Raw genomic sequence first — 57,671 nt, 5'->3', positions numbered from 1 at the left:
TATTGATTGTGCATCAAATAAAGTAGTATGGATTGTTTGATAACCATTTTGCTTAGGTAAAGCAATATAGTCTTTAAATCTTGAAGCAAGTGGATTAAAATGCACATGTAAAAGCCCTAAGACTATATAACAATCCTTGACATCTCTTACTAAAATCCTAATACCTAATAAATCTAGCACTTCCTCAATGCTAATACCTTTTCTTTGCATTTTTAAATATATTGAATATACATGTTTTATTCTTTTTTCTATTTTAAAATCCACATCTTCAATATACCCATTATCACGCATTAAATTTATAATTTTTTCAATAAAATCATTTAGTGTTAATTGTAATTGTACATTATTGACCTTTAGATAATCAGCAATCTCTTTAAATTCATTAGGCATAATATATTGAAAGCTTAAATCTTCTAAATAATTCTTAATACTAGAAATTCCTAGCCTATGTGCAATAGGAGCATATACCATTAGTGTTTCTTCAGCTATTCTTTTTTGTTTTGCCTCTTTTAAAGCATCTAAGGTTAGCATATTATGAAATCTATCGCATAGTTTTACTATTAGCACCCTACTATCTTCAATACTAACCATTAGCATATTTCTAAAAGTCATTGCTGATTTTCTAAGTTTTTCGTTTGATTCTGAACTAGCTAAATTATCTCCCCTAATCTCAACTATTTTAGTCATACCTTCTACTAACACGCCAACTGAATGTCCGAACATTTTCACAAGTTCTTCTTGAGTACATTCAGTATCTTCTACAACATCATGCAAAAGTGCCGCTAAAATCATACTTTCATCTTTTGAAAAGAAAGCTACAAAACACGCGACTAAAATAGGATGAATAGAATAAGGTTCTCCACTTTTTCTAAATTGTCCCTCATGAGATTCTATACAAAATTTCAAACCTTTTTCAAGCATAGGAGTACTAGGAAAAAGTGAATATAAAAGTTCTTTTGCTTTATCTAACTCATGAGTATGAATAACATCTTCTAATAAACTTTCAAAGCTTATAACGTTTTTCATTATTCGTTAATAATACCATCATAAATAATTTTTTCTTCTGCAATCTCAAGCATAGCTATATCAGTAAATTTCATTTTCGTTTTATCAATTTTTACTAAAGGAATAGCTCCATTGCTTAACTCCTTAGCTCTTTTTGCTACTACTAAAGATAGAATATATCTATCATTTCCTACTTTTTCTAATGCTCTTGCTGCTATTTGTTCTGTTCTCATTTTATTCCTTTTAATTAATTTTTCACTACTGAACAATTACTAAAATCATCTTTAATAATTTTTAAAATATTACCTTCTTCAAACATATTACAAACTACTATTGGTAACTTATTATCCTTAGCAAGTGCTATTGCTGTATCATCCATAACTCTTATGTCATCTCCCATAGCAAGTTCATAACTTAAAGTGCTATATCTTTTAGCATCGCTAAATTTCATAGGATCCTTATCATATACACCATTTACCTTTGTAGCTTTTATAATCATATCAGCATTTATCTCAATAGCTCTTAAAACTGCTGCTGTATCTGTAGTAAAAAATGGATTACCTGTTCCTGCAGCAAATATAACAACTCTACCTTTTTCTAAATGCCTTTGAGCTCTTCTCATTATAAATGTTTCACAAAATGCTTCCATTTGAATAGCACTTTGGACTCTAACGCTAATTCCTGAACTCTCTAATGCTTCTTGCATAGCTATGGAATTTATAACAGTAGAAAGCATTCCCATATGATCACCACTAACTCTTTTGATAATCCCATCTTTTGCCGCTGTTACACCACGAATAATATTACCACCGCCTATTACTATACCTATTTGCGTACCTTCATTAACTAATTGTTTTATTTGTCCAGCAATAAACTTTAAAATATTTGTATCAATACCAAACCCTTGCTCTCCAGCAAGTGCTTCACCTGAAAATTTTATCAATATCCTTTTACTCATTAATTTTCTCCTTTTTAAAATGTGATACTACATAAAAATTTTTAACGTTTAAGACTAATTAAGAATTTTTCAATTTGATATTTATCACGATAAAGTGGGCTCATTAAATGCACTAAACAATCTCCCAAATCAAGAACGCTCCATTCATCAGCCTTTTCTTCAAATAATACTTTTTCACCTAAAGAATTAATTAAAATTTTTAATTCATCTATAATAGCTATAGCTTGTTTACTTGAATTTGTTGTTGCTATAATAACACTTTCAACAAAATATTCACTATTTCTAAGATCAATTAATTCTATATTTTCTGCCTTTTTGCTATCTAAAAATTTAATAATTTCTTCGTTTTTATTCATTATTTTCCTTCATAAAATATTTTGACTTCTTGTTTAATTTTATCATTTACTTTTTCTAATATCAACTTATCTCTTATAAAACTTGATGATATATCCTCATTTATATCAAGTTTTAAATAATCACTTGGTATATAAATATTATTTCTACTAGCTATTACAAATTTAACATTTTTCGCCAACTCATCATAATTATGCCATTTATGTAAAGTTTTTAAATGATCAGCCCCTATTATAAAATAAATTAAGCTAGGATTTAGTAATCTCTTAAAATACATTATACTCTCAAAACTAGGAACAGGTTTTTCTTGTCTTATCTCATAATCACTTATTTCTAATTTATCAATATTTTTAAAAACATTATTCAGCCACCTTAATCTAAGTTCTGGACTAGCACTAAATTTATCTTTAAATACACTAATATATGTAGGTAACACTATTAATCTATCAATATCTAAAGTTTGCAAAGCAACATTTACTACTTTTTCATGACCTAAATGAACTGGATCAAAACTACCACCAAAAATTGCGATTTTCAAATTTTTAACCTTTTTTTATTAGTATTATTACAAAAATTTTAAATAAAGGGTTAAAAATGACTACAAAAGTCGCAATAAATGGTTTTGGAAGGATAGGAAGATGTCTTACTCGTATTATTTTAGAAAAAAACGAGTTAGACTTAGTAGCAATAAACTGCTCGTGGGATATGAAAAGTATTAAATATCTTTTAAAATACGACAGTGTTCACGGAAACTATAAACATGAAATTTCAAATGATGGAGAAGATATTTTAATAGTTGATGGAAAAAAAATTCAAATAATTAGAGAAAGAGAATTAAATAATATTGATTTTGCAAAATATGGCGCAACCATTGTTTTAGAATGTACTGGAGCATTTTTAACACAAGAAAAAACAAAAGTATATTTAGAAAAAGGTATTAAAAAAGTTATAATATCAGCACCACCAAAAGATAATACACCTATGTTTGTAATGGATGTAAATCACACTAAATATAACGGCGAAGCTATTATTTCAAATGCAAGTTGTACGACAAACTGCCTTGCACCAATGGCAAAAGTTTTAGATGAAAATTTCGGTATTAAAAAAGCTTTAATGAATACAATTCACGCATATACAGCAACTCAAGAATTACACGATACAAAATGCCCTAAAGATATTAGAAGAGGTCGTGCAGCAGCGCTAAATTTAGTCCCATCAAGTACAGGTGCAGCAAAATCAATAGGAAAAGTTATACCTAATCTTTTAGGCAAGGTTGATGGTCAAAGCGTTAGAACTAGTCTTGCAAATGTTTCTATGCTTGATTTAACAATGCTTTTAGATAAAAAAACTACAAAAGACGAAATCAATGAAACTTTTATAAAAGCAAGTAAAACAATGAATGAAATTTTAGCGATTGATTATGATTGCTGTGTGTCAAGTGATTTTTGCACTAGCACTTATGGATGTGTGTTTGTCCCTGATTTAACTCAAATAATTGATGAAGATTTTGTAAAAGTTCTAGCTTGGTATGACAATGAATACGGATACTCGTATCAATTATACCGCTTAGCTAAATATATTAGCAAGGATTTATAATGCAATTAATATCGGTAAAAGATGTAGAATTATCAAATAAAAAAACACTTATAAGATGTGATTTTAATGTTCCACAAGATGAATTTGGAAATATTAGTGATGATAGAAGGATAAAATCAGTTATTCCTACAATAAGGTATTGTCTTGATCAAGGCGCTAAAATTATTTTAGCTAGCCATTTAGGAAGACCTAAAGAAGTAAATAATAAATATTCTTTAGAACCAGTAGCAAAAAGACTTGAAAGATTACTTACTAATATTGAAGTAATTATGGCTAAAAATGTGATAGGTAACGATACAAAAGAATTAGCAGCTAATCTAAAACACGGTCAAATTTTATTATTAGAAAATTTAAGATTTGAAAAAGGTGAAACTAAAAACGATGAAAACCTAGCTAAAGATTTAGCTTCAATGTGTGATGTTTATGTTAATGATGCATTTGGGGTATGTCATAGAGCCCATGCAAGCGTAGAAGCAATTACAAAATTTGTAAAAGTATCTTGCGCTGGATTTTTATTACAAAAAGAATTTAATTTTGGCCAGCAATTATTAAAATCTGCTGCTAGACCATTCGTTGCTGTAGTTGGAGGTAGCAAAGTCAGTGGAAAATTACAAGCTTTACATAATCTACTACCTAAAATTGATAAATTAATTATAGGTGGAGGTATGGCTTTTACATTCCTAAAAGCACAGGGATTTAATATAGGAAATTCAATAGTAGAAGAAGAATTAATTGAAGATGCTAAACAAATCATTGCTAATGCAAAGGAATTAGGTGTTAAATTGTATTTGCCTGTTGATGTAATAGCAGCTCAAAGTTTTTCAAATGATAGCGTTATCAAAAAAGTTAGCGTTCAAGAAATTCCTAATGGCTGGATGGGGCTAGATATTGGACCTGCTAGTTCAATTTTGTTTAAAGAAGTTTTAAATGATGCTCAAACTATATGGTGGAATGGACCTATGGGTGTATTTGAGATGGAAAAATTTAGCAAAGGAAGTCTTAAAATGAGCCATTATATAAGCGATTCTTATGCTACTAGCGTTGCTGGCGGTGGAGATACTGCTGATGTTATTAATCGTGCAGGAGATGCTGATGATTTTAGTTTTATCTCTACTGGCGGTGGTGCTAGTTTAGAACTAATTGAAGGTAAAGAATTACCTGCTATTAAACCACTTATATTAAAGGATGAATTTGAATGATAATTGCCGCAAATTTTAAATGTAATCATACTAGAAAAGGTTTTGCTGAATACGCTAAAAAACTTAATGCTTATTTAAGATTTAGTGATTTTACTAATCTTGAAGTAATTGTAGCTCCAAGTGCAACTTCATTTATTGATAGTGAATTTAGTTTCATTCAAGCTGCTCAAAATATATATCCAACTCATAGTGGAGCTTTTACTGGAGAAATTGGACTAGATCATTTGCTAGAATTTGGAATTAAAACAATTATTTTAGGACATTGTGAAAGAAGAAATTTAGGCGAAACAGATGAATTTCTAGCAAAAAAATTTGAATTTTGCGCTGAAAATGATTTAAAAATTATTTATTGTATAGGAGAAGATTACTCTACTTACGAACAAAATAAAAGCATAGATTTTTTAAATAAACAACTAAATAAAATAGATTTGCAATATGATAAACTAATATTAGCTTATGAGCCAATTTATAGTATTGGTAAAAGTGCTGCAAAATTAGAAGATATTGAAAATATTATGAGCTTTTTACGCTCAAAAACTAAGCAAAGTATTTTATATGGTGGTAGTGTAAATTCTAGTAATATCGCTGATATCAAAAGACTTTGCGATGGGGTTTTGGTAGGTGGAGCTAGTCTTAATGTAGATGGTTTTATAGACTTAATCAATGCCGCAATAAGAGGTTAATATGATAGGCCTAATCGGTGGGATGAGCTATGCTAGCACAATAACTTATTATAAATTAATAAATGAATTTAGCCAAGCTCATCACAATTCTTTATCTCGTGCAAAAATTTTAATATCAAGCGTAGATTTTGATAAGATTGAAGAACTTCAACACAATAACGAATGGCAAAAAGCAGGAGAATTATTAAATAAAGAAGCAAAAAGATTTAAAAGCTAGATTTATTCATATAGCCCATTCAAGCCTTAAAGAATTAAATCATAATAATATAAAAAATATTTTATTACTAGGCACTAAATACACTATGCAAGAAGACTTTTATAAAAAAGAGTTAAAAGGAATAAATGTAATTACCTCAAATAATAGTGATATAAATACTATTAATGATATTATTTTCAATGAACTTTGCTTTAATGTTATCAAACAAAATAGTAAAGAAACTTTCATAAATATTATAAATAAGCATAATATTGAAGGAATTTTATTAGCTTGCACTGAAATTGCACTATTAATTAACGAAAATGATTTTAAAAATATAAAAGTCTTTGATACAACATATATTCATGCAAAAGATATATTTTTGCAGTCTATAAATTTCACTCATTAATGATAAATATATGTAATATAATTACATTTTTAATATAAAAACTAAACTCAAAACACTGATATATTGTAAAATCAAATTACTAAAAAATATTAGCAATACTTTTATAAAAATCAAAAAAATCCATAAACTCATCAAAAATATTATTAAACTAAATTTATATTAAAAACTTTGATAAATTTTTTATCACATTTAACAATAAAAATTCTGATAATGTAAAGCATAATATTTTCAACAATTTAAATTGTTAATTTAACATAAACCCTACGAGGTGCCGGATAGCCTTCTTTCGTAAAGTCATCATCTCGTAAAAAATCATCTAAACTATAACCATCTATCCATTCAGTTTTTCTTTGTTCATCTATAGTAGTTTTTGTAGTAGTTATAATCTCAAATGTTTTAAATTTAGCCTTATTACACCAATTTTGTAAAGCTTTTATACTTGGTATAAAATATACATTAGACATTTTAGCATAGCTAGTATCTGGGACAAGTGCAAATGGTTGTTCATTTTCAAAATATATAGTATCCAAAAACACCACACCATTATTATTAAGGCTTTGTTTTAATTGTTTAAGCATTAAAACTGGATCACTTCTATGATAAATTACACCTAAGCAAAATATAACATCAAACTTATGCTCATAATTTGGAACATCGGCAACGCCTTGTAATTCAAATTTAATATTTGTGTTAAAATATTGATTTAAAAATAAAAATTGTTCATAACATCTCTTACTAGGGTCAAATCCTATTATTTTTTTAGGTTTAAATTCAAGCATTCTAAACATATAATAACCATTGTTGCAACCTATATCAGCTACAACTTTATCTTCCAAACATTTCAAATATTTTTTAAAAATATTAAATTTATAATAACTTTTCCATTCGCTATCAATAAATATATCATTGATTTTAAATGGGCCTTTACGCCAAGGCTTTAATTTACTTGCAAGTAAGTAAATATCATCATTTTTTAATTTTTTATCGCTATAACTAACGACATCATCAATTACAAATTTACCCTTCATGACCCAAAATTTTTGCTGTTAAATCAATATAAATATCATTAGATTTTTCTTCTAATAATAAATCATTTTCAAAAATAAATTTTTCTAATTTATCATCAATATCTGCATAACTATTTTCTAACAATATTTTTAATGCCATTACTTCTTTACATAAATTTATAATTGTATTTTCAACAGCACCTCTAGGAGCATTTTGTAAAACATCTATTAATTTTTCAATCGGAGTACATTCTAATAATCTATCTAATTCATCCATAAATTACCTCAATATTCATATATTTTATTCTTATGTTTATCTTTTTTATATTGATATTGTTTTTTAATTTTCTCAAGACTATTAAATTTAGAAAGTAAAATATCTTTATCCAAATTAGAAAAACAACATAAATTAACAAAATTTTCTAATTCTTTAGAATATACAGAATCTAAATAAACAAATTCACACTTATTTATAAGCTTTAAATTTTGTTCTATACTAGCAGAAAACAATTCTTTAGAAAAACTTTCCTTTTTAAGTGCTAAAGCAAAGCGATTTGCAACCTTTTCTAAAGCTCTTAAATATTTTACACGCTTTGCTTTATCATTCATAATTATTTATTAGCTCTTTCTATATACTCACCTCTTTGAGTATCTACTCTAATAACCTCTCCTTCTAATACATGGAAAGGTATTTGAACAACTGCACCACTTTCTAAAGTAGCTGGTTTTTTATTAGATCCTTGTGTATCACCTTTAAAATTTGGCTGTGTTTCAACTATTTTTAATTCAACTACTTGAGGAACTTCAACACCTATAGCTTTACCATTATGAAACAAGACGCTAACATTCATACCATCAATCATCCATTTTCTGCTCTCACCAACATCATCTTCAGTAATTGCAACTTGTTCATATGTTTCAGTATCCATAAATTGACAAAATTCTCCATCATCATACAAATATTGCATTTCTTTTTCAACCAAGTTAGGAGACTCACATTTATCACCAGCATGAAAAGTCTTTTCTAAAACTTTACCATTAACAAATGATTTTATCTTAATTCTTACAAAAGCAGGACCTTTGCCAGGTTTTACATGCTGATATTCTACAATTTTATATGGAACGCCTTCTATCTCTACCTTTAAACCTTTTTTTAAATCACCCATTGAATAAGATGCCATTATTTTTTTCCTTTTTATATCATTTTAAATTCGGTTTGTTATATTTATACATTTTGTAATAAAATGTGAATGATAAAAATCATTCACAAATAAAAATTATTGAAGTTGATCTTTTATAACATCACCTATAGTAACTTTATCATCGGTATTAAATTTTTCTAAATTCTCACGAGTTTTTATTAAATTTACTTTTTTTACACTAAGACGAATTTTACCATTTCTAGCAAATATTAATGCACCTTCAATTTCATCACCCTTATTAGGAACAGTTTCGCCTAAATCCTCATTTTTAATTAATGCTTCAACATTATTATCTAATTTAACAAAAATACCAAAATCTTTAATATCAGATACTACACCTTTAATAATCTCACCAAGTTTGTGATTTTTTATAAAAATAGAACTAGGACTTTCTTCAAGATGTTTAACACTTAAAGAAATTTTTTGATTTTCATCATCAATTTTTCTAATTTTTACTTTTACTTTATCACCTACATTATAAACTTTCTTACAAGGTTCGTTTTCATTCCAAGATATATCATCATTATGAAGTAAGCCTTCAATATTTCCTATTTTAACAAAAGCTCCAAAATTTGTTATAGTACTAATTTCTCCTTCTACAACATCACCAACATTAAAATTATCACTAAATTCTTTAAAAGGTTTTGGTAATAAATTTTTTAAAGATACTCTTAATCTGCGTTTATCATAATCAATTTCTATAATTTCTACATCAATTTCTTCGCCTTCTTTTAAATAATCTTTAGGATTTTTTATATTTTTATCCCAAGATATTTCACTAATATGCAAGAAACCTTCTATATCATTGCCTAAATCAACAAAAACACCATAATTTTCAATATTAGATACAACTACTTTTAGAACATCACCTACTTCTAAACTATCTTTAATTTCAATCCATGGATCTACACTTGCTGCTTTTATAGATAAAGATATATGTTTTTTTTCTGTATCAAAGCCAATAACCTTAACAACAACTTCTTCACCTTCTTTATAAAGTGTGCTAGGATTTACTGGTCCTTTATAAGAAATTTCACTATAATGTACTAAACCATCAACTCCACCAATATCAACAAACATACCATAGCTGGTTAATTTTCTAACTGTACCTTTTTTTAATTCATCATCTTTTATTAATTTTTCTATTAATTCTTTTCTTTTTTTGCGTTCATCATCAAATGCTTTTTTCTTGGATACTAAAATACTTTGATTTTCTTCATCAATACTTATTATTTTTACTTTTACTTTTTTATTTAATAAATTATTAACTTCTTTTGGATTGCATTGAGATTTTGGTAAAAAGAATTCCACATCATCATTATTAACAGCAACAAATCCACCACGATTTTTACCAATTACTTTAACTTCAAATGCTTCTAATTGTTCAAATTCTTTGCAATTATTTATAAAATCTAAAACTTTTTCTTTGCGTAAAGCTTTTTTGTAAGACAATAATTTTCTACCCTTTGAATTTCCTATAACTGTAACTTTAATCATGTCATCTACATTAAATAAAAGCTTATCGTCTTTCATAATTTCATTAATATTTAAAATACCTTCTGATTTATCTTGTATATCCACAAAAACTTCATCAGCCTCTATTTTCACTATCTTTCCGTCAATTACTGAAAAACTTTCTGAATTTTTTTCGCTTTCAAACTCATCTAACATTGTCGCGAAATCAACGTTATCTAATTCTTCATTTTTTTTGTGAGCTCCGTTTGCCTTAGCCATTTTGGTCCTTTTGTGTAAAAATTAATCAAATTTAAAAATGATTGTGAACTATTCTACCATATTTAGCTTACAAAGTATTTAATTTAAATTAAAACTTTCAATTTTTTTTATTACTTTATCAATAATCCAATTTGGAGTGCTAGCACCTGCACTAACACCACAATTATTTTTATTTTCAAACCATTTCTTACAAACTTCATCTTCATTTTCTATTAAGTAACTATCTTTACAATATTCTTTAGCTATCAAAAACAGCTGTTTAGTATTTGAGCTATTTTTTCCACCAACTATTATTATGATATCGTTTTTCATAGCTAAATTTTTTACGGCTTCTTGATTTTTAAAAGTAGCATCACATATTGTATTAAAAACTCTAACTTCTTTTACTTTCAAAATCAAATAATTAGCTATTTGTATAAATTGCTCTATTTTTTTTGTAGTTTGACTTATCAATGCTACTTTATTACTAAATTTAATACTCTCTAATTCTTTTTCACTAAGTACAACATATACATTAGTATTTGCATAGCTTTTAACACCCTTTACTTCAGGATGATTAACATCTCCAAAAATTATAATTTCATATCCCTCGTTACTCATTTTTTCTACTATTTCTTGAGGCTTTTTAACAAAAGGACAAGTAGCATCTATTATCTCTCTTTTACTATCTTTTAAAACTTGTAAGTCATCTTTAGTTATACCATGCGTTCTTATAATAACTTTTTTTTCATCTTTTAATTCACTAATATCACTTAAAGTATTTACATTAAAATCTTTTTTTAACCTAGTTATTTCATCATTATTGTGTATTAGTGGCCCTATAGTAGCAGCATTTTTAGTTTTTTCTGCTTGTTTAATAGCCCTTCTTACACCAAAACAAAAACCATAACTTTTAGCAAGTTCAATTTTCATAACTAGCACCAAATATTTTTAAAATATCGTAAAAATTTACAAACGAAGACGAAACGCATTGAGTATCATCTATGCTAATATCAAAATCTTTAGCTAGTAAAGAAAAACTCATAGCTATTCTATGATCTCCAAAACTTTTTAGATTAGCTTTATTATTAGTATAAGTTTTACCAACAACGCTAAAACCATCTTCAAATTCTTCAAATTTAACACCTAAAATTTTATAATTTTCTAAAACAGCATTAATCCTATCACTTTCTTTTACTCTTAATTCTTTAGCATTTTTAACACGAGAAATTCCATCAGCATACAAAAATGCTATTGATAATGCTGGAATTTCATCTATTAACCAAGATATATTTTTACTAACTTCAATAGCTTTTAATTTAGAACTCTTTATAGTTATATCGCCTATTTTTTCATAACTTTCATCTGTAATTTTATAACTAATATCAGCACCCATTTTTCTTAAAATTTCATACGCTTCTATTCTCGTTTCATTTAATAACATATTCTTTAATATCAATGTTGAATTTTCACTAATAGCACATAAAACAGCAAAGAAAAATGCTGAAGATGGGTCGTTTGGAATATTTATATTATAAGGTTTTAGTTTTTTAGTAAGTGGCAAAACCTTTATATTTAAATTATCAACAGTTATTGGTGCATCCATAATTTTTAATAAATTTTCTGAATGATTTCTACTTAATTCATCCTCACTAATTTCACAACCCTTACTAAGCAAACCAGCTAAAACTAACGCTGTTTTTACCTGTGCTGACTTTAAATAATTATGATATTTAAAATATTCAATAGCGTGACCTTTTATAGCAAGTGGTGCATAATTAGCATTATCTCTACCACATATATCAGCACCAAAACTATTTAATATGGAACTAATTCTTTTCATAGGTCTTTTATTTAAATATTCATCACCACTTAAAACAAAAAAACCATTTTGAGTAGCTAAAAATCCTATCAGTAGCCTCATTAAAGTTCCTGAATTACCACATTCTAAAACAGTATCTGGTGAAATTATATTTTCAGGTGGAATAATTTTTATTACATTATCTACTCGCTCTACTTTAGCTCCTAATGCTTGTATTACTTTTAAAGTATTTAAACAATCATCAGCTAATAAATAATTCTTTATACTACATTCACCATCTGTCAATAAAGAAAATAATGCGGCTCTATGAGATATTGATTTATCTGATGCAATATCATTTAATACTATGTCGAATGGTTTATTTGCTAACTTTATTTTCATCTTAAATTTAATCCTAATTCTTTTATTTTATCAATAACTAAGCTTATTTCGTTATTAATATCATCGTTTTTTAACACTTTTTCATTATCAATGAAACTAAAACTAATACTAAGACTCTCAAAATCACCTAATTTTTCATCGCAATACAAATCAATTATCTTATAATCTACAAGGTTTTTAATATTTAAACTTTTAATAGCATTTTTAATTATATTATAATCATAATTTTTAGGAATTAGTATACTCAAATCTCTAGTTGTTCCTTGAAATTTAGAATAAGGTTTTGCTTTGATAAAATCACTTGATAACTCATTAAAATCAACTTCACAAATGTAAGTTTTAGGCAATTCTAATTCATCTTCTATATGTAAATCTAACCTTCCAACAACGCCTATTAATTTATCATTTTTATATATATTAGCTCTTTCAAATTCGCTAAATAAATGATAATCACTACTACCTAATGTAAAATCTTTAAAAATTGTTTTTAACTCACTTAAAAAGGTATAAAAATCAATATTTTTCGGCTTTGCATGATTTTTTAAATTTGCAACTTCATTAAGACCTGAACTTAATAAAGCAATTTTTTTAATTTCCTTACCATCTTTATCAAAAACACTACCAACTTCAAATAATTTTACACTTTTCCTAGAATTATTAAAATTATTACTTGCCTGTTTTAAAAGAGTACTAATAATAGTAGGTCTTAAAGTATTTAATTCATTTGATATAGGATTTATAATATCATTTTTTATATATTCTAAATTTAATTTTTTTAAATATTCTTTACTATCAAATACATATCCAATACTTTCAAAATAGCCACACATTATAGCTCTAGTTCTTAATTCTAATGATTTTTTATAATTTAAATACGTAGTATTAGTTCTATTTGCTTCATGAAAATTTAATGGTTTAGGTATTATATTATCAATACCTTTCATTCTAACTATTTCTTCACAAATATCAGATGAATTTGTAACATCATGTCTATAAAATGGTACTTTTATATAAAAATTATCATCTTTTATAGTCAATTCAAAACCTAATCTTTTCAATATTTTTACTATATCATTTTTTTCAAATATTTGACCTATCATATTGTTTAATTCATTCAAATTAACATTAATACTAACCTTCTCTTTACTAGGAGTATTTTGACAGGAACTACCATATATTTTTAAATTTTCATGATTTTGTAAAAGATTAAACAAATAATCAATTCCTATTAAAAGTTCTGGTTCACTCCCTCTAAAACTTCTATATATATCAGTATTTTCATAATTTTTATGAACATTCGCTATTATATTTGGATTAACATAAAACGACATTATTAATATTTTACTACTATTTTCATCTACCTTATAGCTATCATTTTGAGTTACACCAGCTACACATAATACATTATCCTTATATTTTACCACATATTCTTTATTAGATTCAGCTTTCACATCTAAACTAATTTGATCGCAATTAGGACAAATCTTATTTAAATCAAATGCATTAAATAATACGCCATTAGCATGGGTGCTATAAGCCATTAAATTTTCTATAAAATTTATTTTTAGTTCATTTATACTAGCTAATCGTAATTTCACTTTTAAAGAATTACTAACATTTCCTAAAATTTCAATAGCTCTAATATTAAAATTTGCATCAATTCCATCACTGAAATGAACATTTAAAATTCTTCTAATACCTTCTGCATTATCAACATCTTTAAAAGGTTTCTTTTCTTTTAAATTAATATCTAATGCTGCACTTAAATCTCTTGCTATACCATTAATACTTAAGCAATCCCCACGATTAGGAGTTAGCTCAATTTCAATTAATTCATCATTAAATAAAGGATATTCGCATAATTCTTTACCTAAAGTAAGTTCGCCTATACTATTATCTAAAACCATAATGCCATCATTTATTTTAGCAAATCCAAGTTCGGTTGATGAGCATATCATTCCATTGCTCTCAACCCCACGCAATTTAGCTTTTTTAATAGTAATATCACCAATTTGTGCACCTTCTAAACTAACTGCTACAAATTGCCCTGCTTCAACATTTTTAGCTCCACATACGATTTGTAAAACTTCATTGCCAACATCTACTTGGCAAATACTTAATTTTTCAGCATCAGGGTGCTTTTCTTTACTCATTACTTTTGCAACTACAACTTTTTTAGGAGCTATAATTGTAGTTACCCCATCAACTTCTAAACCTATACTATTTAAAGTCTTTACTAATTCATCTGTACTAATATTTTTTAAGTCTATAAATTCATTCAACCAATTTTTACTAATTATCATTTAAATTGCTCCAATAATCTTAAATCTCCTTCAAATAATGACCTTAAATCAGGTATTTTATGAAGTAGCATTGCAAATCGCTCAACTCCTAAACCAAAAGCATATCCGCTAACATTTTTATATCCAACATCTTTAAATACATTTGGATGAACCATACCACAACCCATAACTTCAATAAAGCCTGTATGTTTGCAAACATTACATCCACAACCACCACAAAATACACATGATATATCAACTTCAGCACTAGGTTCTGTAAATGGGAAAAAGCTAGGACGAAATCTAACTTTTATATCTCCAAACATATATTTTAAAAATTCTTCTAAAACATACTTTAAATTAGCAAAAGATATTTTATCCCCATCTTCAACCACTAGCATTTCTATTTGATGAAACATAGGTGTATGTGTTACATCAAAATCTCTTCTAAACACAGCACCAGGTGCAATCATTCTAATAGGTGGTTTTTGATTTTTCATGGTTCTTATTTGCACTGGGCTTGTTTGAGTTCTAAGTAGTAATTTATCCGCAAAATAAAAAGTATCTTGCATATCTCTAGCTGGATGAGATTTTGGCAAATTTAAAGCCTCAAAATTATGCCAATCATCTTCAATTAAAGGACCTTCTTCAAGACTAAAATTTTGTCTTATAAAATAATCTATAATTCTATCCATAGTAATCATAACTGGATGAAAAGCTCCAGATTTTGAATTCTGATCAAAATAAGTAAAATTAAATGCATCTTTTTTAGCTTCATTTTTTATAAAATCTTCTTTAAGTTCTTTAAGTTTAGCATTATATTCTTCATTAAATTTATCTTTTAAATTATTTAATACACTAGCCCTATCTTTTTTTTCTTCACCACTTAAATCTTTAAGTTTAGAAAATTCAACAGTTATATAACCCTTTTTGCCTAAAGCTTGAATTTTAATATCTTCTAATTCATCAAGCGAACGGCAATTACTTAAATTAATTAAAATATCTTCCAAGTACTCTACCTTTGTATTGATTTTTTACAATTTTAGTGTAAATTATGTAAATATTTAATTAAATTTTAAAAAAAGGATAGGAAAATGAGCGAGTTGAATGTATTTGAAAAAATTGTAGCCGGAGAATTACCATCTAGCAAAGTTTTAGAAAACGATGAATTTTTAGCTTTTCATGATATTGACCCAAAAGCTCCAGTTCATATATTAATAATTCCTAAAAAAAGATTTATTAGTTTTCAAGAAGTTGATGGTGCTACAATGGCAAAAATGACTGATTTTATCCATGAGGTTGCAAAATTATTAGGACTTGATAAAAGTGGATATAAATTACTTACTAATGTAGGTTCTGATGCAGGACAAGAAGTATTTCACTTACACTTTCATATGTTAGGTGGATTAAAGTTATTTATACCAAAAGCAGAGGATAATAACGCTAGTTTATTTTAATTTATGAACAATAATTTTAATAGTATGCTCTTAATAGTTTCATTAGGAGCATTTCTTAGTACTTTAGCTATGAATCAAATTTTACCACTCCTACCTTTTATAATGCAAGAATACGGTGTAGTTGGTGATAAAGTTAGCTTATATAGTGGTTTAGCCTATGGCGGTAGCACATTAATGATGGCTGTGTTTGCTCCACTATGGGGAATTTTAGCTGATAAATTCGGTCGCAAAAAAATGCTACTTAGAGCTAGTTTTGGTATGGGCTTATGTATGATAATAAGTTCATTTTTACAAACAGCAGAGTCTTTTATAATATTAAGATTTATAATGGGACTTTTTTCAGGTTTTAACTCGGCTTGTATTGCGTTAATAGCAGTAAATGCACCACAAGATAAAATAAATATTTCTCTAGCAAAATTAAGTTCGTCACAAATAAGTGGTTCTTTACTCGGTCCTTTATTTGGTGGAATTTTAATGCATTTTTTTGATTTTAGAATACAATTTTTTATATCAGGTTGCATGCTTTTTATAATATTTTTTTTAATATTATTTTATGTCAAAGAAAATTTTTCACCACAATTAAAACAGCAAAATATTAAACTAAATAAAGAAAAATATAAATTTATATTTATATTATTTATAACATCATTTTTAATTCAATATTCACAAACTTTCATAGGACCTATTATAGGATTGTTTATATCAAATTTAATAGAATATAAAGAATTAGCCACTGGATTTTGTTTTTCACTAGCTGGAATAGCTAGTGCAATTTTTGCTCCTAAAATAACTTCTTTATCAAGTAAATATGGAGAAATTAAGCTAATACTATTTAGTACATTTTTTCTTTTTATATGTTTTGTGTTGCATTATTTTACTTATACAAACTATGTATTATTTTGCTTAATAAGATTTTTAACTGGAGTTAGTTTTTGCTCTATTATGCCTAATGTATATTCTCTAATAAGAAAGAATATACCAAAAGAAATAAATTCAAAATTTTTTGGATATAACCAAAGTTTTTTTGGATTCGGAGCATTTTTTGGAAGCCTTAGTGGTGGTTATTTTTATAATATTTACAATGCTAATATATTTTTCATATGTGCTGGTTGTGTAATTTCTAGTTTTTTAATGTTTTTATTTTTTAAAAGGTAAATTTAATTTACCTTTTAAAAAATTATAGTCTTATTACCAGCGATAAAAACTCTATCATCAAACACTTTTTCAAGGGCATTTCTTAGCACTAGAGTTTCTATTTTTTTACCTGCTTTTCTTAAATCTTTTGAATTATAAGTGTGATTTACTCTAACTATGTCTTGAAAAATGATAGGTCCTTCATCTAAATTATCCGTTACAAAATGCGCACTTGCTCCTATGATTTTAACCCCACGCTCATAAGCTTGTAGATATGGATTTGCACCGATAAATGCAGGTAAAAAAGAATGATGAATATTGATGATTTTATCTTTAAAAGTATTTACAAAATTTGGGCTTAAAATCCGCATATATTTTGCTAATACTATATAATCAACATTGTATTTTTTAATCTCTTGAATTATATCTTGCTCGTAAAGTTCTTTATCTTTGCTAGTATCAATTAGGCTAAAATCTATATCAAATCTTTTCACAAAATCGCTTAAATCGTGATTTGCCATAACTTTTAAGATATTCGCATTTAATTCATCTTCATAGTTTGCAAGTAGCAAATCTCCTAAACAATGAAGTTCTTTTGATGCTAGGATTATTATGTTTTTCTTTCTTTTTGGGCTAAATGTGATTTGTGCGTCTGTTAAAATCTGTTTTAAATTATTTATAAAATCATCTTTTACACTCTCACTTGAGCTTAAAATCGCTAGAAAATAAAAAGAATTTGTATCGCTATTTACAAATTCATTATTGCTTTCTATATTAAATCCCGCCTTATAAATCTCATTTGAGATAATAGCCACAAGCCCTTTTTTATCAGGGCAAGTGATTTTTAAGATATATTCATTCATAATTTATCCTATGTTATTTAATTCAGCTTTTATTTCATTTAATTCGTTTTCAGCTTTTTGCATAGCAATTTTGTTTTGTTCTACAACTTGTGCTGGTGCGTTAGCTACGAATTTTTCATTGCTTAGCATTTTGTTTAGCTTTTCGTATTCTGCTAGAACTTTTTTATATCTATTTTCTAACTTAGCTTTCATTTCATCAAGTGCTTTGCTATCTACAAAAATAGCGGTTTTTAAGTTCGTGCTAACATTTACGCTAAAGCTTTCTTTAGGATTTTCATCTTGGCTTAATTCTCCTACTTTAGCTAATTTTGCTATTAGTTTTAGATAATATTCATCAAATTTATGTTCGCTTATAATTTGTGCCGGAGCGTTTTTATCAGTAATATTTGCTGTTTTTTTGATACTTCTTAGGCTATTAATCGCTTCTTTGCAAAGCTCGTAGTTTTTGATAATTTGCTCTTCAGTGGTTGAAATCTCATTTATTTTAGGATACTTTTCTACCATAATTGAGCCATTTTCAAAAATACTTGTGCTGCCTAATTTATGATATAAATAATCACTAATAAATGGCATAAATGGACTAAGTAATTTCATAGCGTTTAAAAATACGCTCGCAAGCTCATCTATACTACTCTCATCAGCCTTGCTAAACTCAATTCCATAATCACAAAACTCATCCCATAAAAACTTATAAATATTCATAGCAGCATCATTAAATCTATATTCATCTAAGTTTTTACGAGTTTCATTTACGCATTTTTGAAATTCTGCGTTTATATAAATACCTAGTGTTGTTTTATAGCTACCTAGTATCTTATAATCCTTACCTTTAAGTAGTAAGAAATTCACCGCATTATAAAGCTTATTTGTGAAGTTACGAACTAAAATCATTCTATCTTCACTCATTCTTATATCTCTTCCTTGAACGGCTAAAAGTGCTAAAGTAAAGCGTAAAATGTCAGCACTATATTTATCAATGCTATCAAGTGGGTCAATTACATTGCCTTTACTCTTACTCATTTTTTGTCCGTTTTCATCTTTTACAAGTGCGTGAAGATAAATGTCTTTAAATGGGATTTCGCCTAGCTCATTTTCACTTTGAAATAGCATTCTACATACCCAGAAAAATAATATATCAAAGCCTGTAATTAAAAGTGAGTTTGGATAAAAGTCTTTTATATCACTTTCATTCCATAAAGTGCCTTTACCAAAATCGCCATTGTTATAACCTAGAGTTGAAAATGCCCAAAGTCCCGAGCTAAACCAAGTATCAAGCACATCTTTATCTTGAGTGATACTATCGCAGCCACATTTTTCACATTTTTCTACCTTTCTCTCACTTACATGAATATGTTCGCACTCATCACAATAATAAACAGGAATTTGATGTCCCCACCAAAGTTGTCTGCTGATACACCAAGGGCGTAATTCTCTTAACCAAGCATTAAAGCTATTTATCCAATGAGCTGGATAAAACTTAGCATCACCATTATTTACTTTTTCTATAACTTTTGTTGCAATGTCGGTTTTTACAAACCATTGTTTAGAAATATACGGCTCAACGATATTTTTACAACGATAACAATGTCCAACTTGATTTACATAATCTTCAATTTTTTCAATAAAACCCAATTCGTTTAGTTTATCAACTACTATTTTTCTAGCCTCAAGTCTTTCAAGTCCTTTAAACTCAGCACAATGCTCGTTTAAAATTCCATTTTCATCAAAAATAGTTAAAAACTCTAAATTATGTCTAAGTCCTACTTCATAGTCATTATTATCGTGAGCTGGTGTTACTTTTACAATTCCTGTTCCAAAGCTCATATCAACATGGCTATCAGCTATGATTTTTATTTTACGATTTATAATAGGCAGCGTAACTTCTTTACCAACCAAATGCTTATATCTTTCATCATTAGGATTTATCATTACAGCAGTATCGCCAAAATAAGTCTCAGGTCTAGTAGTTGCAACTACTAAATAATCCTTATCATTTAAAAAATATCTTATATGATAAAGTTTGCCTTTATTTTCTTCATATTCAACCTCAATATCACTTAATGCTCCATCTTTAGTACACCAGTTTATCATTCTGTTATTTTGCTCTATTAAGCCTTTATTATAAAGGTCCACAAAAGCTTTTTTAACAGCATTTTGAAGCCCTTCATCCATAGTAAAACGAAGTCTTGAAAAGGCAGGAGTAATGCCTAGTGCTTGCATTTGCTTAACTATAGCTCCACCGCTTTGCTCTTTCCACTCCCATACTTTTTCTATGAATTTTTCACGCCCTAATTCTTCTTTTTTAATCCCTTTTGCTAAAAGTTGCTTTTCAACTACATTTTGAGTAGCAATGCCTGCGTGGTCTAAGCCTGGTTGATAAAGCACCTTAAAGCCATCCATTCTTTTATATCTTGTAATAATGTCTTGAAGTGTAAAAGTAAGTGCGTGTCCTATATGTAAAACACCTGTAACATTTGGCGGTGGCATCATAATTGCAAAGTTTTTGCCATTTTCTTGAATATTTTTATTTCCATCTATTTCAAAATAGCCTTTTTGTTTGCAAAATTCATAATAATCTTTTTCAATTTCTTTTGGATTGTAAAAATCGCTCATAAATAATCCTTAAATTAGTGTTTTTTTGCCATTTTATTAATTTTTGCTTATTTTTAGGTTATTTTGCTAGACTTTTTACTTTATATTTAATTTTGTAGGTAGGTCTTATGAATTTAATAGTTCGTTCTTTTGTAGCTTATTTGATTTTCTTTTTAATATGTCTTTTATTTAGAGTTGGATTTTTATTATTTCATTATGATTACAACTTCAATGATTTTATAACCTCTATAATACAAGGTAGTAGATTTGATATGCAATATTGTGGATATATAGCAAGTGCATATTGTATATTTTCCATATTTGGGAAATTTGTATCGAAAATAATTTTTAACATAGCTTGTATTTTGATTTTATTTGCTGAACTTACATTCATTGTATTTTTTAATATTTATCGTAAAAACATAGATTTAAATTTATTTTTGTTTAAAAATGAAGAAACTCTTCCACTTATAAAAACTGCTTTTAGTGAAAATTATGGAATAATTCCTGCTATTTTTATATTTTTTATAGCCTTATTTGTTTTAAATTATATTCACGAAAAAATTTTAAAAAAGAACTTAAAAATTAACTTTAAATATTCATTAGCATTATTTATTGTATTTGCTTTTTCTATGATGCTTAGTATTAATCAAAAATTTTCATTTAAGGCTGCTAGTTTATTTAATGTTACAAAAGCTTACGATAACGCAGCACTTCAGGCTAGTACTTTTGGGCATTTAAAAGGTTTTGGAGGAACTATTAAGGATTATTATCAACAAAAAAATATAAATTTTGAATATTTTAATGTTGGCACACCAAAAGATGCTATTTGTAAATATTTTCAAATAAATCCTTGTAAAGAAGAAATAAATATATATGACTACATAAAACATAAAAAAGATGAAAATTTACAAATAAAACCTAGTAAGGTATATTATATAATCACAGAATCATTATCAGACTGGATTATGAATGAAAAATTTAATGATCTTTTTGAAGATATCCATAATTTTAAAAATAAAAACGCATATATCAGTGCAATTAATAATGCGGATAGTACAGCCAAAAGTCTTCAAACTCAACTCTTAGGAATTTACAATAATTTAGATGATAATTTTTTAAAATATAATTCACTAATTATTCCAAAAACTTCTTTAATAAGCCAATTTAAGGAACTTGGATTTAATGTTGATTTTTATTTTGGTGGAGCTAGAAATTGGGCTGGATTATTTGATTTTACTAATAAGTTACAAATTAATAAAAACTATGATAAAGAGCATATCTTTAAAGAAAATTTTGAAAATCTTAATTATCCTAATCAAAATTATTGGGGTGCTTATGATGATTTTTTATTTGCTTATGCTAGTAAAAATAGTAAAGAATTCAGCTTTAATATAATTATGACAACTACAAATCACCCAACTTATGATTTAGCATTTATGCAAAAGAATGATTTTGCTATCCCATTTGATAAGATAGAAAAACTAAGTACAAAGTATAAAAACGAACTAGCTACCATTTATTGGTATCAAAAAACCTTAATAAATTGGATAGAAAAAACAGCACAAAATGAACCTGATAGTCTTTTTGTAATTACAGGTGATCATTATGGAAGATTTAATATAGATGATAGTAATGATTTATTTATTACTCATTCAGTACCTGTTATAATGTATTATCCAAAGGCTAAGATTTATCCAACTTGTAAGATAACAAATCATCTTGATATAAGTGCAAGTATTATAAATTTAATTGCCCCTAAAGGTTATGAATATTTTAGTTTCGGAAGTCCTTGTTTTTCGTTAGAAAAAAAGGAAATTTTAGCAGCTAATAAATATGGTTTTGAAGTAGAATTTAAAGATGGAAAAATAACTAGTGGGGGGGGGTATTTGAGAATGGCTCAAGCACTTTCTTGGTATTTAGTTTATAAAGGCAATATTATTAAATAAGGTATAAAAATGTCTCATACAATTAAAAGCTTTATAATATTTTGTTTTTTTATTTTAGTTTGTTTTTTATTTAGATTAATATTTTTACTTTTAAATTTTGATTTTAGCATAGCTGATATGTTTAAAAGTATTTTTAGTGGAATTAGATTTGATAGTCAATTTTGTGCTGGATTTGCTAGTTTTTATTTTCTATTTGGAATAATTCATAAAAAAATAGCTAAAATTATATTTTTTCTCATATCAATTCTACTAATAATCCCAGAATTAATTTTTTATGTATTTTTTAAAATTTATAATAAAAAAATTGATTCTGATTTATTCTTATTTAAAAATGAAAATTTTTATGCTCTATTTAACACAGCACTAAAAGAAAATTATGGGATATTACCAGCATTTATAAGTTTTTTTATCATTATTGTTATTTTTTATATCTTTTATAAATTTATAAATAAAATAAATATTAAATCAAATAAAATTAACACTATAATCACTGTTATTGCCTTTATACTTACTATGCTTTTTACAATTAACCAGCAATTTTCACTAAAAGCTAGAAGCCTTTTACCACTTATGCCAAATTTCAATAACCATATTTTAAATGTATCTACATTCGGTCATTTAATTAATTTTTATTCAACATTAAAAGAAGAATATAAAGCTAGTAAAATCAATTTTAATAGCTTTAATATTGGCACTCCTAAAGAGACTGCTTGTAATTTTTTTAACATAAGTCCTTGCAAAGATAAAATTAATTTATATGATTATATAAAACATACAAAAACCGATGAAAAAATGATTAAACCTAAAAAAATCTACTATATCATTAGTGAGAGTTTATCTAATTGGGTAGTAGATGAAAGATTTAATGATTTATTTAATGATATTAATAATCTTAAAAATAAAGCCGCTTATATACCAGCACTTCACAATGCAGCAGGCACAATAAGAAGTCTTGAATCACAATTTTTAGGCGTACAAATTGATAATTATGAAATTTTTAAAAATTACTCAAAAATAAAAAGCTATAAACAAAGCCTTTCTTATAATGCAAAAAACTTAGGATATAACATAAATTTTTATTTTGGTGGATCAAAAAATTGGGCTAACACAGAAGATGCTGGAAAAATAATCGGCATTGATAAATTTTATGGCAAAAGTGATATGAAAAAATATTTTAATAATAAAAATATTAGTGGAGCTTGGGGAGTTTATGATAATTATTTATTTGATTTTATACAAAATAATAATAATTTAAATTCTTTAAACATAATTATGACAACAACTAATCATCCGCCTTATGATATGAGTTTTATAAAACATACTAAAATTGATATTCCATTTAATAAAATAAATAATCTAAATAAAAAATATAAAAATCAAATTTCAACAATTTATTGGTATCAAAAGGCTTTAATAAATTGGATAGAAGAAACTGCTAAAAATGAACCTGATAGTCTTTTTGTAATTACAGGTGATCATTATGGAAGATTTAATATAGATGATAGTAATGATTTATTTATTACTCATTCAGTACCTGTTATAATGTATTATCCAAAGGCTAAGATTTATCCAACTTGTAAGATAACAAATCATCTTGATATAAGTGCAAGTATTATAAATTTAATTGCCCCTAAAGGTTATGAATATTTTAGTTTCGGAAGTCCTTGTTTTTCGTTAGAAAAAAAGGAAATTTTAGCAGCTAATAAATATGGTTTTGAAGTAGAATTTAAAGATGGAAAAATAACTAGTGGGGGGGGGGTATTTGAGAATGGCTCAAGCACTTTCTTGGTATTTGATTTACAAAGGAAACATAATTGAATAAATTAAATGAAGAACAATATAGAGCTGCAACAGCTAATATAGGTCAAAACTTAATAATAGCAAGTGCTGGAACAGGAAAAACTAGCACAATAGTTGCAAGGATAGAACACTTATTAAATTTAGGTATAAAACCAAATGAGATAATGCTACTTACTTTTACAAATAAAGCCGCTCGTGAGATGATAACAAGACTTGAAAAAAAACTTGGTAAAAATAGTATAAAAGGCATTATTAGTGGAACTTTTCATTCTATAAGCCTTGAATTTCTTAAAAAAAACAAAAATATACAATTAAAAAAAACTAATGAATTAAGAATTTTACTTAAAAGCATTTATGAAAAATATAATCCTAAAACAGATGATTTATATGATTATTCGTATTTAGCTCAAATTTATTCTATGTTTAATAATACTTGTCTTAATGATGATTTTCATGGATATTTATGTGATAATTACGAAGGGCAAATACATAATAGCGATTTTTATTGCAAAGTTTTAAGCGAATATGAAGAGCAAAAAAAATCCCATAATTACTATGATTTTGATGATTTATTATTACAAGCTTTAACATTTTTTAAAAATGAATTTCAAGGTTGCTTTTATGAAGTTTTAGTAGATGAATATCAGGATACAAACAATCTTCAAAGTGCGATTTTAGATGCAATTCCTAAAAAATCTCTTTTTTGTGTAGGAGATTATGATCAAAGTATTTATGCCTTTAATGGGGCAAATATAGAAATAATAGGAAGTTTTAAAGATAGATATAAAAACGCTCAAATTTATTCATTAAATAAAAATTATAGAAGTCTAAGCAATATTTTAGAATTTGCAAATAGGGTTATTACTAAAAACGAAAGACTATATCCAAAAGAATTAATCGTAACTAGAAAAGAAGAAACTACACCTATAAAATTACATAGCTTTAATTTTTCAAGTGAACAATATGAATTTATAGCAAATGAAATCAGTGAAAAAATAAAACAAAATCCTAAAGAAGAGATCGCTGTAATTTATAGGAATAATTCTAGTGGTGATGGAATAGAAAGATTTTTAAAAATTAAAGGATTAAAAATCGCAAGAAAAGGTGGTAGTAGTTTTTATGATTTAAAGGAAGTAAATTCTTTAATTAATCTAGCAAACTTAACAAACAAATTTAGTGATATTTTAAGTTTTATAGATATTTTATTACAGACTAAAGGCGTTGGAAATGCCAAAGTAAATAATATTTATAAAGCATTTTTAGAATTAGGAAAAGGTTGTTTAATAGATGGGATATTAAGACCAATTAAAAAGGATAATTATAATTTTTTATCAAAAAATGATGAAAAATTTGGTTTATTTGCTAATTCTATAAACGAAAAAAAACAAAACAATAATTTTAATTATTTAAAAACTGATTTTAAATTTAATCCAATTTTATTATTAGATGGACTTAACGCAGAAAACATTATGTTTTTAGAAGAATTGTATATTTTTTTAAAAGAAAATGAAAAAATAAGTGATGCTTACACCTTAATAAAAAATGCTTTTCATTCAAAAATATTTGAATTAATTATAAATAATATCGCTATGCAACGCTCATTTAAAGGGGCAAAAATTATAAGTGAAATTAAAGAACAAAAAATAGAAAATATCAAAAATAACTGTAAATATATATTAGATGATTCAAAAAAATTCAATAATTTTAAAGATTTTTATGAACATACAATACTAAATATTGAATACGAAAATCAAAAAGGAGTGCAACTTCTAACTGTTCATGCTAGTAAAGGTCTTGAATTTAATATCGTATATTTGATTGATTTAGCACAAGGAAGATTTCCAAATTTAAAACTTAGTAAAAGTGCTGGTGGTATTGATGAAGAGCGAAGATTATTTTATGTAGCACTTACTAGAGCAAAAAATGAACTTATCATGAGTTGGGCTAAAAAACAAAATGATGATGATAAAAACGATGCTATTCGTTCAATTTTTATAGATGAAGGTAAGAAAAATTAAAACAATAAAATAGATATTAGAAAAAATTACTAAGCAATAACAATACTTCAAATTTTCAATTATTTAATTTTCTAATATTTTAAACATTTACAATAACTTGTATTATATGAAAACTAAAATTTTAACAATGATTTATAAAAATTAGTTAAATTAATAAAAAAAGATAAAGAGTATTTAATGAGTCTAATGGAGATTGTAATTATTTTAATAGTTGCGGTTTTGGTTTTAGGTCCAGAAAAGTTACCTAGTACCATCATTGAAGTTGCTAAGTTTTTAAAAGCTATAAAAAAACATGTAAATGAAGCAAGAGCTAGTATAGAAAATGAAATAAATATAAGTGAATTAAAAGATGAAGCTAGAAAATATAAAGAAGAAATAGAAAAAGCTAATAATAGTATTAGAAAAAAACTTAGCTTTGAAGAATTTGATGAGATAAAAAATACACTCAGTGATTTTGAAAAAGATGCTAATAATGCTATAAATAATACGATAAATAGTATAAATAATACTGATATAAATAATGCTGAAAAACAAAATGAGAATTTAAGTATTAATGAAAATATTTCAAAACGAGAACAATTTTTAAAAGAAAAGAGCGAAAATGTTTGAAGAATTAAAACCACATCTAGTTGAATTAAGAAATAGATTATTTAAAAGCATTGTAGCTATTGTAGTCGCATTTTTTGTTTGCTTTTCTATTAACGATATCATACTTGATTTTATATGCCAACCATTACTTGATGTTATGCCAAAAGGTTCAAAAATAATTTTTACAAAAGTTCAAGAACCATTTTTTACTGCTATGAAAGTTTCATTATTTGCTGGATTTATAGTATCTTTACCTGTTATTTTTTGGCAATTTTGGCGTTTTGTTGAACCAGGTCTTTATGAAAATGAAAAACGCCTAGTTATTCCTTTTGTTATAAGTGCTACAACTATGTTTATTTTAGGAGCAGCTTTTTGCTATTATTTTGTAACACCTATTGCTTTTGGTTTCTTAATCAATTTTGGAGCTGGAAGTTATGAAGCACTTCCTAGTATAGCAGAATATGTTAGTTTTTTCACAAAACTTGTAATTGCATTTGGTGCTGGATATGAACTACCGGTGGTTATATTTTTTCTAGCAAAATTAGGACTTGTAGATGATAAAACATTGTTAAACAATTTTCGTGTTGCAATACTCATAATCTTTATTTTTGCTGCAATTATGACACCACCTGATGTATTTTCACAATTTTTAATGGCTATACCTTTGATAGGACTTTATGCAATTTCAATTCTAATAGCAAAAAAAGTAAATCCAACAGAAAAAGATGATTAAAAATGAATGATATAAGCTTAAATTCTTATGATTACGAACTAGATGATGAGTTAATTGCAAAATTCCCAGCAGATCCAGCTGATAGTGCTAAATTACTAGTATATTATAAAAATACTCAAGAAATAAAGCATCATTACTTTTATGAGTTACCTAGCATACTCCCTGAATGTGCCATTATTTTTAATGATACTAAAGTTTTTAAAGCTAGAATTTATGGACAAAAAACAACTGGTGCAAAAATAGAATTATTTATTAATAAAATATTAGCAAATAATCAATTTTTAGTTCAAATTAGAGGTAAAGTAAAAGAATTAGATGAATTAATATTTAGTGATATAAAAGCAATTATAAGAAATGTTTTTAATGATGGAACTAGACTAGTTGAATTTTATAAAAATAATACAATACTAAGCACAAATGAAATTTTAAATTTTACTCAAAAATATGGACATACACCACTGCCGCCTTATATTAAAAGAAGCGATAACAAAAAAGATGAAGAAAATTATCAAAGCATTTTTGCAAAAAATATAGGTGCTGTAGCTGCTCCAACGGCCTCATTGCATTTTACTAAAAACTTAATGAGTAAATTAAAAAATTTTAAACAAGCATATATAACATTACATGTAGGAGCTGGGACATTTGCTAATGTAGAGCATGAAAATATTTTAGAACATAAAATGCATAGTGAATATTATAATTTAAGCAATGAAGCTATAAATTTAATAAATAGTGATATTCCACTGCTTGGAGTGGGGACTACAGTTACTAGGACGATTGAGTATTATGCTAGAACAAAACAAAAAAATGGAGAATGTGATTTATTCTTACATCCATTAAATAAACCTATAAGACAAAATTATTTATTAACTAATTTTCATTTACCTAAGTCTACACTTATAATGTTGGTAGCGAGTTTTATAGGAAGAGATGAAACTATGCGAATATATAAAGAAGCTATCGATAAAAAATATAAATTTTATTCATATGGCGACGCTATGTTAATAATATAAAGGATAAAAATGAAATATTTAATATTGTTTTTAATGTCAAATATGTTATATGCTAACAATAAAATTGACTTTTCAAATAGCGATACAATTTTACTTTTTAGTGTTTTAAGCTTGATTATATTATTATTAGTGGCATATTTAGTTGTATTAAAGTTAAAATTAAAAACAAAAAAAATAAACATATTTGATATAAAAAATTATAAAAATATTAATAATACAAATAGCGAAAAATTGGCAATATATTTTGATTTGCAAGAAGTATTTTTATATTTTTTTAAAACTTTAAACTACGAAGCTAGTGTAAGAAATAATATAATTTTAGTTCAGCAAGATATGATGGTGTTTGATAGAAATAATAATAAAAAACAACCTTTAAGATATTTTTTAGGTGACTACACTGATATAATAAATGCTATATGGCTTGCTACTGATTTAATTAATCAAAATGTTGAAAACGAAACTATTTTTATAGAAATTAAAATTGAAAATTTAATTGAAGGTAGAACCATTTTGATGATAGATATAGGATTGTGTGGAATACTTGATAATAAAAAAACCGAATTATTCAAAAATTTTAAAAATCCTAAAAATTTATTTATTGGCGAACAAATTAGTAAATTTAGAAATATAATAAATAATATAAATGATGCAAAATATGTTATAAAAGACTCAACTCAAAGAATAAATGATGCAATATGCATAAGCATTCCTTTAGTTACTGCAAAAAATATTGATTTACTAGATGTAACACCTAGCAATAAACTACAAACATTAATAATTCACAATAACCAAGATGTGGCAAAAACCATAGTATCAAATTTAGAAAGTTTTAACATAGGTTGCATACATAATCAAACCATACACGGATTATTAGATAAAATTGAAGATGGAGTTAATTGTGTTTTTAGAGCAATTTTTATAGATGCATTGCAATTAAATTTATTAAATGATGATGAATTAAATACCTTAATTAAAAATCAAGAAATTCATTGCTTTAAAATAATAGTAATACTTAATAATCACAAAATACCTGATAACATAGAAAATGTAATTCAATATCTAGAATTTTTACCTATACCTTACACAATAGATAATATACGTTCAATAGTAAATATTATAAAATCCCAAGAAGAAAAATTATTAGGATAAATAAAATAAATATTTAATTTATTCTTACATTTTGTGTAATATCAATATTCACTAATTAATAGTTATAATTAATTATTTTTCTATTAATAATATAACAAAGGAAATAATATGAATGATGAAGTTTTGCTTAGCTATGGTGGCGGTGGCTTTGAAATGAATGAGTTTTTAAATAATTTTGTATTAAAAGAAATTTATGCTGATAACTCTCAAGGACTTAGTGAAGATGCTGCTGTTTGTGATGGTTTTTCAAAATTGGCATTTTCTACTGATAGTTTTGTTTTAAGCCCAATTTTTATAAATGGTGCAAATATAGGAAAAATTGCTGCTTGTGGTTCAATCAATGATGTATTAATGATGGGTGCTATGCCAAAATATTTAACATTAGGATTAATATTAGAAGAAGGATTTAGTCTTAATGAACTTAAAATAATTTTAAATTCTCTAGCTAATACTGCGAAAGAATTTAATGTCAAAATAAAATGTGGAGATTTAAAAGTAGTTCCTAAAAATAGTGCTGATAAAATTTATATAAATACCACCTGTATAGGAGATGCTAATGGTTTTAAAGCTAATTTTTCTACTTCAAAAATACAAGAAGGCGACATTATAATTTTAAGTGGTGATATAGGAAGACACGGAGCATGTGTAATGGCTGCTAGACAAGGCTTTGATTATGATATCAAAAGCGATGCAAAATGTTTATTTAATGAAATTAAAGATATATCAAAATATAATGTAAAATGTTCAAGAGATGCTACTCGTGGTGGTATATCTAGTGTATTAAACGAACTTTGTATTGGCTCTGGTTTTGAATTTATAGTAGAAGAAAACTCTATTGCTATTAACGATGGAGTAATGGGACTTTGTGAATTATTAGGTTTTGAAGCTTTAGAATTAGCAAATGAAGGAACATTTATTTGTATTGTTGATAAAAACGATAGCGAAAGCGTATTAAAAGAATTAAAAAAATATAATGAATTTGCGAACATTATAGGTGTAGTTAATAAAAAATCTAAAAATCCTAAAGTTATTTTAAATAATAATTATGGTGGAGCTAGAATTTTAAATATGCCAAAAGGCGAATTATTACCAAGGATTTGTTAATGCATGAAATGGCTATAGTAAATAATTTATTAAACGAATGTGAAAAAATAAGGATTAAAAATAATGCAAATAAAATAACAAAGGTTATCATTAGTATAGGTAGGTTATCAGGTGTTGAAGCTCACTATGTTAATGAAGCTTTTATTGCTTTTACTTCTGATAAAAATTCTAGCTATTATAATTGCAAATTAGAAATTATTCATCAAGATTTAGTTCTTCATTGTCGTGATTGCTCTAATGATTTTAAACAAGAAAATAATGAATTTAAATGTAAATTTTGTAATTCTTTAAAATTAGATATAGTATCTGGAGAAGAATTAATTTTAGAAAGAGTAGAATTAATGTAAAAATTAATTTTTATTTAATAAGGAAGTATTATGTTTTATGAAAATTTAGTTTTAATAGACTTAGAAAATGTCAATTTTGATTATGTTATAAAAAATATAGATAAATATAAGGAAGCTAAAATTTACGCATTTGGAGATTTTAGTAAATTCAATCTTGATGGAAATCTATTTTACGAACATAAAATTCATCCAATACAAGTTTATCATCAAAAAAATAAGAAAAACGATGCGGATTTTGTATTGCTAAGATATGCCTACCAAGAAATTTTTACAAATTTAGGACTAAAAAACATAACATTATTTTCAGGTGATGGTGATTTTTTTGATTTAGTTATGTTTGCAAAAAATAAAAATATGAATGTAGAAATTTTAAGTAATAACAATATAAATATAAATTTAAAAGATAATGTAATGTCCAATAATATAAATTCTAATAAAAAGAAAATAAATATTAATAAAATAGTAATTGATTTTGAAAAATTTAATACTTATAATGAAAAATTATTACTACATACATTTTTAGAACTTTTATCAGCTAATGTTTTAGATTCAAATTACGATATTGATAAACAAGTACTGTTTAATAATTTCAAAAATAAGCATAAAAATAACAAAAAAGATTCTTTACATAATTATTTTCCAAATTTAAATAAAACTAATCTGAATATCAAAAAATTACTACATAATTATGGTTTAGAAAATATTAAAAATGAATAAGATGATTAAAAAATCATCTTATAATTTCAGTGTTCTATGAAAGTTTTTGGCTCAGTATATGTAATATTAAACGCCTTAGCAACACCTTCATGAGTACAATGTCCCTTATATGTATTTAAGCCATATCTAAGACTTTCAAAACAAGTAATCGCTCCTATTACTCCAAGATTTGCTATCTTTAAACCATAAGGAGTTGTTGCATTTAGTAACGCCATAGTTGCACTCTTTGCTACAGCACCTGGCATATTACCGACAGCATAATGAATAATACCATCCACTTCATAGATAGGATTTGAATGCGTTGTAGCTTTACTTGTTTCAAAACAACCACCTTGATCAATCGCAACATCTACAATAACAGCACCTTTTTTCATATATTTTAAATGCTTTCTCTCTAATAATTTAGGCGTTTTTGCACCTGGAACCAATGCTGTTCCTATAATAACATCAGCATCTTTTATACTATCTAAAATATTTGCAATATTACTATAAAGAGTAGTTATTTTGCCATCAAAAACATGGTCAATATAATCAAGTCTTTCAGCATTTCTACCTAAAATCACTACTTCAGCACCTAATCCAAAAGCAAGTTGAGCAGCATTTAACCCTACTACCCCACTTCCTAAAATTACAACTTTACCTTTTTTTACACCTGTTAAACCACTAAGTAACATCCCGTTACCACCATAAGTTTTTTCTAAATATTTACAACCTTGAACAACAGCTAAACGCCCTGCAATAGCACTCATAGGAGCTAAACAAGGTAATTTATTATTTTCTTGTATTGTTTCATACGCAAAAGCGCTTATTTCTTTATCTAACAACATTTTTGTCAGTTTTTCATCAGCAGCAAGGTGCAAATATGTATATAAAATTTGCCCTTTTCTAAAAAATTTATATTCTTCAGGAGTAGGTTCTTTCACTTTTATAATCATCCCTGCTTTTTCAAATAATTCTTCTTTACTTACTATTTTTGCTCCAGCTTTCTCATAATCTTTATCGCTTATATCAATACCAACTCCAGCACCTGTTTCAATCAAAACCTCATGTCCATGATTAATATATTCCATAACATCAACTGGTATTAGACCAACACGAAACTCTTGGTCTTTTACTTCTTTAGCACATCCTATTATCATTAAAATCTCCTTGTAATTAAAGGTAACATAATATACAAAAAAATAGAAATCATAGTAAAAATTGTGATAATTTTGTAACATTTTTAAATATTTGTTACAAAATTACTCATATTAAGAAAAAGATTCAGTTTTTTCATTAATTTTAGATAAATCATATTGTGTAGCTTGATATACATAATAATTTAGCCAATTAATATAAATACAATTTGAAGCAGCCCTCCAAGTAAGTAGTGGTGCATTATTAGGATTATTATCTGGATAATAATTATATGGTATGCTTGGATTTAATCCCTTATTTAAATCTCTTTTGTATTCACTATCTAAAGTATGTCTAGAATATTCAGGATGACCTAAGACAAATATAAGCCTACGATTTTTACTAGCTATCAAACATAACCCTGCCATATCACTCTTAGATAATATATCTAAATCTTTACAATTTATAACTTGTTCTTCGTTAATACTTGAATTTCTTGAATGTGGAACTAAAAAAACATCATCCATCCCTCGTAATAATGGCTCCTTTTTGTCACAAATACTATGCCAATATACACCACTTAATTTATGTTTTAACGCTATTTTTTTTATACCATAATGATGATAAAGCCCTAACATTGCACCGTAACAAATATGAAATACACTATAAACATTAGCCCTACTCCACTGCAAAATTTCTCTTAATTCATCAATATATTTAACCTCTTCAAATTCTAAATGTTCTATAGGTGCGCCTGTTATTATCATTCCATCAAATTTTCTATGCTTTATCTCATCAAATACAACATAATGACTATTTAAATGGCTTTGTTCTGTATTTTTGCTATTATGAGATTTTATCCTTAAAAGCTCAATATTTGCTTGAATTGGTGAATTTGATAACATTCTTAATAATTCTAATTCAGTATCTTCTTTAACAGGCATTAAATTTAAAATTAATATTTCAAGTGGTCTAATATCTTGACTACTAGCTCTTAATTCATCCATTACAAATATATTTTCATTTTCTAATAATAATTTTATTGCAGGTAAATTTGTCTTAATATTCAATGGCATTTATACTCCTAGTTACTTTTTTACACTAATTTTTAAAAAATTAATAAATTAATTATAAAAATACTAAATTTTATTAACTATTTAGCTAAACTATCGCTTATTATTTAACAAAGGAGTAATAAATGTATCAATTAGAAACAAATTGTATTCACGGAGGGTATTCACCTAAAAATGGCGAAAGTAGACAAATCCCTATTATCCCATCTACTACTTTTAAATATGAAAGTACAGAACAAATGGGAAGATTATTTGATTTAGCTGAGAGTGGATATTTTTATTCTAGAGTAGGAAATCCAACTTGTGATCATGTAGCAGCTAGAATAACAAAATTAGAAGGTGGAGCAGCTGGAATTTTAACATCTAGTGGACAAGCTGCTATTTTTTATGCTATTGTAAATTTATGTAAAGCTGGAGATCATTTAATATGTACAAATGAAGTATATGGCGGAACTTATAATTTAATAGCAGTAACTTTAAAAAAATTTGGTATAGAATCAACTTTTTTAAGCGTGAATAGCACAAACGATGAAATAAAAAAAGCTATACAACCTAATACAAAGCTAATCTATGCTGAAACAGTATCAAATCCTAGCTTAGCAATTCTTGATATAGAGCGTTTTGCTAAAGTTGCACACGAAAATAATCTACCTTTAGTAATTGATAATACATTTCCTACACCAATTAATTGCCAACCAATAAAATATGGAGCTGATATAGTAATTCATTCAGCTACAAAATATTTAGACGGACATTCAAGTTTAATATGTGGTGTAGTTATTGATAGTGGTAAATTTAATTGGGAATGCGATAAAGTTCGCTTTGCTGAACTTTGCGAACCTGATGAAAGTTATCATGGATTAATATACACTAAACAATTTGGAAATATTGCTTACCTTGTTAAAATGATAGTTCAATTAATGAGAGATATTGGTGCTTGTAATAGTGCAAATAACGCTTATATGCTAGGAACTCATATTGAAAGCTTACCACTTAGGATAAAAAAACATTCTGATAATGCTTTAGCTGTAGCTAAATTTTTAGAAGGTGATAAAAGAATCAAAAGTGTAAATTGCCCTATGTTGCCTAGTTCAAAATATTACGATTTGGCTAAAAAATATTTACCTAATGGAATATGTGGTGTTATTAGTTTTGAATTAAACGCTAATAAAGAAAAAACTATTAAATTCCTTGATTCTTTAAAGCTAATTAGTATAGCAACGCATGTAGCTGATGCAAAATCTTGTGCTCTACATCCAGCAAGCCATACACATAGACAATTAAGTCCTGTAGAATTAAAAGCTGCTGGTGTTAGCGAAGGATTAATTAGAATATCAGTTGGAATAGAAAATGAAAATGATATAATTAGTGACATAAAACAAGCACTTGATATAGCTTTTTCTTAAAAAAATTGACAAATTAAGGTTTATCACTTAATTTGTCAAAAATTGGCTTTAATATCCACTCAAACAACTTAAAAAATTCAACTTAATACATATTAAATTTGCTGTACTAAAAAATTATATTGTTTTATAAAATCTTAAGTATATGCTTTTTTGATTAAATTTATATTTTACTAATTATACATACAAAACATCACATAATAAGGTTTTAAATAAATTTTAAAAGACATATAAATTAATATTAATTTGTGTTTTTATTATTTATAAAATAATATAAAATTTAAACACAATATTATAACACAACTTTAAGTTATTAAAAAATATAATAAAAAGTAAAAAATGAAAGAATTATAAATAAGTATATAAGAATTAAACTCATAAAAAAAGATTAATATATTTTAATTAATAGTTTTTTTCGTATGTATTCTTGCAACCTTACTAAATGCTTAGCGGTGATACAGCTGTAATTGATGTGGATGAAGAAATATCACTAATTCAACCTACAAGCACGCAAAGCGATTTTCATAATCTTGTGAATTTTCTTGATAATTGCATTCGCTCTGTAATTTTAGGTGGTAATTTATCATCTCAAGTTGAAGGTGGAAGCTTCGCAGCTGCTGAAACCCACAATGATGTTAGAAAAGATTTAGCAAATGCTGATTTAAACTTACTTTTATTTGTAATAAATAAAGTTTTAGAGCATTTTAAAGAGATAAATAACTATCAAGGCGAATTGTATGCAGAACTAGAACCTATTAACGATATAAAAAGCGAACTAGCTCAGCGTGATAGCATAATTTATAATATGGGTTTTGATTTTGATGAAAACTATATAAAAGAAACTTACGGGGTTAGTGGAACTAAAAGAGATATAAGCTTAATGTATGCAAATAATCAATCTACACAAACCAAATTTACACCATTACAAGATGATTGCAACAGCGTTTCAAAAGCCTTTCCAAACGCAATAAATAAACCAATTGATAATATAGATGCTTTAACTTCAAGTAATGATTTTAGTGCAATTAGTGATGATTTAGATAAGGATTTACAAGAACAATTTTTAAAAGTCCTTGAAAACTCAAATTCTTATGAAGAAGCTATGAATAAGCTACTTAGTCAAGGTATAAAACAAGACAAGCTAGAAAACATAATGGCTCAAGTTTTAACAAATATTAGTTTAAAAGGCTTAAGCGATGAATGATTTAAGCAATATTTTTAAACTAAGTCCTGATGATGTGATTAAATACTTTGATGGTAAATTACCTAAAGATTATGATTTAGATAAACTTCGCTTTAGTGCATATAATCGCACATTTTTAATAAGTGGGATAAATGAAATTGAAACACTTAAAAGAATGCATAGCATACTTAAAAAAGCTTATTTAAATGGCACAAGTTTTAAAGATTGTGTAGAAGAGCTTAAAAACGCTAGTGGCTTACATAAAAATCATTTAAGAGTTGTTTTTAATCAAAACCTAAGACAAGTATATAGCTTTGCTAGGTATGAAAAACAACTAATTAGCGATAAGCCTTACTTAAGATATGTAGCAATTATGGATAATAGGGTTAGGGATAGCCACAAAGCCTTTCACGGACTTATTTTACCTAAGGAGCATTCTTTTTGGCGTAACAATTACCCGCCTAATGGCTGGGGTTGTAGGTGTAAAACACAGGTTTTAAGTCTTGATGAAGCTAAAGCACTTGGCTATAAAGAAAACGCAAAAGATAAAAGAAGTTCATTAAATGCTGCTGCACGTGGGTTTGATAATAATCCAATTGAGCCTAATAATGCTTTATTTAATGTTTTAGTTGAAAAAGTAAAAAGCGTAGATGAGAGCCTTAGAAAACAAGCTCGTAGGATTATGAATAATGCCTATACAGATTATATAAAAAGAGAAAGCTTATATAAAGAGCTAAAAGCTAGTTATGATGAATATAAGCCTAAATATGAAGCCTTTGTAAAGCAAAAGTTAAAAGAGTTAGGTACAACAAATCCAACACAAAAACAAAAAGATGATATAAACGAGGCTTTTAAAAAGAAAATAAGCATAATTACTGAAAATCTAAAAGCTAAAGATAAAAGAGAACACGCATTTATAGAAGTAGCTAAATTAAATGGAGCTAGTGTATTTTTAGATAAATATCAAATAGCAACACATTTAAAACATACTGAAATAACTCCACTTGATTATACGCTAATAGAAAGAATTATTAAAGAAGGTAGCATAGATGTAAAAGAAAGTAAGAAAAAAGGTAAAACCATTATACATAGTATTTTAGGTAGAAGATATAAACTTGTTTTAAGACCTGATAAAGGTAGGTACCTAGTGGATAGTTTAAGGTTTGATGATGAGTAAGGATGTCAGGGTAGGGAAAGCTAACTAATGTAAGGCTGATTAGACCTTTTAAAGCTTTAGTCAAGACCCAACCTAAACTACAAGCCCCTTTTTTGCGTCAATCACACACAAATTAAAGGGCATTATAAATAAAACAAACTTAAGGAGAGCTTAATGGATATGCAGTTTGGCTTAGGGCTAAAGTTAGCCTTAGGCGGATTTGATAAGCTAAAGACCCAGCAAGAAAGATTAGAAAAGCTAGGTAAAATTGCAAAGCTTAGCACTGATAAAATGAATAATCTAACAAAAAGCATAAATAAGCTTAATAATTTAGATATAAAAGCTGGACTTGCTAAAGAAAAACTACAAGCCTTTAAAGATGATTTAACTAAAAACATAGCTAAGGCTGGAGCATTAGCCGTGCCTGTTAAATTAGCTGGAGATTATGAGAGTGCATTAGCTGATTTTAATAATGCTGCTAAGCTTGATAATGCAGGGCTAAAAGATATGAATGAATACTTTTTAAAGCTTAGTAATCAAGTAAATATTAGTAGTTCCGAATTAGCAAATCTAGGGCAAAACATAGCAAAAATGGGTGTTCCTAAAAACGATTTAAAAGAGTATTTAAACACAGCAAGTAAGCTTCAAATGGCATTAGGCTTTAGCACCGAAGAAACTAATAATATGCTAAATACTTTAAATACTCACTTTAAACTAAATAGCAAAGATGCTTTAAGTTTTGGAGATGAAATATTTACACTTAGTAATAAATTTAGTGCAAGTGCTAAAAGCATAGCACAGCTAACAAGTAAAATAAGTGCAAATGCAAAAATGTTTGGGCTTAGTGCGAATGAAAGTGCCGTTTTAAGTGCAGCATTTTTGCAAGTTGCAAAAGATGAAGGACAAGCAGAAAACTCTATAAATAGTCTAAATGAAAAGCTTATGAATATCACAAGTCTTGGCGATAATGTAAAGCAAAGCTTGGCAAACTTGGGTATGGATGCACAGCAGATAGAAATCGGTATGAAAATAGACCTACATTATGGTAGTGAAAAAATATATTGATTATAAAAACATTAAAATAAAATTTTATAGTATATAAAATTCAAAAAAGTATTTTCAAATCACCAAAATATTAGGATAATTATATCCTAATATTTTGGCGTTTTAGCAACTCTTAGCTACTTCATAGCCACTTTTTAAGATGAGTTCTACATCTTTATGTTTTTCTTCGCCTTTTGTAGTTAGATAATCTCCTAGCACGATAGCGTTTATCCCTGCTTCAAACATAGCTTTAAAATCATCTTTAAATGCAAATTCTCTACCACCTGCAGCCATTAGTCTTGTATTTGGTAGTTTTTCTTTTGCAAGTTTTATTATATTAATAGCTTCTTCTTTGGTGATTTCTTTAGCCTTGATTTTTAAAGCTTCATTTTTTATATAAAAATTAATTGGACTTGTGTGCGGCTTTAAAGTCGCAAGAGCGTCAAGTAATTCAGCTCTTTGCTCATCGCTTTCGCCTAAGCCAAAAATCCCACCACAGCAAATGCCAAGCCCAGCATTTATAGCGTTTTGATTAGTTTCATATCTTTCTTCATAAGTATGAGTTGTGCAGATATTTTTAAAATTGCTTTTGGCGGTTTCTAGGTTGTGATTGTAACTATCTATTCCATACTCTTTTAAAAATACTAAATCCTTATAACTAGCTCTTCCATTGCAGCCAATTAGGTGTAAATGTAAGCCACTTTCTTTAATAGCACTTGCTGCTCTTGCAATAAAATCTAGCTTTTTACTATCAATTCCACGACCAGAAGTAACAAGGCAAAATCCTAAAGCACCAGCTTCACTAGCTATTTTTGCTTCGTTTAAAATAGTATTAATATCCTTATAATCATAAGTTTCAATGCCTGTATGATAGTGCTTACTTTGAGTACAATACGCACAATCTTCGCTACAATTTCCACTTTTTACATTGCAAATTGAACATAAAAATATTTCATTCATAATAACTCCTTAAAATAAAAAACATTTTAATAAAGGAAAGATAATGTATATATGTGGAATTCATACTGATGCTGGAAAAAGCCACTTAGGTGTAGCATTATGCAAAGCTTTTGGTTTTTCATATTTTAAATTAATTCAAGCCGGTAAAGAAAGAGATGCTGATATCATAAAAAAATATTCTTCAAATACTAAAATTTACGATGATGGAATGTTTTTATACACACCTGCATCACCACACTTTGCAATGAAAAATGATGAAATTTATTATTCAATGGATGATATAAAAGTCCCTAATGATAATAATTTAATAATAGAATTAGCCGGTGGAATTTACTGCCCTATTGACGAAAACAATACAATGCTTGATTTTATGAAAAAAAATAAAAAAGATGTAATTTTAGCTAGTCGTTATTATTTAGGTTCAATTAATCACACGATTTTAACTATAAAAGCCTTGCAAGAAAACGGCTTAAATATCGTTTGTGTGGTCATGATAGGCGAAATTATACCATCAACTGATGAATTTATAAAAGAATATACTAATGTAAATTTAGCACATTTAGAATATTTTAACGAAAATAATATTGAAGAAAAAATAAAAAAATTTAAAAAAGAAATAGAAAAATACTTACATTAATTTTTTAAATTTAAAAAATAAGTAATATAATCTATAATAAACTCAAGGTGATTTGTTATGGAATTTTCAATTTATGAATATATTTTTGCTTTTTTAGGTGCTTTTATTGGCGGTTTTATCGATGCTATAATAGGCGGTGGTGGTCTAATATCATTACCAATAATATTAGGTCTTGGAGTTCCACCACAACTAGCAATAGCTACAAATAAACTACAAGGCACTATGGGGGCATTATCAGCTTTATTTTCTTTAAGAAAACAAATAAATTTTAAAGAAATGTATATAGGTGTAATATTTACTGCAATATTTTCCATATTAGGTGCATTTGCTATACTAAAAATACCAAACGACAACATAATGCCAATTATTTTAGCAATATTAATTTTAGTTTTTATTTATACAATATTTAAACCAAATTTAGGTAGCGTTAATCAAGTAGCTAGAATGTCTAAGGTTTCTTTTTTGATATTATTTGGAACTATAATAGGATTTTATGATGGTTTCATAGGACCTGGCACTGGCTCTTTTTGGATTTTAGGCTTTATTATGCTACTTGGAATAAATATAAAACAAGCATCAGTAAATACAAAATTATTAAATACAACAAGTAATATATGCTCTTTGATTTTTTTCATAAGTTTTTATGAAATACTATTTAAACTAGGTATAATAATGGGAATTGGAGGAATTTTAGGGGCATTTTTTGGTGCTAAAGTTTTATTAAAAATAAACACCGCTCTTATTAGAAAGGCGTTTATAATAATCGTTTTTGCAACTATTTGTAAATTAATTTACACAAATTTTTTCTAAATTTATTATAAAAAAAACTATTAAAATATATTTAAAATTTGAATAAATTTTAAATATATCTTTATATTTATTCTCAAATTTATTTTTTTATTTTATATGAAATTTTTAAAAGTATTTTACCATAACAAAACGCAACACCTTGCTTAATATAACAATATCATCTAACTCCATCTTTTAAAAACCAACATCTAATAATAAAAAGTATGGTATTACTATCCATATGAAGTAAATAATGTATCAAATTCTCCATAAGTATATAAATAAAATAGGATATTGATAAATAAATCACTTTAGCATTATTATCTTGTTTCTTTAAAACTTTATTTTAAAATTTCTTTGATTTTTTACTATTTAAACAATTTTTTATATATAAATATTGCCATCAAAATTTATAAAATTTCTATCATGTAATTTTCATATGTAGATATTAATTTATACACTAGTTTAATTTAACCCAAATTAAGTAAAATAATACCACAAATAATTAAAACAATCCCTAAAAATCCTATTAATACTCGATATCCTTTCTCACCCCACATTGCAAATATGAAAGCATATCTTATTTTATCTCCTATATTTGGATTTATTATCCATTTCCAATTACACAAAGCGCTTATAAAAATTATTAGCCCTACGCCAATTAATACAAACTGATAATGTATTTTTAAAAATTCAAATAATATTTCCATTTAGCCTTATTTTTTAAACCTTAATCAATTTAATTAAAAAATAATGTATTTTTGCTAAATATCATACTTAAATATTAGCTATATTTTTTTAATTTTTTATTAGTGTATTTAAAAAAAAGCAATATAGTTAAATTTCATCTCGCTCGCTTTTTATTGCATAATAAAAATTAACAAAATATATGATAAATATTATTAATGACTAACCGTATAATTTCCTAAACTTCTTTTTAAACATAAAGTTATTTTAGTTTAATTTTTTATTTTTCACACAGCCATTATAAAATCATTTTTTTATTGTTTTGTTTTTATAAATTCATCAATTTTTGCTTTCAAATTTTCATAATAATGACGCCCCCACTTTTTGTTATATCGCTCACAATAATTACTAATAATTGTTTTATCATTTTTATCTAAATCAAAAATATTATTATTGTTATCAACAAATATTGTATCTATTTTCATCCATTTTATAATATCTTCAAAATTATAATTAAATGATTTAAGCCATTTTTGTGTCTTTGGCAATTCGTATGATGATTTAAGTTTACATTCTTTACCATCACAATATCTTTTTAAATCAAATAAAGTATAATCTATTCTATCTCCAAATTTATTATATCTACTAGTATTTATACCGTCCTTTTCGCAAGGAAAAAATATAATTGGGATTTTCCTATATTTATAAAATGTATCAATAAATTTTTCATTAAATCCTTCATATTCATAGATACGATTAATTGAAATAAGAGCATCTACAGTGCATTTAATACCATCTTTTGTTTTAAATCCTTCTTTGTTAATCGGATAACTATCAGGGTCTTTATAAAATTGATTAAATATTTTCCAAGCTTTATTATTTTTTTCATGCATTTTTAAAATTGTATTCATCAATATAATATCAAATTTCAAAATATCTTCATATAATATTTCTAATCGTGCTATTTTTATCTCCTTTATACTTCTCTAACTATAAAAAATATATTCTATTACAACATCACATAAATTTTCATTTTCATCATAACCAAAATATACTTTATATATTCCAACTTTAAAACTTTATTGAACTAAACATACAATATTTTGTATTTGGTATTTTAAATTTTATCCAATCGCCACTTTCTCTTTGAAATTTTGGATTTTGTAAATAGCTCTTTTTAAATTCTTTTGCAAAAAAAATCATCATAAATATTTTTGCCATCATTTTGACTATGCCAGTCATCAACAAAATCACAATAAGCATCTCTTGTTTTAGTATAAATAATAGTAGCTAGTCTAGTATCAACCATAAATCCAAAAATGCTATTGCTATCTACATTATCTAAATTCTCATCGCTCATTAATGTTTTATGATAAATTATGAGTATATTTTCATTAAATTTCATTCTTGTAGCAACAATTATCTTTTTCAAGTTCTATAACAAGTGTATTTATATCATATCTACAATATAAGGCTTTTTGTCTTTGCTTAAAAGTACTAACAAATCTTGTGCTAAAATTTTATTTTCTATAAAATTTATTTTTCCCATATTTAGTATAAAAAGATTTTTTCCGTTTATATCACTTTTCAAAAAGTTTATAGTAATTTATAGGCGAGATTAATAGGTGTTTTACTTTTTTGTATTTTTGTAGCTAATGTTTTGTAATTTTCATATTTACAAACCTCTTTATTTTAATTAATTATAGCGCCGATTTTTTCCATTTTCTAATCTTTGTTCTAAAAGTTTTAAATGGTGCAATAGTATTTATGTGTATGAATTTATATACTTCCCATACCGCTGTTTTGGTAGCTTCATCAGCCCATTTTCTCATATGAGGATTAAATAATTCTTCATCGCTTAAAGAATCAATCATTACATTAATTAAATCAATATTTTTATTTAGCCTAATCTTTAATTCTTGCAATGATAAAACCGCATATGTATCATCAAACCACTTATATAGCTTATCTAATTGGTTCCATTTAAATTTATCATGTGGTGTTTTTACTACAAGTCCCATTTTTTCATCATTTTCCCATTTCAAAATCAAACTCGTCCAGCCAAGTTGATAGGCTAGATTTTGAGCAGGACTTCTATCAACTCCATCAATAATTTTATCTTTTAAAATTTCAGGTATATTATCAAATTCTAAGATATATTTTTTAAAGGTATTATTAATTTCGTTTTTTAACTCTTCTTTACTTGCATATTTTTTCATATTTGCAAATCTCCTTATTTTAATTAAATTTAATACCAAAATTTATAATTATTGTGCCGATTTTTCATTTTCTAATCTTTATTCTAACAGTTTAAATGATAATTTTTAATCGCCAAAATACCTATTTTATATCAAATTTACTCATCAAGCCTTTACTTAAAGCAAATACACCGTATCAGGAGTTATTGTTTTTTCATCTATATAAATTATCCAATCAGTAATATCGCTTATAAAATATTTTCCCTCATCTCCTGCGTGGATATTAGGAATATAGTATGGTTCTTGAGTAAGTCTTGCTCTAAATCCTTCATCTTCAAAGAAAAGCAATTCAAACCAAATATGCTCAAGATTTTCTTTATCAATATTGCCTTCATCATCAATCGTTGCTAGACCAAGTTTTATAAGCACATTAATATTGTTATTAGCTTTAAAAATTTTTTCAACATACGAAAATCTTTCCTTTGCTAAATAGCTCATTCTTTTTGTTTCTTTATCACTTATATAAAATATAGGATTATTATTAAGTTTTTTTGCAAATTCATCAATTTTTCTTAAGCGATTTTTCTTTACATCATTTTCGTTTTCATATAAAAAAAGTATGTTCGTATGCATATCATGCCCTTCTCTATCGGCAATTTGACCTAGAGCTTCTTTTGGATAATGTTTTACATCTTTAAATGGTATAGAGGTTGCAATGATTGGCTTTTCATCTTCAAAAATACCGATATTAAACATATCAACTTCTGTTAGCATATTTTTATTATCTTGTGATTCTAAAGAATTGTTATATTCATTTAGCAATATATCAGCATAGCTTGTAAGTAATGTGTAATGAGTGTTAAAATCTTCTTTATTTAAATTTAATATTTCAACTTCATGTATATTACATCTATTAAGCCCGTGTGTATGTAGCCATACTTTATCATTATTAGTAACTGCATGAATTGTATATAAGTTGTTGGTTGAAGGAACTATATTTGAGTTAGTGGCTAGTTCTACCCACTTACGATTTAATAGTGTATAAGCACTTATATCATATAGTGCAACCATTTTAGGAATTAATGCAGCAATAATTTTAAGTTGTAAATGATATGCTTTTTGTGGATTTCCTATAAAATTCATTATAAAATCAAAAGAAAATTTTGCATTAGAAATTTGTTCGTATTCTTCTTCGCTAAAGTATTGTGCTTGTATGTTTGGTAAAGATTTTGGCAAAAAATGCTTACTAAAAAATTTAATTACAAAATCTACTCCATCATATGAAACAATCATCTCTCCATCATTATCACTAGATAAATGTTTATATTTAAGTTTAAGTCCTTCTATCTTATCTAACCTTGCAAAATCCTCATCTTGTAATTTATAATTTTCAATTAAGAGTGCTGATATAATAGACGAATATTCATAATTATCTCCCATCGTATCAATTATATTATCATGATTAGAATTTATGTAATGCTTGTATAAATTTGGGACATTTTCTTTTAAATTTTCTAATTGATTTTGTAAATGCATTTCTAATATAATTTCTATACACCAGTTTTTTATTTCATCATCAGGGCTTAACTCACAAGCTTTATCAAGCATTTGAAAGGCTTTTATAATTTCATCGCTATCATTTGGAAAATTTTTATAAGCATAAGAATAGCCATATCTATAATACCACTTTGCATCTCTTTTATCTTCTGTGATTAATTCTAGTACCCTCATAGCCTCATAAAATAAATTTAAATTATTATATGCACCCCCAAGCATACTTAATAAACTATCACTTAGGTTTTCTAACTTAGTAGAAGTTAATAATTCAATAATTTTTTCATACTTACTTAGCTTGTAAAGCTCATTAATTACATCATTTTTCTTAGCTTCTGTTAAAGAATTAAAATTTTTAGTAGATATTTCTTCATTCATAGATTTTCCCTCCTTTATAATTTTTTATTTATTGTATGAAATTTTAAGTGTATCTTGCTCTGGCAATGCAACACACCCTTGCTTAATATAATAACATCCATCTTTATTCGATAATTTAACTTCATTTATTACACTATAAACTGATTTAAATTTTAAAAGTAAAAAATTTTATAAAGCTATTTTTTATTTTATTACCAAATAACATATAAAATATTTATATTAAAAATAAAGAATTTAAATTAGGATAAAAGATGAATTTTAGACATATGCAACTATTTTTAAAAGTAGCAAAATTGCAAAGCTTTACAAAGGCTGCAAATGAGCTTAAAATACCACAACCATCATTATCTCAAAGTATTTTTGCATTAGAAAATGAGCTAAAAACCACGCTTTTTAATAGAAACACAAATCCAATATCTTTAACCGAAGCAGGAGAAATATATTTAAAAAAAGCAAATCTAATAAAAGATATGATAGCAGAGCTTGATACTGAAATTTCAGCACTAAACAATGCTAAAACAGGTAAAATTCGCATTGCCTTTTCTCAAAATGGCTATAATATGATTCCAAATCTCTTACCACAATTTTGCAAGCGTTTTAGCGACGCTAGTATTAAAATTTCTCAAATCTTTTCAACGCTTAAAATCAAACAAATGATTTATGATGATGAAATTGACCTTGGAATGCTAGTGTTACCGCTTGATATAAAATATTTAAAATATGAAATAATAAAAAGCAGCAATGTTTTTCTAGCACTGCCATCTTTACACGAATTATCTTTAAAATATAAAAATAAAGAATTGCCAGAAATATCAATCAAAGAACTAAAAAATGAGAAATTTATTCTGCCAAAATCTTCTCAAAGAAGTAGATTAGATATTGATTTAATGTTTAAAAACAATGAATTTATTCCTAAAATTTTATGCGAAACTGAGACTTTTGATATTGCAAATTCAATAGTAGCAAGTGGTGTTGGTGCTACTTTTACTATTAGCGAATTAATAAAAGATGATAAAAAAGATAAAATAAAATTATTTAATATAAAGGATAATAATTTAATTAAAACATTAGTTATAGCTTATAAAAAAGATAAAAAACTCTCACATTTAGAGCTTGAGTTTATAAAAATGGCAAAAGAATTAGGGGCTTAGCCCCTAAAATTATGCTAATTTTGTAGCATCAATTATATTTAAATCAAGTCCTAATTGTTCGTTGCTAAGACCAAGTGCTAATCCTACTAATTGAGAAAGATGAATTATTGGCTTTCTAATTTCAGAACCCATTGCATCTTGATAGCGTTCTTGGTAAATATCAAGCTGCATTTGACAAAGCGGACAAGGTGTAACAACGCAATCAGCACCATTTTTATCAGCATTACCAACAATTTGAGATGACATTTTTTGCACCGATTTTACTGCTGGATAACTAGCGTGAAAACCACAGCAATCTAAGCGTTTTTCAAATGGAACTATTGTCGCACCAAGCGCACTAACTACAGCTTCAAAGCTTTTTGGATTAGTTGAACTTTCTTTTGCGTTATATGATTTTTCAGGGCGAATACTATGACAACCATAAAATAAAGCTACTTTTAGATTAGAAAGTGGCTTAACAACTTTTGATTTTAAGGTATCTAAATTCTCATACAAAATCCATAAAAGGCTTGTTATTTCATTATTTCCTTGATATTTCATATTACCTTTTGCTAAATATTCATTTATGCGGTCTTTTGCACCTTTATCTAAAGCAGCTTTTGCACGAGTTAAAGTTAGCATACAAGTGCTACAGGTTGTTAGCATTGGCATATTCATATTCTCAGCTAATGCTATATTTCTAGCATTTGCTACAAGTGCTGCTATTGGGTCTACATCTTGTGCTTGAGATGCACCACAGCAACTCCAACCCTTAATCTCATGTAAAGTTATACCTAGTATTGGAGCTATTGCTTCTAATGACATTTTTGATTCTTTAGCTGCTTGACTTAAAACACAGCCAGGGAAAAAAGCGAAATCTTTTTGTTGCATAACTTACTCCTTATTAGCAGCTCTAGCTGCTTCAATCATTTTTACTAAATCTTCATGACCTTCAATTTCTTCATCACCAAAAATATGTAATGGATTCATCTTACCTGCTTTCATTAGATTGTATGCAATATCTATTTTTGTAGTATTTGCTAAAACACCTTCAGAGCGAAGTGCTAAATAAATCTCATTTAATCTACCTGTATCTTCTAAGTCTTTTAAGAATGCTTCTGCGTGAGCTGGTCCTGTGCCATCTTTTAAACCTTTTTTCATAGCCATTACTCTTAGCATTGCTATATCATCAGCAGCACTAATTCCTTTAGGACAGCGGTCGGCACACTCTTGACAATGAACGCACATCCAAAGACCATTTGCAATAGATGGTTTTAAGTGTTTTAAAGCATCTTTTGAGCGTGAATCATAAGCAGCACGAAATGCATGAGTAAATACAAATGGTTCCATATAATCACTTGAATCAGCTTCAAGTTTATTACATTCACTAGCACAACAACCACATAAAATACAATCCCATTGTTTTTTAATAGCATCAACTTCAGCTTGAGTTTGCACGCAACCTTTTTTATCAGAAAATGCTTCTTTTGGTGTTATAGTTGGTTTTATTTTTCTTAAATTCTCAATACTTGGCTCCCAATCTACAACTAAATCCGAAAGAACTTTAAAATTTGCCAAAGGAGAGATTTTTAAGCTTTCAGGATTATCATATTCTTTTAATAAATCATCCATTTTAGTATCACAAGCAAGGTATGAATGCCCATTCACACGCACACCACAAGCACCACAAATCGCCATACGACAAGCCGAAGTAAAATTTAGTGAAATATCTTGAGTGCGTTTTATATGTTGTAATAAGGCTAAAAGCGTTTTTCCCTTTACTTCATCTATACTTAAATCATATGCTTGAACAAATTTATCAACTCCATTAAAGCGATCAATTAAAATTTTCATTAGTATTTCCTTTCTTCAGGTTTAAATTCTGTAATAACTACATCTTTATAACTAAGGCTTAATTTGTCATCTTTTAAAGTAACAAGGCTATGTTTTAAGAAATTCTCATCATCTCTTGTTGGATAATCTTCTCTAGTATGAGCCCCACGGCTTTCTTTTCTATTTAATGCACCAAGACAAGCACATCTTGCTAAAAGAATGAGATTTCCAAATTCTAAATACTCAATTAAAGCGGTGTTATAGAACATATTTGGATTTGAAATTTTAAGATTATTATATTTAGCCCAAATCTCATCTAGGATTTTTATATGTTTTTCAAGCTTTTCTCCTGTTCTATAAATTCCCATATTATCCCAGTTATATTGTCCAAATTCTTCTCTTAAATCATAAAGCTCGTTAGGTTTTGAATTACCACTTGTTATATCTTTTAGCTTAATTCTCCATTTTTGAGCTAATTCTTCAGCGTGTTTGCCAGAGCCATAATTTTGTCTTTTATTTGCATACTCACCTGCACCCTCACCTGCAAGTTTGCCTGTAACTGCCGCATCAGCTAAACTATTTCCACCTAGACGATTTGCTCCGTGAATTGAAGCACAACTTGTCTCACCTGCAGCAAAAAGTCCTGCTAAATGAGTACTCATATCATCAAATTTTGCAATTTCTATACCACCCATTGAATAGTGTGCTGTTGGACGAATTTTAATTGGTTCTTTTACTAAATCTATACCTTCAAATAAAAGTCCAATATGACGAATTTGTGGTAATTCATTCATAATTTGCTCTTCACCTAAATGTGTAACATCTAAAAGAACATAAGAGCCCATTCCTTCTCCAAATCCATTGCCTAAACGAATTTCACTTTCAATTGAACGAGAAACAATATCTCTTGGAGCAAGCTCAAGACGATTTGAGTATTTACTCATAAAGCGTTCGCCTTTATTATTAATTAATTTTCCACCAAGACCTCTTGCCGCTTCAGTAATTAATGCACCACCATTTCTAACTCCTGTTGGGTGAAATTGAAGCATTTCAGGGTCTTTAAACGCAAGTCCAGCTCTAAGTGCTGCAGCAATTCCATCTCCACTAGCATTAAATGGGGTTGAAGTGCGGTTATAGAACACACGAGTATAACCACCTGTTGCTAGAACTACTGATTTTGCTAATACAGGCACTACATCTCCTGTTTGCATATTTAAAAGAACTACACCTTCACACTCATTATTATCAATCGCAATATCAAGTAAGTAATGGTCAAGCAAGAAATTAACACCATTTGTAATGGCTTCATCAAGACAGGTGTGCATCATAATAGAGCCTGTTTTATCGGCTGCATAATTACAGCGTTCATATTTTGCACCACCAGCAAAACGCCTTGCAACCGTTTTATCTTGTTGTCTATTAAAAGGCATTCCTGCATAATCAAGTTCGTGAATTGCTTCGGTAGCCTTTTGTGCAAATTTAATAATTGCGTCTTGATCGCCTAAAAAATCACTACCTTTAACAGTATCATACGCGTGTAATTTGTTTGAGTCACCATTTTCAAAATCAATCACACCATTAATCCCACCTTCAGCCATACAGGTTGCATTTCGTGATGGCATACCTTTATTAACTACTACAACATTTAAATTTGGATGATTTTTTCTAACCGCAACAGCAGCTCTAAGACCAGCACCACCAGAACCGATAACTAAAACATCTACGCTTGGTAGTGAAGTATTTTTACCACTTTTTTTAAGCTCACTTGCCATAATTGATACAGGGCTTGTGCTAGCTGCTACTGCACCAACACCAATAGTAGCTGATTTTATGAAATCTCGCCTATTGAATTTTTCTTCATTCATATAAAACTCCTTTAAATAAGAATTTTGGTATTAATCTTTATTTTTTTCTTAAAATAAAAAATTAATAGTAAAATATTATTCTAAATTACATTATAAGTCAAATATTATTTTTTTTATAATCTCATAAGATAAAAATTATAATATATAAAAAATCACGATTTTATGGTATTTTGAATTAGAGAATTTGTAATAAAATTAATATAAAAAATAAAATATCATCAATATTTATTAGCAATAAACTTATAAAAAGTTTCTTTTTTAGTATTTTAATAATTAATAATATTTCACATTGCTTATAAATATATAGTATAAATTTACTAATATTTTAAATATTTAATTTGCTAATTATAAAATTATTTTTACACTTGTTTTTCAAATATAATAACTTGCCGAATGAAATTTATAATTATTAGTTTTAATAATATTAATAAAAATTACATATTTATCATGTAATTTAATTTATTATTTTTATAATCATTTTTTATTTAAAATATATTTATTTTTATAACATATTTTTTACACTAAATTAATTTTATATTATTTTCTTTTTACCTTTCTTTTTGATTTTTTTGGTTTTATTATGCCATTTGCTATTCTTTCTGCTCTTAGCCTTTCTGCTTCTTTTTGATTAATAGCGTTTTCGTATTCATCTTCTTTTACTAATTTTTCACCACAAGCTTTACATATAGGATTTTCTTTTACATCACTAAAGTTATAAAATTTACCACAACCTACACAACGCAAAAAAAGTGGATAGTTTTTTATTCTTTTTTCAGAACGAAAAGAAAGGTATAAAAATGCCACACCAAAACCAATAAGCAAAAATCCAGCAATAAGCCATAAATAACCAAAGTTTAAATCTGTAATTGGTGCCATACCTGGCTTAGTATTTATTTTTTTTAAAGTTAATGCAAAAATACCATAAAAAATAAACATCATGCCAATTAAAAAATTAAAAATTCTAGAAAACATATCATTCCTTAATGTTATTTTTTTGTTTAAGATTTTATACTTTTACCAATTAGATTTAATAAAATCAGTTATTTGCTAAATAAATTCATTCTCAATATATTGTTTGATACAAAACTAACCACTCTAATACTAAATTGCAATTATTTATCATAACTTTATTGTATGTATTGCTTAAAGCCTTTTTACCTAATATTTAATTTATAAAGATTAAACTAATAACAAAAAATATGATTAAATATATAAAACATCTTATTCGCAATTTAAATGTATGCATTTTTCTAACTTTTCTGGGTTTGTCCATTCTACAAGTGGCTTATCTTCTGCATTTATGTCGTATGGTTTTTCAACATACATTCCTGCTTTTTTTGATTTTTCTATATCTAAATCATATATGATTAAACTATCTAAAACTGCTTTTAAATCTTGCCTATACTCTTTATTCATAGTGTATTCTCTATCATAAAATTTATCATATCTATTTTTAGCATTTACTACAATAAAAGATTGATTCCCATTTTTATCATAATAAGGACAAGTCGCAAAAGTGTCGGTACGAACTCTATAATAAATATCGTCGTAGGAGCGTTCATCTTCATATAAAACCATACATTTCAAATTTGCTATGTAATTAAAATAGGCTTTTGAGCGGAAAATGTAACTTTCAAGCATAGTAAAAATATCAATCTTGCTATAAAACTCACTAAGTAATTTTTTATTTTCTAGTGCAGCAAATCTATTAGAAGTTATTGATGATAAAGGACCTAAATAACGAGTAATTCTAATCTTTTCTTTTTCGTCAAATCTAGAAATCCAAATATCTTTTTTAACATCTCCTTCATCGTTCCAACCTTCGTTAATACCACTTTCATCTATCCACTTTTCATCTGGAAAACTTTTTGGTGTTGTGATAGCAATATTATCATTAATTATTTGAGTATTTGGCCCGTACTCTATTACAGGTTGTTGTTTTGAAATTTCACATCCTGATAATAAAAAAATAACAAATAAAAAAGTTAAAAATCTCATTACTATAAACATACAATATCTCCTTTTTTATAAATAAACCTTTTTTTTGCTTTTTTATTCTTTATATCCACAATTAGCATTATAATCCCAACAATCATACGAACCATATCGTGAATCTAATGCCATACAACCACTCAATAATAACATTACCAATACTAATAATAATTTTTTCATATTTCATCCTTAATTTAAATTTGATTTTTTACATTGACTAATTGATTATTTTAACCAGTCTTCATCTACAAGACCTTTGAATCTTAAAAATTCATCGTGATTAGATCTCCACTCCGTAACAAAACGATTTTCATCATCTATGCTAAATTTTTTATCAAACCAACGATTTTCTTTTTTCATACGGGCAATATCCATATCATGAATTTTTATACTATTTATCATAATCTCTAAATCCGGTTTAAAGCTAGCTCTACTTTTTAAATTAATAGGTGCAGATGTACCGGCTTTTATTATAATGGCATTAATATCACCTTTAGTGTTATAATAAGGGCAACGTATAGAATATCTAAACCAATTGTCTATTTCAGCTATGCATTTTACGTTAGATACATAAGTATAATAACGCCTTACCATATAATTGTTACGCTGATTTATAAACTCACTTATCTCCTCTCTAGTAAATTGTTTAATATCTTCAAAACTAGCATTAGAGGATTCGGATATTTTTATGTCATAAAAGCCAAAAATTATTTCATGCCCTCTAGCTCGTTTAACTCGTGTGGCAAAAGGATATTCTAATCCAATTATGATCCATATGCTACCAGAATCAGGCATCGTCCACTTATAGGTTGGGTTTTCTGGCACAGTAATGCTTATATATTTCTCAGTTATTACCTCTCCTGGTTTTAGTGAAGGTGGTGGCAAATATATTGACATACAACCACTAAATAATAATGTTATTAATATTAATAGTACTTTTCTCATTTTTTATCCTTAAATTTATTATTAAATCCACAATTAGCATTATATTCATAACAATCATACGAACTATGGGGAGAATATTTTGTAAATAATAACGGCCCTGTAATAATTATAGTCGGAAGTGTTATTATATTGTATAGATATGAACTTTTTTCACCAATATTTCCACCTATAGTCCAAGCTACAGCATCGCCTGGTTTAGTATGGGGATTGTTATATGTATATCCAAGGCTTTTAACAACACTTCCAAAGGTATTTCCATTTGCTGCGGAACCAAAGCTATTATTAGAATTATCTATAAAATTTCCATCTTTATCATAATTTCCAGCTGCTATTAGTGAGCCTTTTAGGTGGGTGTTATTGTTTGTGTTAATATTTACACTATTTCCTGTTATTAATGAAAGAATTGTTTGTTTGGTTGCTAGTGTGATTTGGGGTTGATTGGATTTAGAAGCATTATTATATATAATAACATCATTAGCAAAGACTAAATAAGGAAAAAATAAAAGTATGATTAAATATATAAAAATTTTATATTTTTTTCATTTTACTAAGTAAAAATAATAACTAAAAAAATAACTATACATCAGTTCTTCCCAAACATCCCTTGTTGGTATAACATATATGTTTGGCGTAAAAATAATAGTATATTTTTCTTTTTCGCCAAATTCATTTTTAACATAAATTTCAGCCAAATATTTTGTTTTATTTAAATATAAATTTCCTATTCCTATATCAGAATATGCACTGATTTCATCAATACTTATAATTGTTTTATTAGTATCAGGTTCTATTAGTTTTAAATCATATATTAAATCAGATTTTATATATAAAGTTGCATATTGCTTTTCTTTATCATAGCTCACTACCGGCTTAGCATATAAATCCACAGTCATATTTAATTTATCAAAACCACTACTTATATAATTTGGTCTAAATTCAAAAACTTTCATATCTCTTATAGCCGAAGAATACTTTACTATAATATAAGATGAAGCTATAGTATACATAAAACACACAATGCTAAAACCTAATACAACAATTTTTTTTATTTTTTGCTTTTTAATTTCTATTGATAATAATCTAAATATTTTCATTTAATAACCATCTAAAAATAATTATAAAATTGCAATAAATTTCGTTCTTTATTGCTCATAAATCTAGCATATATATTTGGCGTAAAAATAATAGTATATTTTTCTTTTTCGCCAAATTCATTTTTAACATAAATTTCAGCCAAATATTTTGTTTTATTTAAATGCAATTTTCCTATTTCTATATTAGAGTATGCACTGATTTCATCAATACTTATAATTGTTTTATTAGTATCAGGTTCTATTAGTTTTAAATCATATATTAAATCAGATTTTATATATAAAGTTGCATATTGTTTTTCTTTATCATCTCTAACTATCGGCTTAGCATATAAATCCACAGTCATATTTAATTTATCAAAACCACTACTTATATAGCTAGGTCTAAATTCAAAAACTTCAACTTCCATGGTCTTAAAATAATGATATACTACTCCCAAGGATGACCATAATGTATATGTAAAACAAGCAAGACTAAAACTTAATATAATAATTGTTTTCATATTTAAATTCCCTAAGTAGCATGCATAAAAACTTCCCAGAAAGATTCTGTATTTTTTTTATACTTTTGCTTTAATAAAAACTTATATTTTCTTATTTTATTTTCATCATAAAATTCGATTTCCATTATATATTCTTTATCTGGTAAATTTAAGCTTTTAAAACCTAAATTTTTACAACTATTTAGATAATTTATATTTTTAAAATTATAAAGAATTTTATTGTTATCTGGGTGATAAATTTTAAGACTACATTTTAAAGCATTATTGATATTATTGTTATCTTTAAAATATATAAACAAATTCATATTGTCAAAGCTATATTTGCTTCCTATACCTATATTTGGTGCATACTTATCGCCTTCTAATAATTTATACTCAAACCAGTAATTTTCTAAATCATATTTTAAAAAAATAAAAGGAAAGCTAATCATACCTATTATTGAAATAATAATAGATACTATCAAAATAAAAATATTTTTAATCATTTGGATTTCCTTTGTTTTATTTCCATGCTATTCTTTTTTACCTTTCTTTTTAATTTTTTAGTTTTGTTATGCCATTTGCTATTCTTTCTGCTCTTAGTCTTTCTGCTTCTTTTTGATTAATAGCGTTTTCGTATTCATCTTCTTTTACTAATTTTTCACCACAAGCTTTACATATAGGATTTTCTTTTACATCACTAAAGTTATAAAATTTACCACAACCTACACAACGCAAAAACTGGGGATAACTTTCAAATTTAATAGCAGTACGAAATATGCTAACACTAGCATATATAAAAAATATACCGGCAATAAGCCACATATAACCAAAGTCTAAATCTGTAACTGGTGCTTTTCCTGGTTTGTGGTCAATTTTCCTGCCGAGCAAAGCTTCTAAACCATATATAAAATATCCGATAGATACTAAAAAGCCACCAAAAAAATCTACTATTATAAAAATAATAATTGCAAAAAAACCAATAGCAGTTAACAAATAAATAATTAAATTCATTATTTTATTCCTTATTTATATAATAGTTTAATTTTTTAAAACTATTAATTATATCGTTATAGTTATTTTTGATTACATTTAATGTATTTACTCTCTTCTTCGCTACATAGTTTTGAACAAACCGCTCCTATACTAGCCCACCCTATATCAGTAGGTCCTTCAATATAATATCCACATATAAGTTCTGTAATCCAAACCCCAGAAACAATCTTTAGATTATCTAAAACATCTCTAGTTGCTTTTTAATTTAAAACACTAAAGTATTCTTTATTTATCATAACTTTATTGCCTATATTATTTAAAGTTTTTTTTGCCTACTAAACTTAATTATATTGTGATTGCTAAATAATTTATATTATTTTATAACATTTTTTCATCTTTTACTAATCACTACTGCACTCTATTTATACTCTTTTTTGTGCCAAAAAAGTATAGGATGGCTATATTTATTAAGCATTCTTTTTTCTTTAATATCATATATTACTTTACCAACATCTATTTTGGTATTTTTAATTATATTTAATAACTCTTCTTTAGTTTTAGACCTATAAAATAACTCTTTTTTAATTTTATCAGGTGCGTCAAAGAATTCTATTAAGCCTTTTTCTGAGAACTTTTTTAATACATTACAAAAAGCTTCGATAGACATATTGTAGTCTAATAGTTCATCCCACATACTTATTTTATTTTTTAAAGGAATATAACAATATCTAATACTATGATACATTTCTTCGATATTTTTATCATATAAACCCATACTTATATTATTTAACTCTTCATCACTAAAATCTATGTCTATTGTTCCTGTTTTATTCTCTTTAAGAAATTCTACGCACATAATTCCTTGATTAGTTGCATAATGAATATAAT

57 protein-coding genes and 1 pseudogene (1 of these 58 running past the window's edge) are annotated in these 57,671 nt (G+C 26.6%); 23 read left to right on the top strand and 35 right to left on the bottom strand.

What is annotated here, in order from left to right; genetic code table 11:
- The 5 genes in view from NY022_RS00295 to nadD are tightly spaced (at most 41 nt apart) and all read right to left on the bottom strand, a layout consistent with a single transcriptional unit that may run on beyond the window.
- Positions 1-1,026, bottom strand: partial view of a RelA/SpoT family protein gene (locus NY022_RS00295; protein ID WP_267523028.1) — the beginning only. Its footprint begins 1,149 nt before the window's first position; the window shows 1,026 of its 2,175 coding nt (coding positions 1-1,026); it begins with the start codon at positions 1,024-1,026; its stop codon lies off the left edge, out of view.
- Entirely contained in the window at positions 1,026-1,238 is a 213-nt protein-coding gene (locus tag NY022_RS00290; RefSeq protein ID WP_267523027.1) for a DNA-directed RNA polymerase subunit omega, read from the bottom strand. The genes NY022_RS00295 and NY022_RS00290 overlap by 1 nt, the downstream gene beginning before the upstream one ends.
- 14 nt (positions 1,239-1,252) lie before the next feature.
- On the bottom strand, positions 1,253-1,963 hold the full coding sequence (gene pyrH, locus NY022_RS00285; RefSeq protein WP_267523026.1) for a UMP kinase: 711 nt from the start codon (positions 1,961-1,963) through the stop codon (positions 1,253-1,255).
- Between the two features lie 41 nt (positions 1,964-2,004).
- Entirely contained in the window at positions 2,005-2,319 is a 315-nt protein-coding gene (rsfS, locus tag NY022_RS00280) for a ribosome silencing factor (RefSeq protein ID WP_267523025.1), read from the bottom strand.
- Positions 2,319-2,855, bottom strand: coding sequence for a nicotinate (nicotinamide) nucleotide adenylyltransferase (gene nadD / locus NY022_RS00275; protein WP_267523024.1), 537 nt, complete (start codon positions 2,853-2,855; stop codon positions 2,319-2,321). Before nadD ends, rsfS begins: the two co-directional genes overlap by 1 nt.
- Positions 2,856-2,911: 56 nt before the next feature.
- On the opposite strand from nadD, the gene gap reads away from it, so the two are divergent.
- The 4 genes and pseudogenes from gap to NY022_RS09690 all read left to right on the top strand — a co-directional run bounded on the left by gap (position 2,912) and on the right by NY022_RS09690 (position 6,400).
- Positions 2,912-3,913 carry a type I glyceraldehyde-3-phosphate dehydrogenase gene (gap, locus tag NY022_RS00270; RefSeq protein WP_267523023.1) on the top strand — a complete coding sequence of 334 codons (1,002 nt, stop codon included), beginning with the start codon at positions 2,912-2,914 and terminating at the stop codon, positions 3,911-3,913.
- Positions 3,913-5,112, top strand: coding sequence for a phosphoglycerate kinase (locus tag NY022_RS00265; protein WP_420707964.1), 1,200 nt, complete (start codon positions 3,913-3,915; stop codon positions 5,110-5,112). The genes gap and NY022_RS00265 overlap by 1 nt, the downstream gene beginning before the upstream one ends.
- On the top strand, positions 5,109-5,795 hold the full coding sequence (locus tag NY022_RS00260; RefSeq protein WP_214117581.1) for a triose-phosphate isomerase: 687 nt from the start codon (positions 5,109-5,111) through the stop codon (positions 5,793-5,795). The genes NY022_RS00265 and NY022_RS00260 overlap by 4 nt, the downstream gene beginning before the upstream one ends.
- A 1-nt stretch (position 5,796) precedes the next feature.
- Positions 5,797-6,400: pseudogene (locus tag NY022_RS09690) on the top strand (aspartate/glutamate racemase family protein).
- A gap of 236 nt (positions 6,401-6,636) precedes the next feature.
- Here NY022_RS09690 and cmoB read toward each other — a convergent pair.
- The 9 genes from cmoB to pheS form a co-directional block, all read right to left on the bottom strand.
- Positions 6,637-7,428: a tRNA 5-methoxyuridine(34)/uridine 5-oxyacetic acid(34) synthase CmoB gene (gene cmoB / locus NY022_RS00245; protein ID WP_267523021.1), complete on the bottom strand. Its 792-nt coding sequence runs from the start codon at positions 7,426-7,428 to the stop codon at positions 6,637-6,639.
- Positions 7,418-7,684 (bottom strand): DUF2018 family protein, encoded by a 267-nt coding sequence (locus NY022_RS00240; protein ID WP_267523020.1) that lies wholly within the window; start codon positions 7,682-7,684, stop codon positions 7,418-7,420. Before NY022_RS00240 ends, cmoB begins: the two co-directional genes overlap by 11 nt.
- Positions 7,685-7,692: 8 nt before the next feature.
- Positions 7,693-8,016 carry a hypothetical protein gene (locus NY022_RS00235; protein ID WP_267523019.1) on the bottom strand — a complete coding sequence of 108 codons (324 nt, stop codon included), beginning with the start codon at positions 8,014-8,016 and terminating at the stop codon, positions 7,693-7,695.
- Between the two features lie 2 nt (positions 8,017-8,018).
- Positions 8,019-8,588 carry an elongation factor P gene (gene efp, locus NY022_RS00230; RefSeq protein WP_267523018.1) on the bottom strand — a complete coding sequence of 190 codons (570 nt, stop codon included), beginning with the start codon at positions 8,586-8,588 and terminating at the stop codon, positions 8,019-8,021.
- A 96-nt stretch (positions 8,589-8,684) separates the two neighbouring features.
- Positions 8,685-10,343 (bottom strand): 30S ribosomal protein S1, encoded by a 1,659-nt coding sequence (locus NY022_RS00225; RefSeq protein WP_267523017.1) that lies wholly within the window; start codon positions 10,341-10,343, stop codon positions 8,685-8,687.
- A 78-nt stretch (positions 10,344-10,421) separates the two neighbouring features.
- Positions 10,422-11,255 (bottom strand): 4-hydroxy-3-methylbut-2-enyl diphosphate reductase, encoded by an 834-nt coding sequence (locus NY022_RS00220; RefSeq protein WP_267523016.1) that lies wholly within the window; start codon positions 11,253-11,255, stop codon positions 10,422-10,424.
- Complete coding sequence (gene aroA, locus NY022_RS00215) at positions 11,245-12,525, bottom strand: 3-phosphoshikimate 1-carboxyvinyltransferase (RefSeq protein WP_267523015.1); 1,281 nt, start codon at positions 12,523-12,525, stop codon at positions 11,245-11,247. The genes NY022_RS00220 and aroA overlap by 11 nt, the downstream gene beginning before the upstream one ends.
- The gene (gene pheT / locus NY022_RS00210) at positions 12,522-14,828 is read right to left on the bottom strand and encodes a phenylalanine--tRNA ligase subunit beta (protein ID WP_267523014.1); all 2,307 of its coding nucleotides are present in this window, start codon (positions 14,826-14,828) and stop codon (positions 12,522-12,524) included. The genes aroA and pheT overlap by 4 nt, the downstream gene beginning before the upstream one ends.
- A complete protein-coding gene (gene pheS / locus NY022_RS00205) occupies positions 14,825-15,817 on the bottom strand; it encodes a phenylalanine--tRNA ligase subunit alpha (protein ID WP_267523013.1) in 993 nt (330 codons plus the stop codon). The genes pheT and pheS overlap by 4 nt, the downstream gene beginning before the upstream one ends.
- A gap of 84 nt (positions 15,818-15,901) precedes the next feature.
- Here pheS and NY022_RS00200 point away from each other — a divergent pair, with 84 nt between their 5' ends.
- Both NY022_RS00200 and NY022_RS00195 read left to right on the top strand, forming a co-directional pair.
- Complete coding sequence (locus NY022_RS00200) at positions 15,902-16,264, top strand: histidine triad nucleotide-binding protein (RefSeq protein WP_267523012.1); 363 nt, start codon at positions 15,902-15,904, stop codon at positions 16,262-16,264.
- A gap of 24 nt (positions 16,265-16,288) precedes the next feature.
- Complete coding sequence (locus NY022_RS00195; RefSeq protein WP_267523011.1) at positions 16,289-17,419, top strand: MFS transporter; 1,131 nt, start codon at positions 16,289-16,291, stop codon at positions 17,417-17,419.
- Positions 17,420-17,433: 14 nt separating this feature from the next.
- Here the strand turns inward: NY022_RS00195 and purU are convergent, their stop codons facing one another.
- A complete protein-coding gene (purU, locus tag NY022_RS00190; protein WP_267523010.1) occupies positions 17,434-18,261 on the bottom strand; it encodes a formyltetrahydrofolate deformylase in 828 nt (275 codons plus the stop codon).
- A gap of 3 nt (positions 18,262-18,264) precedes the next feature.
- Positions 18,265-20,874, bottom strand: a complete 2,610-nt coding sequence (locus NY022_RS00185; RefSeq protein ID WP_267523009.1) for a valine--tRNA ligase — start codon at positions 20,872-20,874, stop codon at positions 18,265-18,267.
- Between the two features lie 107 nt (positions 20,875-20,981).
- On the opposite strand from NY022_RS00185, the gene NY022_RS00180 reads away from it, so the two are divergent.
- The 10 genes from NY022_RS00180 to NY022_RS00135 all read left to right on the top strand — a co-directional run bounded on the left by NY022_RS00180 (position 20,982) and on the right by NY022_RS00135 (position 32,271).
- Positions 20,982-22,802: an LTA synthase family protein gene (locus NY022_RS00180; protein ID WP_267523008.1), complete on the top strand. Its 1,821-nt coding sequence runs from the start codon at positions 20,982-20,984 to the stop codon at positions 22,800-22,802.
- 9 nt (positions 22,803-22,811) lie between these two features.
- Entirely contained in the window at positions 22,812-24,620 is a 1,809-nt protein-coding gene (locus tag NY022_RS00175) for an LTA synthase family protein (RefSeq protein WP_267523007.1), read from the top strand.
- A complete protein-coding gene (locus NY022_RS00170) occupies positions 24,617-26,620 on the top strand; it encodes an ATP-dependent helicase (RefSeq protein WP_267523006.1) in 2,004 nt (667 codons plus the stop codon). The genes NY022_RS00175 and NY022_RS00170 overlap by 4 nt, the downstream gene beginning before the upstream one ends.
- A 186-nt stretch (positions 26,621-26,806) precedes the next feature.
- A complete protein-coding gene (gene tatB, locus NY022_RS00165) occupies positions 26,807-27,229 on the top strand; it encodes a Sec-independent protein translocase protein TatB (RefSeq protein WP_267523005.1) in 423 nt (140 codons plus the stop codon).
- A complete protein-coding gene (tatC, locus tag NY022_RS00160) occupies positions 27,222-27,941 on the top strand; it encodes a twin-arginine translocase subunit TatC (RefSeq protein ID WP_267523004.1) in 720 nt (239 codons plus the stop codon). Before tatB ends, tatC begins: the two co-directional genes overlap by 8 nt.
- A 2-nt stretch (positions 27,942-27,943) precedes the next feature.
- Positions 27,944-28,954 (top strand): tRNA preQ1(34) S-adenosylmethionine ribosyltransferase-isomerase QueA, encoded by a 1,011-nt coding sequence (queA, locus tag NY022_RS00155; protein WP_267523003.1) that lies wholly within the window; start codon positions 27,944-27,946, stop codon positions 28,952-28,954.
- 9 nt (positions 28,955-28,963) lie between these two features.
- The gene (locus NY022_RS00150) at positions 28,964-30,103 is read left to right on the top strand and encodes a hypothetical protein (RefSeq protein WP_267523002.1); all 1,140 of its coding nucleotides are present in this window, start codon (positions 28,964-28,966) and stop codon (positions 30,101-30,103) included.
- Positions 30,104-30,211: 108 nt separating this feature from the next.
- A complete protein-coding gene (gene hypE / locus NY022_RS00145; RefSeq protein WP_267523001.1) occupies positions 30,212-31,207 on the top strand; it encodes a hydrogenase expression/formation protein HypE in 996 nt (331 codons plus the stop codon).
- Positions 31,207-31,554, top strand: coding sequence for a hydrogenase maturation nickel metallochaperone HypA (locus tag NY022_RS00140; protein ID WP_267523000.1), 348 nt, complete (start codon positions 31,207-31,209; stop codon positions 31,552-31,554). The genes hypE and NY022_RS00140 overlap by 1 nt, the downstream gene beginning before the upstream one ends.
- Positions 31,555-31,584: 30 nt before the next feature.
- Positions 31,585-32,271 (top strand): NYN domain-containing protein, encoded by a 687-nt coding sequence (locus NY022_RS00135; protein WP_267522999.1) that lies wholly within the window; start codon positions 31,585-31,587, stop codon positions 32,269-32,271.
- A gap of 26 nt (positions 32,272-32,297) precedes the next feature.
- Here NY022_RS00135 and ald read toward each other — a convergent pair whose 3' ends face one another.
- Both ald and NY022_RS00125 read right to left on the bottom strand, forming a co-directional pair.
- The gene (gene ald / locus NY022_RS00130; protein WP_267522998.1) at positions 32,298-33,410 is read right to left on the bottom strand and encodes an alanine dehydrogenase; all 1,113 of its coding nucleotides are present in this window, start codon (positions 33,408-33,410) and stop codon (positions 32,298-32,300) included.
- A 111-nt stretch (positions 33,411-33,521) separates the two neighbouring features.
- Positions 33,522-34,463, bottom strand: coding sequence for a homoserine O-succinyltransferase (locus tag NY022_RS00125; RefSeq protein WP_267522997.1), 942 nt, complete (start codon positions 34,461-34,463; stop codon positions 33,522-33,524).
- Between the two features lie 122 nt (positions 34,464-34,585).
- Here NY022_RS00125 and NY022_RS00120 point away from each other — a divergent pair, with 122 nt between their 5' ends.
- The 4 genes from NY022_RS00120 (at position 34,586) to NY022_RS00105 (ending at position 39,267) form a co-directional block, all read left to right on the top strand.
- Complete coding sequence (locus NY022_RS00120; RefSeq protein ID WP_267522996.1) at positions 34,586-35,866, top strand: O-acetylhomoserine aminocarboxypropyltransferase/cysteine synthase family protein; 1,281 nt, start codon at positions 34,586-34,588, stop codon at positions 35,864-35,866.
- A gap of 439 nt (positions 35,867-36,305) precedes the next feature.
- Complete coding sequence (locus tag NY022_RS00115) at positions 36,306-37,067, top strand: phage portal protein family protein (protein WP_267522995.1); 762 nt, start codon at positions 36,306-36,308, stop codon at positions 37,065-37,067.
- Positions 37,060-38,223 carry a phage minor head protein gene (locus NY022_RS00110; protein WP_267522994.1) on the top strand — a complete coding sequence of 388 codons (1,164 nt, stop codon included), beginning with the start codon at positions 37,060-37,062 and terminating at the stop codon, positions 38,221-38,223. Before NY022_RS00115 ends, NY022_RS00110 begins: the two co-directional genes overlap by 8 nt.
- A 153-nt stretch (positions 38,224-38,376) precedes the next feature.
- Positions 38,377-39,267: a phage tail tape measure protein gene (locus NY022_RS00105; RefSeq protein WP_267522993.1), complete on the top strand. Its 891-nt coding sequence runs from the start codon at positions 38,377-38,379 to the stop codon at positions 39,265-39,267.
- A 102-nt stretch (positions 39,268-39,369) separates the two neighbouring features.
- Here the strand turns inward: NY022_RS00105 and NY022_RS00100 are convergent, their stop codons facing one another.
- Positions 39,370-40,206 (bottom strand): biotin synthase, encoded by an 837-nt coding sequence (locus tag NY022_RS00100; RefSeq protein ID WP_267522992.1) that lies wholly within the window; start codon positions 40,204-40,206, stop codon positions 39,370-39,372.
- A gap of 43 nt (positions 40,207-40,249) precedes the next feature.
- On the opposite strand from NY022_RS00100, the gene bioD reads away from it, so the two are divergent.
- On the top strand, positions 40,250-40,843 hold the full coding sequence (gene bioD / locus NY022_RS00095) for an ATP-dependent dethiobiotin synthetase BioD (protein WP_267522991.1): 594 nt from the start codon (positions 40,250-40,252) through the stop codon (positions 40,841-40,843).
- Positions 40,844-40,900: 57 nt separating this feature from the next.
- Positions 40,901-41,653, top strand: a complete 753-nt coding sequence (locus NY022_RS00090) for a TSUP family transporter (RefSeq protein ID WP_267522990.1) — start codon at positions 40,901-40,903, stop codon at positions 41,651-41,653.
- A gap of 449 nt (positions 41,654-42,102) precedes the next feature.
- On the opposite strand, the gene NY022_RS00085 is transcribed toward NY022_RS00090, so the two are convergent.
- The 5 genes from NY022_RS00085 to NY022_RS00065 form a co-directional block, all read right to left on the bottom strand.
- A complete protein-coding gene (locus NY022_RS00085; protein ID WP_267522989.1) occupies positions 42,103-42,342 on the bottom strand; it encodes an immunity 17 family protein in 240 nt (79 codons plus the stop codon).
- A 291-nt stretch (positions 42,343-42,633) separates the two neighbouring features.
- Positions 42,634-43,230: a hypothetical protein gene (locus tag NY022_RS00080; RefSeq protein ID WP_267522988.1), complete on the bottom strand. Its 597-nt coding sequence runs from the start codon at positions 43,228-43,230 to the stop codon at positions 42,634-42,636.
- 266 nt (positions 43,231-43,496) lie between these two features.
- Positions 43,497-43,751 carry a DUF4241 domain-containing protein gene (locus NY022_RS00075; RefSeq protein ID WP_267522987.1) on the bottom strand — a complete coding sequence of 85 codons (255 nt, stop codon included), beginning with the start codon at positions 43,749-43,751 and terminating at the stop codon, positions 43,497-43,499.
- Positions 43,752-44,019: 268 nt separating this feature from the next.
- Positions 44,020-44,538 carry a ClbS/DfsB family four-helix bundle protein gene (locus NY022_RS00070; protein ID WP_267522986.1) on the bottom strand — a complete coding sequence of 173 codons (519 nt, stop codon included), beginning with the start codon at positions 44,536-44,538 and terminating at the stop codon, positions 44,020-44,022.
- 156 nt (positions 44,539-44,694) lie between these two features.
- Complete coding sequence (locus NY022_RS00065; RefSeq protein WP_267522985.1) at positions 44,695-46,449, bottom strand: DUF4026 domain-containing protein; 1,755 nt, start codon at positions 46,447-46,449, stop codon at positions 44,695-44,697.
- 251 nt (positions 46,450-46,700) lie between these two features.
- On the opposite strand from NY022_RS00065, the gene NY022_RS00060 reads away from it, so the two are divergent.
- Complete coding sequence (locus tag NY022_RS00060) at positions 46,701-47,600, top strand: LysR family transcriptional regulator (protein ID WP_267522984.1); 900 nt, start codon at positions 46,701-46,703, stop codon at positions 47,598-47,600.
- A gap of 9 nt (positions 47,601-47,609) precedes the next feature.
- On the opposite strand, the gene sdhE is transcribed toward NY022_RS00060, so the two are convergent.
- The 11 genes from sdhE to NY022_RS00005 all read right to left on the bottom strand — a co-directional run.
- The gene (gene sdhE, locus NY022_RS00055) at positions 47,610-48,470 is read right to left on the bottom strand and encodes an 8-methylmenaquinol:fumarate reductase membrane anchor subunit (protein WP_267522983.1); all 861 of its coding nucleotides are present in this window, start codon (positions 48,468-48,470) and stop codon (positions 47,610-47,612) included.
- A 3-nt stretch (positions 48,471-48,473) separates the two neighbouring features.
- Positions 48,474-49,433: an 8-methylmenaquinol:fumarate reductase iron-sulfur subunit gene (sdhB, locus tag NY022_RS00050; protein ID WP_214117140.1), complete on the bottom strand. Its 960-nt coding sequence runs from the start codon at positions 49,431-49,433 to the stop codon at positions 48,474-48,476.
- Positions 49,433-51,277 (bottom strand): 8-methylmenaquinol:fumarate reductase flavoprotein subunit, encoded by a 1,845-nt coding sequence (gene sdhA, locus NY022_RS00045; RefSeq protein WP_239803559.1) that lies wholly within the window; start codon positions 51,275-51,277, stop codon positions 49,433-49,435. Before sdhA ends, sdhB begins: the two co-directional genes overlap by 1 nt.
- 537 nt (positions 51,278-51,814) lie before the next feature.
- Entirely contained in the window at positions 51,815-52,249 is a 435-nt protein-coding gene (locus NY022_RS00040; protein ID WP_267522982.1) for a hypothetical protein, read from the bottom strand.
- A gap of 249 nt (positions 52,250-52,498) precedes the next feature.
- Positions 52,499-53,287, bottom strand: coding sequence for a hypothetical protein (locus NY022_RS00035; RefSeq protein ID WP_267522981.1), 789 nt, complete (start codon positions 53,285-53,287; stop codon positions 52,499-52,501).
- Positions 53,288-53,494: 207 nt separating this feature from the next.
- Positions 53,495-54,214, bottom strand: a complete 720-nt coding sequence (locus NY022_RS00030) for a hypothetical protein (RefSeq protein ID WP_267522980.1) — start codon at positions 54,212-54,214, stop codon at positions 53,495-53,497.
- Between the two features lie 539 nt (positions 54,215-54,753).
- Positions 54,754-55,308 (bottom strand): hypothetical protein, encoded by a 555-nt coding sequence (locus NY022_RS00025; protein ID WP_267522979.1) that lies wholly within the window; start codon positions 55,306-55,308, stop codon positions 54,754-54,756.
- Positions 55,309-55,319: 11 nt separating this feature from the next.
- Entirely contained in the window at positions 55,320-55,808 is a 489-nt protein-coding gene (locus NY022_RS00020) for a hypothetical protein (protein ID WP_267522978.1), read from the bottom strand.
- A gap of 11 nt (positions 55,809-55,819) precedes the next feature.
- Complete coding sequence (locus NY022_RS00015) at positions 55,820-56,293, bottom strand: hypothetical protein (RefSeq protein ID WP_267522977.1); 474 nt, start codon at positions 56,291-56,293, stop codon at positions 55,820-55,822.
- Between the two features lie 49 nt (positions 56,294-56,342).
- A complete protein-coding gene (locus NY022_RS00010; RefSeq protein WP_267522976.1) occupies positions 56,343-56,801 on the bottom strand; it encodes a hypothetical protein in 459 nt (152 codons plus the stop codon).
- A gap of 400 nt (positions 56,802-57,201) precedes the next feature.
- On the bottom strand, positions 57,202-57,671 hold a 470-nt coding region (locus NY022_RS00005; RefSeq protein WP_267522975.1), incomplete at its 5' end, for a hypothetical protein.

Source organism: Campylobacter sp. MG1 (assembly GCF_026616895.1).
GTDB lineage: Bacteria > Campylobacterota > Campylobacteria > Campylobacterales > Campylobacteraceae > Campylobacter_E.
The sequence above is the reverse complement of the archived record's forward strand: the minus strand, read 5'-3'. Positions and strand labels throughout refer to the sequence as shown.

Coding starts and splice junctions, on each gene's coding strand:
- NY022_RS00115 (WP_267522995.1), top strand. CDS start 36,306: ATGCTTAGCGGTGATACAGCTGTAATTGATGTGGATGAAGAAATATCA.
- NY022_RS00085 (WP_267522989.1), bottom strand. CDS start 42,342: ATGGAAATATTATTTGAATTTTTAAAAATACATTATCAGTTTGTATTA.
- NY022_RS00070 (WP_267522986.1), bottom strand. CDS start 44,538: ATGAAAAAATATGCAAGTAAAGAAGAGTTAAAAAACGAAATTAATAAT.
- tatC (WP_267523004.1), top strand. CDS start 27,222: ATGTTTGAAGAATTAAAACCACATCTAGTTGAATTAAGAAATAGATTA.
- NY022_RS00025 (WP_267522979.1), bottom strand. CDS start 55,308: ATGAAAATATTTAGATTATTATCAATAGAAATTAAAAAGCAAAAAATA.
- NY022_RS00080 (WP_267522988.1), bottom strand. CDS start 43,230: ATGAATACAATTTTAAAAATGCATGAAAAAAATAATAAAGCTTGGAAA.
- NY022_RS00020 (WP_267522978.1), bottom strand. CDS start 55,808: ATGAAAACAATTATTATATTAAGTTTTAGTCTTGCTTGTTTTACATAT.
- NY022_RS00040 (WP_267522982.1), bottom strand. CDS start 52,249: ATGTTTTCTAGAATTTTTAATTTTTTAATTGGCATGATGTTTATTTTT.
- NY022_RS00015 (WP_267522977.1), bottom strand. CDS start 56,293: ATGATTAAAAATATTTTTATTTTGATAGTATCTATTATTATTTCAATA.
- NY022_RS00150 (WP_267523002.1), top strand. CDS start 28,964: ATGAAATATTTAATATTGTTTTTAATGTCAAATATGTTATATGCTAAC.
- NY022_RS00220 (WP_267523016.1), bottom strand. CDS start 11,255: ATGAAAATTGAACTTGCTAAAAGTTATGGTTTTTGTTTTGGTGTAAGA.
- sdhB (WP_214117140.1), bottom strand. CDS start 49,433: ATGAAAATTTTAATTGATCGCTTTAATGGAGTTGATAAATTTGTTCAA.
- pyrH (WP_267523026.1), bottom strand. CDS start 1,963: ATGAGTAAAAGGATATTGATAAAATTTTCAGGTGAAGCACTTGCTGGA.
- NY022_RS00290 (WP_267523027.1), bottom strand. CDS start 1,238: ATGAGAACAGAACAAATAGCAGCAAGAGCATTAGAAAAAGTAGGAAAT.
- ald (WP_267522998.1), bottom strand. CDS start 33,410: ATGATAATAGGATGTGCTAAAGAAGTAAAAGACCAAGAGTTTCGTGTT.
- NY022_RS00235 (WP_267523019.1), bottom strand. CDS start 8,016: ATGAATGATAAAGCAAAGCGTGTAAAATATTTAAGAGCTTTAGAAAAG.
- rsfS (WP_267523025.1), bottom strand. CDS start 2,319: ATGAATAAAAACGAAGAAATTATTAAATTTTTAGATAGCAAAAAGGCA.
- NY022_RS00260 (WP_214117581.1), top strand. CDS start 5,109: ATGATAATTGCCGCAAATTTTAAATGTAATCATACTAGAAAAGGTTTT.
- NY022_RS00185 (WP_267523009.1), bottom strand. CDS start 20,874: ATGAGCGATTTTTACAATCCAAAAGAAATTGAAAAAGATTATTATGAA.
- gap (WP_267523023.1), top strand. CDS start 2,912: ATGACTACAAAAGTCGCAATAAATGGTTTTGGAAGGATAGGAAGATGT.
- NY022_RS00240 (WP_267523020.1), bottom strand. CDS start 7,684: ATGGATGAATTAGATAGATTATTAGAATGTACTCCGATTGAAAAATTA.
- NY022_RS00135 (WP_267522999.1), top strand. CDS start 31,585: ATGTTTTATGAAAATTTAGTTTTAATAGACTTAGAAAATGTCAATTTT.
- NY022_RS00120 (WP_267522996.1), top strand. CDS start 34,586: ATGTATCAATTAGAAACAAATTGTATTCACGGAGGGTATTCACCTAAA.
- sdhA (WP_239803559.1), bottom strand. CDS start 51,277: ATGAATGAAGAAAAATTCAATAGGCGAGATTTCATAAAATCAGCTACT.
- NY022_RS00265 (WP_420707964.1), top strand. CDS start 3,913: ATGCAATTAATATCGGTAAAAGATGTAGAATTATCAAATAAAAAAACA.
- NY022_RS00065 (WP_267522985.1), bottom strand. CDS start 46,449: ATGAATGAAGAAATATCTACTAAAAATTTTAATTCTTTAACAGAAGCT.
- tatB (WP_267523005.1), top strand. CDS start 26,807: ATGGAGATTGTAATTATTTTAATAGTTGCGGTTTTGGTTTTAGGTCCA.
- NY022_RS00200 (WP_267523012.1), top strand. CDS start 15,902: ATGAGCGAGTTGAATGTATTTGAAAAAATTGTAGCCGGAGAATTACCA.
- NY022_RS00140 (WP_267523000.1), top strand. CDS start 31,207: ATGCATGAAATGGCTATAGTAAATAATTTATTAAACGAATGTGAAAAA.
- NY022_RS00125 (WP_267522997.1), bottom strand. CDS start 34,463: ATGCCATTGAATATTAAGACAAATTTACCTGCAATAAAATTATTATTA.
- NY022_RS00225 (WP_267523017.1), bottom strand. CDS start 10,343: ATGGCTAAGGCAAACGGAGCTCACAAAAAAAATGAAGAATTAGATAAC.
- NY022_RS00030 (WP_267522980.1), bottom strand. CDS start 54,214: ATGAGAAAAGTACTATTAATATTAATAACATTATTATTTAGTGGTTGT.
- NY022_RS00010 (WP_267522976.1), bottom strand. CDS start 56,801: ATGAATTTAATTATTTATTTGTTAACTGCTATTGGTTTTTTTGCAATT.
- sdhE (WP_267522983.1), bottom strand. CDS start 48,470: ATGCAACAAAAAGATTTCGCTTTTTTCCCTGGCTGTGTTTTAAGTCAA.
- cmoB (WP_267523021.1), bottom strand. CDS start 7,428: ATGAAGGGTAAATTTGTAATTGATGATGTCGTTAGTTATAGCGATAAA.
- NY022_RS00060 (WP_267522984.1), top strand. CDS start 46,701: ATGAATTTTAGACATATGCAACTATTTTTAAAAGTAGCAAAATTGCAA.
- pheT (WP_267523014.1), bottom strand. CDS start 14,828: ATGATAATTAGTAAAAATTGGTTGAATGAATTTATAGACTTAAAAAAT.
- NY022_RS00195 (WP_267523011.1), top strand. CDS start 16,289: ATGCTCTTAATAGTTTCATTAGGAGCATTTCTTAGTACTTTAGCTATG.
- efp (WP_267523018.1), bottom strand. CDS start 8,588: ATGGCATCTTATTCAATGGGTGATTTAAAAAAAGGTTTAAAGGTAGAG.
- hypE (WP_267523001.1), top strand. CDS start 30,212: ATGAATGATGAAGTTTTGCTTAGCTATGGTGGCGGTGGCTTTGAAATG.
- purU (WP_267523010.1), bottom strand. CDS start 18,261: ATGAATGAATATATCTTAAAAATCACTTGCCCTGATAAAAAAGGGCTT.
- aroA (WP_267523015.1), bottom strand. CDS start 12,525: ATGAAAATAAAGTTAGCAAATAAACCATTCGACATAGTATTAAATGAT.
- NY022_RS00180 (WP_267523008.1), top strand. CDS start 20,982: ATGAATTTAATAGTTCGTTCTTTTGTAGCTTATTTGATTTTCTTTTTA.
- NY022_RS00100 (WP_267522992.1), bottom strand. CDS start 40,206: ATGAATGAAATATTTTTATGTTCAATTTGCAATGTAAAAAGTGGAAAT.
- NY022_RS00035 (WP_267522981.1), bottom strand. CDS start 53,287: ATGTTTATAGTAATGAGATTTTTAACTTTTTTATTTGTTATTTTTTTA.
- NY022_RS00175 (WP_267523007.1), top strand. CDS start 22,812: ATGTCTCATACAATTAAAAGCTTTATAATATTTTGTTTTTTTATTTTA.
- NY022_RS00110 (WP_267522994.1), top strand. CDS start 37,060: ATGAATGATTTAAGCAATATTTTTAAACTAAGTCCTGATGATGTGATT.
- bioD (WP_267522991.1), top strand. CDS start 40,250: ATGTATATATGTGGAATTCATACTGATGCTGGAAAAAGCCACTTAGGT.
- NY022_RS00105 (WP_267522993.1), top strand. CDS start 38,377: ATGGATATGCAGTTTGGCTTAGGGCTAAAGTTAGCCTTAGGCGGATTT.
- NY022_RS00090 (WP_267522990.1), top strand. CDS start 40,901: ATGGAATTTTCAATTTATGAATATATTTTTGCTTTTTTAGGTGCTTTT.
- queA (WP_267523003.1), top strand. CDS start 27,944: ATGAATGATATAAGCTTAAATTCTTATGATTACGAACTAGATGATGAG.